52 protein-coding genes (2 of these 52 cut by a window edge) are annotated in these 56400 nt (G+C 71.3%); 21 read left to right on the top strand and 31 right to left on the bottom strand.

The features are described from left to right. On the top strand, window position 1 holds a 1-nt sliver of the coding sequence (locus tag ACFYL4_RS19435) for a DegT/DnrJ/EryC1/StrS family aminotransferase (RefSeq protein WP_387519718.1). Its footprint begins 1139 nt before the window's first position; just 1 of its 1140 coding nucleotides falls inside the window; its start codon lies off the left edge, out of view; its stop codon straddles the left edge of the window (only 1 of its three bases is visible, at window position 1). Beyond that, on the top strand, window positions 1–1299 hold the 3' portion of the coding sequence (locus ACFYL4_RS19430) for an activator-dependent family glycosyltransferase (protein WP_387519716.1). Its footprint begins 3 nt before the window's first position; the window shows 1299 of its 1302 coding nt (coding positions 4–1302); the start codon falls outside the window, past its left edge; the stop codon is at window positions 1297–1299. Before ACFYL4_RS19435 ends, ACFYL4_RS19430 begins: the two co-directional genes overlap by 4 nt. 68 nt (window positions 1300–1367) lie before the next feature. Next, window positions 1368–2129 carry an ABC transporter ATP-binding protein gene (locus tag ACFYL4_RS19425; protein ID WP_357768204.1) on the top strand — a complete coding sequence of 254 codons (762 nt, stop codon included), beginning with the start codon at window positions 1368–1370 and terminating at the stop codon, window positions 2127–2129. Next, window positions 2129–4096 carry a hypothetical protein gene (locus ACFYL4_RS19420; protein ID WP_387519714.1) on the top strand — a complete coding sequence of 656 codons (1968 nt, stop codon included), beginning with the start codon at window positions 2129–2131 and terminating at the stop codon, window positions 4094–4096. The genes ACFYL4_RS19425 and ACFYL4_RS19420 overlap by 1 nt, the downstream gene beginning before the upstream one ends. Window positions 4097–4118: 22 nt before the next feature. On the opposite strand, the gene ACFYL4_RS19415 is transcribed toward ACFYL4_RS19420, so the two are convergent. Genes ACFYL4_RS19415 through ACFYL4_RS19395 form a run of 5 tightly spaced genes read right to left on the bottom strand, consistent with a single transcriptional unit; the run spans window position 4119 to window position 9020 of the window. Then, complete coding sequence (locus tag ACFYL4_RS19415) at window positions 4119–5096, bottom strand: NAD-dependent epimerase/dehydratase family protein (RefSeq protein WP_387519713.1); 978 nt, start codon at window positions 5094–5096, stop codon at window positions 4119–4121. Between the two features lie 2 nt (window positions 5097–5098). Then, window positions 5099–5707 (bottom strand): dTDP-4-dehydrorhamnose 3,5-epimerase family protein, encoded by a 609-nt coding sequence (locus tag ACFYL4_RS19410; RefSeq protein ID WP_387519711.1) that lies wholly within the window; start codon window positions 5705–5707, stop codon window positions 5099–5101. A gap of 25 nt (window positions 5708–5732) precedes the next feature. Further along, window positions 5733–7154: an NDP-hexose 2,3-dehydratase family protein gene (locus ACFYL4_RS19405; protein ID WP_387519709.1), complete on the bottom strand. Its 1422-nt coding sequence runs from the start codon at window positions 7152–7154 to the stop codon at window positions 5733–5735. Window positions 7155–7182: 28 nt separating this feature from the next. Beyond that, window positions 7183–8292, bottom strand: coding sequence for a DegT/DnrJ/EryC1/StrS family aminotransferase (locus ACFYL4_RS19400; RefSeq protein ID WP_357769242.1), 1110 nt, complete (start codon window positions 8290–8292; stop codon window positions 7183–7185). Between the two features lie 56 nt (window positions 8293–8348). After that, on the bottom strand, window positions 8349–9020 hold the full coding sequence (locus tag ACFYL4_RS19395; RefSeq protein ID WP_387519707.1) for an LmbU family transcriptional regulator: 672 nt from the start codon (window positions 9018–9020) through the stop codon (window positions 8349–8351). A gap of 365 nt (window positions 9021–9385) precedes the next feature. On the opposite strand from ACFYL4_RS19395, the gene ACFYL4_RS19390 reads away from it, so the two are divergent. From ACFYL4_RS19390 to ACFYL4_RS19380, 3 genes are all read left to right on the top strand, one after another. Next, entirely contained in the window at window positions 9386–10495 is a 1110-nt protein-coding gene (locus ACFYL4_RS19390) for a long-chain fatty acid--CoA ligase (RefSeq protein ID WP_357769238.1), read from the top strand. Continuing rightward, on the top strand, window positions 10492–12006 hold the full coding sequence (hutH, locus tag ACFYL4_RS19385) for a histidine ammonia-lyase (protein WP_387519705.1): 1515 nt from the start codon (window positions 10492–10494) through the stop codon (window positions 12004–12006). Before ACFYL4_RS19390 ends, hutH begins: the two co-directional genes overlap by 4 nt. Window positions 12007–12070: 64 nt before the next feature. Beyond that, entirely contained in the window at window positions 12071–13954 is a 1884-nt protein-coding gene (locus ACFYL4_RS19380; protein ID WP_387519703.1) for an ABC transporter ATP-binding protein, read from the top strand. A gap of 5 nt (window positions 13955–13959) precedes the next feature. On the opposite strand, the gene ACFYL4_RS19375 is transcribed toward ACFYL4_RS19380, so the two are convergent. The 4 genes from ACFYL4_RS19375 to ACFYL4_RS19360 form a co-directional block, all read right to left on the bottom strand. Beyond that, window positions 13960–14958, bottom strand: a complete 999-nt coding sequence (locus ACFYL4_RS19375; protein ID WP_387519701.1) for a Gfo/Idh/MocA family protein — start codon at window positions 14956–14958, stop codon at window positions 13960–13962. Between the two features lie 126 nt (window positions 14959–15084). Beyond that, on the bottom strand, window positions 15085–15954 hold the full coding sequence (locus ACFYL4_RS19370) for an ATP-binding cassette domain-containing protein (protein WP_387519699.1): 870 nt from the start codon (window positions 15952–15954) through the stop codon (window positions 15085–15087). Further along, complete coding sequence (locus ACFYL4_RS19365; RefSeq protein ID WP_387519697.1) at window positions 15954–17267, bottom strand: activator-dependent family glycosyltransferase; 1314 nt, start codon at window positions 17265–17267, stop codon at window positions 15954–15956. The genes ACFYL4_RS19370 and ACFYL4_RS19365 overlap by 1 nt, the downstream gene beginning before the upstream one ends. A gap of 331 nt (window positions 17268–17598) precedes the next feature. Continuing rightward, complete coding sequence (locus tag ACFYL4_RS19360; protein WP_357769228.1) at window positions 17599–18096, bottom strand: phosphoribosyltransferase; 498 nt, start codon at window positions 18094–18096, stop codon at window positions 17599–17601. Between the two features lie 339 nt (window positions 18097–18435). On the opposite strand from ACFYL4_RS19360, the gene pdhA reads away from it, so the two are divergent. Genes pdhA through ACFYL4_RS19345 form a run of 3 tightly spaced genes read left to right on the top strand, consistent with a single transcriptional unit; the run spans window position 18436 to window position 21925 of the window. Continuing rightward, the gene (pdhA, locus tag ACFYL4_RS19355; protein ID WP_387519695.1) at window positions 18436–19521 is read left to right on the top strand and encodes a pyruvate dehydrogenase (acetyl-transferring) E1 component subunit alpha; all 1086 of its coding nucleotides are present in this window, start codon (window positions 18436–18438) and stop codon (window positions 19519–19521) included. A 2-nt stretch (window positions 19522–19523) separates the two neighbouring features. Continuing rightward, on the top strand, window positions 19524–20510 hold the full coding sequence (locus ACFYL4_RS19350) for an alpha-ketoacid dehydrogenase subunit beta (protein ID WP_357769224.1): 987 nt from the start codon (window positions 19524–19526) through the stop codon (window positions 20508–20510). Continuing rightward, window positions 20507–21925 carry a dihydrolipoamide acetyltransferase family protein gene (locus ACFYL4_RS19345; protein WP_387519693.1) on the top strand — a complete coding sequence of 473 codons (1419 nt, stop codon included), beginning with the start codon at window positions 20507–20509 and terminating at the stop codon, window positions 21923–21925. Before ACFYL4_RS19350 ends, ACFYL4_RS19345 begins: the two co-directional genes overlap by 4 nt. A 97-nt stretch (window positions 21926–22022) precedes the next feature. Here ACFYL4_RS19345 and ACFYL4_RS19340 read toward each other — a convergent pair whose 3' ends face one another. The 3 genes from ACFYL4_RS19340 to paaZ all read right to left on the bottom strand — a co-directional run bounded on the left by ACFYL4_RS19340 (window position 22023) and on the right by paaZ (window position 25750). Further along, the gene (locus ACFYL4_RS19340) at window positions 22023–22499 is read right to left on the bottom strand and encodes an SRPBCC family protein (protein WP_387519691.1); all 477 of its coding nucleotides are present in this window, start codon (window positions 22497–22499) and stop codon (window positions 22023–22025) included. A 4-nt stretch (window positions 22500–22503) separates the two neighbouring features. Further along, the gene (locus ACFYL4_RS19335; RefSeq protein WP_357769248.1) at window positions 22504–23340 is read right to left on the bottom strand and encodes an alpha/beta hydrolase; all 837 of its coding nucleotides are present in this window, start codon (window positions 23338–23340) and stop codon (window positions 22504–22506) included. 364 nt (window positions 23341–23704) lie between these two features. Then, entirely contained in the window at window positions 23705–25750 is a 2046-nt protein-coding gene (gene paaZ, locus ACFYL4_RS19330; protein ID WP_387519689.1) for a phenylacetic acid degradation bifunctional protein PaaZ, read from the bottom strand. A gap of 157 nt (window positions 25751–25907) precedes the next feature. Between paaZ and ACFYL4_RS19325 the strand changes: the two genes are divergently transcribed. Next, the gene (locus ACFYL4_RS19325) at window positions 25908–26498 is read left to right on the top strand and encodes a class I SAM-dependent methyltransferase (protein ID WP_357769217.1); all 591 of its coding nucleotides are present in this window, start codon (window positions 25908–25910) and stop codon (window positions 26496–26498) included. Window positions 26499–26674: 176 nt separating this feature from the next. On the opposite strand, the gene ACFYL4_RS19320 is transcribed toward ACFYL4_RS19325, so the two are convergent. Continuing rightward, entirely contained in the window at window positions 26675–27874 is a 1200-nt protein-coding gene (locus ACFYL4_RS19320) for a multiprotein-bridging factor 1 family protein (RefSeq protein ID WP_387519687.1), read from the bottom strand. Between the two features lie 207 nt (window positions 27875–28081). Here ACFYL4_RS19320 and fxlM point away from each other — a divergent pair, with 207 nt between their 5' ends. The 4 genes from fxlM (at window position 28082) to ACFYL4_RS19300 (ending at window position 33844) form a co-directional block, all read left to right on the top strand. Continuing rightward, a complete protein-coding gene (fxlM, locus tag ACFYL4_RS19315; protein ID WP_387519686.1) occupies window positions 28082–29335 on the top strand; it encodes a methyltransferase, FxLD system in 1254 nt (417 codons plus the stop codon). Between the two features lie 17 nt (window positions 29336–29352). Next, entirely contained in the window at window positions 29353–29580 is a 228-nt protein-coding gene (locus ACFYL4_RS19310; RefSeq protein WP_387519684.1) for an FxLD family lantipeptide, read from the top strand. Window positions 29581–29666: 86 nt separating this feature from the next. Then, window positions 29667–32603 carry a lantibiotic dehydratase gene (locus ACFYL4_RS19305; RefSeq protein ID WP_387519682.1) on the top strand — a complete coding sequence of 979 codons (2937 nt, stop codon included), beginning with the start codon at window positions 29667–29669 and terminating at the stop codon, window positions 32601–32603. Continuing rightward, window positions 32600–33844, top strand: a complete 1245-nt coding sequence (locus ACFYL4_RS19300) for a lanthionine synthetase C family protein (protein WP_387519680.1) — start codon at window positions 32600–32602, stop codon at window positions 33842–33844. The genes ACFYL4_RS19305 and ACFYL4_RS19300 overlap by 4 nt, the downstream gene beginning before the upstream one ends. Window positions 33845–33902: 58 nt before the next feature. Here ACFYL4_RS19300 and ACFYL4_RS19295 read toward each other — a convergent pair whose 3' ends face one another. From ACFYL4_RS19295 to ACFYL4_RS19270, 6 genes are all read right to left on the bottom strand, one after another. Then, window positions 33903–34289, bottom strand: coding sequence for a VOC family protein (locus ACFYL4_RS19295; RefSeq protein ID WP_387519678.1), 387 nt, complete (start codon window positions 34287–34289; stop codon window positions 33903–33905). Between the two features lie 94 nt (window positions 34290–34383). Beyond that, window positions 34384–34602 carry a DUF397 domain-containing protein gene (locus ACFYL4_RS19290; RefSeq protein ID WP_357769212.1) on the bottom strand — a complete coding sequence of 73 codons (219 nt, stop codon included), beginning with the start codon at window positions 34600–34602 and terminating at the stop codon, window positions 34384–34386. 181 nt (window positions 34603–34783) lie between these two features. Continuing rightward, complete coding sequence (locus ACFYL4_RS19285; RefSeq protein WP_387519676.1) at window positions 34784–35017, bottom strand: DUF397 domain-containing protein; 234 nt, start codon at window positions 35015–35017, stop codon at window positions 34784–34786. Window positions 35018–35150: 133 nt separating this feature from the next. After that, the gene (locus ACFYL4_RS19280; RefSeq protein WP_387519674.1) at window positions 35151–35375 is read right to left on the bottom strand and encodes a DUF397 domain-containing protein; all 225 of its coding nucleotides are present in this window, start codon (window positions 35373–35375) and stop codon (window positions 35151–35153) included. 201 nt (window positions 35376–35576) lie between these two features. Next, the gene (locus ACFYL4_RS19275; RefSeq protein ID WP_387519673.1) at window positions 35577–35768 is read right to left on the bottom strand and encodes a DUF397 domain-containing protein; all 192 of its coding nucleotides are present in this window, start codon (window positions 35766–35768) and stop codon (window positions 35577–35579) included. Between the two features lie 10 nt (window positions 35769–35778). Further along, window positions 35779–36633: a helix-turn-helix domain-containing protein gene (locus tag ACFYL4_RS19270; protein ID WP_387519671.1), complete on the bottom strand. Its 855-nt coding sequence runs from the start codon at window positions 36631–36633 to the stop codon at window positions 35779–35781. Window positions 36634–37164: 531 nt separating this feature from the next. Between ACFYL4_RS19270 and ACFYL4_RS19265 the strand changes: the two genes are divergently transcribed. The 4 genes from ACFYL4_RS19265 to ACFYL4_RS19250 all read left to right on the top strand — a co-directional run bounded on the left by ACFYL4_RS19265 (window position 37165) and on the right by ACFYL4_RS19250 (window position 39424). Continuing rightward, window positions 37165–37743, top strand: a complete 579-nt coding sequence (locus ACFYL4_RS19265) for an ATP-binding protein (protein WP_387519669.1) — start codon at window positions 37165–37167, stop codon at window positions 37741–37743. Then, on the top strand, window positions 37743–38261 hold the full coding sequence (locus ACFYL4_RS19260) for a hypothetical protein (RefSeq protein WP_387519667.1): 519 nt from the start codon (window positions 37743–37745) through the stop codon (window positions 38259–38261). Before ACFYL4_RS19265 ends, ACFYL4_RS19260 begins: the two co-directional genes overlap by 1 nt. A 102-nt stretch (window positions 38262–38363) precedes the next feature. Continuing rightward, window positions 38364–38906, top strand: a complete 543-nt coding sequence (locus ACFYL4_RS19255) for an ATP-binding protein (RefSeq protein WP_387519665.1) — start codon at window positions 38364–38366, stop codon at window positions 38904–38906. Between the two features lie 164 nt (window positions 38907–39070). Beyond that, window positions 39071–39424, top strand: a complete 354-nt coding sequence (locus ACFYL4_RS19250; RefSeq protein ID WP_387519663.1) for a hypothetical protein — start codon at window positions 39071–39073, stop codon at window positions 39422–39424. Between the two features lie 292 nt (window positions 39425–39716). Here ACFYL4_RS19250 and ACFYL4_RS19245 read toward each other — a convergent pair whose 3' ends face one another. From ACFYL4_RS19245 to ACFYL4_RS19230, 4 genes are all read right to left on the bottom strand, one after another. Continuing rightward, entirely contained in the window at window positions 39717–40457 is a 741-nt protein-coding gene (locus ACFYL4_RS19245) for a hypothetical protein (RefSeq protein WP_387519661.1), read from the bottom strand. A 16-nt stretch (window positions 40458–40473) separates the two neighbouring features. Beyond that, on the bottom strand, window positions 40474–41400 hold the full coding sequence (locus tag ACFYL4_RS19240; protein WP_387519659.1) for a DNA-processing protein DprA: 927 nt from the start codon (window positions 41398–41400) through the stop codon (window positions 40474–40476). 488 nt (window positions 41401–41888) lie between these two features. After that, the gene (locus tag ACFYL4_RS19235) at window positions 41889–42410 is read right to left on the bottom strand and encodes a YbaK/EbsC family protein (RefSeq protein ID WP_357769587.1); all 522 of its coding nucleotides are present in this window, start codon (window positions 42408–42410) and stop codon (window positions 41889–41891) included. A gap of 163 nt (window positions 42411–42573) precedes the next feature. Further along, entirely contained in the window at window positions 42574–43587 is a 1014-nt protein-coding gene (locus ACFYL4_RS19230) for an ADP-ribosylglycohydrolase family protein (protein ID WP_387519657.1), read from the bottom strand. 185 nt (window positions 43588–43772) lie between these two features. Here ACFYL4_RS19230 and ACFYL4_RS19225 point away from each other — a divergent pair, with 185 nt between their 5' ends. Continuing rightward, on the top strand, window positions 43773–45521 hold the full coding sequence (locus tag ACFYL4_RS19225; RefSeq protein WP_387519655.1) for a PASTA domain-containing protein: 1749 nt from the start codon (window positions 43773–43775) through the stop codon (window positions 45519–45521). Window positions 45522–45969: 448 nt separating this feature from the next. Here the strand turns inward: ACFYL4_RS19225 and ACFYL4_RS19220 are convergent, their stop codons facing one another. Further along, a complete protein-coding gene (locus ACFYL4_RS19220) occupies window positions 45970–47973 on the bottom strand; it encodes a helix-turn-helix domain-containing protein (RefSeq protein ID WP_387519869.1) in 2004 nt (667 codons plus the stop codon). Next, entirely contained in the window at window positions 47958–48848 is an 891-nt protein-coding gene (locus tag ACFYL4_RS19215; RefSeq protein ID WP_387519653.1) for a 3-hydroxybutyrate dehydrogenase, read from the bottom strand. Before ACFYL4_RS19215 ends, ACFYL4_RS19220 begins: the two co-directional genes overlap by 16 nt. Window positions 48849–49084: 236 nt before the next feature. On the opposite strand from ACFYL4_RS19215, the gene ACFYL4_RS19210 reads away from it, so the two are divergent. Next, window positions 49085–50392 (top strand): alpha/beta hydrolase family esterase, encoded by a 1308-nt coding sequence (locus tag ACFYL4_RS19210; RefSeq protein WP_387519652.1) that lies wholly within the window; start codon window positions 49085–49087, stop codon window positions 50390–50392. 9 nt (window positions 50393–50401) lie between these two features. Here the strand turns inward: ACFYL4_RS19210 and ACFYL4_RS19205 are convergent, their stop codons facing one another. From ACFYL4_RS19205 to ACFYL4_RS19180, 6 genes are all read right to left on the bottom strand, one after another. Then, on the bottom strand, window positions 50402–50641 hold the full coding sequence (locus ACFYL4_RS19205) for a hypothetical protein (RefSeq protein WP_357769579.1): 240 nt from the start codon (window positions 50639–50641) through the stop codon (window positions 50402–50404). A gap of 182 nt (window positions 50642–50823) precedes the next feature. Further along, window positions 50824–51306 carry a MarR family transcriptional regulator gene (locus ACFYL4_RS19200; protein WP_357769577.1) on the bottom strand — a complete coding sequence of 161 codons (483 nt, stop codon included), beginning with the start codon at window positions 51304–51306 and terminating at the stop codon, window positions 50824–50826. A gap of 172 nt (window positions 51307–51478) precedes the next feature. Next, window positions 51479–53206, bottom strand: coding sequence for an AMP-binding protein (locus ACFYL4_RS19195; protein WP_387519649.1), 1728 nt, complete (start codon window positions 53204–53206; stop codon window positions 51479–51481). A 294-nt stretch (window positions 53207–53500) separates the two neighbouring features. Then, window positions 53501–54172 (bottom strand): hypothetical protein, encoded by a 672-nt coding sequence (locus tag ACFYL4_RS19190; protein WP_387519647.1) that lies wholly within the window; start codon window positions 54170–54172, stop codon window positions 53501–53503. A gap of 288 nt (window positions 54173–54460) precedes the next feature. Next, on the bottom strand, window positions 54461–54925 hold the full coding sequence (locus ACFYL4_RS19185) for a DUF6114 domain-containing protein (protein ID WP_387519645.1): 465 nt from the start codon (window positions 54923–54925) through the stop codon (window positions 54461–54463). Beyond that, window positions 54916–55557, bottom strand: coding sequence for a DUF6230 family protein (locus tag ACFYL4_RS19180; RefSeq protein WP_357769569.1), 642 nt, complete (start codon window positions 55555–55557; stop codon window positions 54916–54918). Before ACFYL4_RS19180 ends, ACFYL4_RS19185 begins: the two co-directional genes overlap by 10 nt. Between the last annotated feature and the right edge of the window lie 843 nt (window positions 55558–56400).

The following is a 56400-nucleotide window of genomic DNA, read 5'->3' as shown; positions in this document are numbered from 1 at the left end:
AGAGTCCTGTTCACGGTGCTCGCCGAGCGGAGCATGTTCGAGTCGATGGTGCCGCTGGCCTGGGCGCTGCGCACGGCCGGGCACGACGTCCGTGTGGCGGCGCACCCGGAGCTGTCCGACCACGTGACCGCCGCCGGGCTCACCTCGGTGCCGGTCGGGCGGGACCACTTCCTGTGGAAGCTGGTCCGTCGCAGCAAACGGCTCCGGGACGACATCCGCGAGGACCAGTTCCCGCCCTTCGACCAGGGCGACACGCCCGTGGCCGAGCTGGACCCGGACCGGCTCCAGGCCGGGTTCGACAACATCGTCCCCTGGATGTTCCGTCCGGTGAACGAGGCCCTGGTGGACGACCTGGTGGGGTTCTGCCGCGACTGGCGGCCGGACCTGGTGCTGTGGGAGCCCCGCACGTTCGCGGGCGCGATCGCGGGGGAGGCCGTCGGCGCGCTCCAGGGTCGGATGCTGTGGGGGGTGGACTACTTCGCCCGGCTGCGTCAGCACTATCTCCGGGCGCGGGCGGAACGGGGCGGTGCGGCGGGGCCGGACGCGCTCGCCGACTGGCTGACCGGTCTGGGCGCCCGTTACGGTGTCGGGTTCTCCGAGGACCTCACCCGGGGGCGGTTCACGGTGGACCAGTTCCCGCCCTCCATGGCGACCGACACCGACGTCGACTACCTGCGGATGCGCTACGTGCCCTACAACGGGCGCTCGGTGGTGCCGCGGTGGTTGTGGGAGCGGCCGGAGCGCCGCCGGGTCTGCCTGACCCTCGGTCTCAGCGCGATGGGTCGGGATTACGGGTACTCGGTCTCCATCGGTGACCTGCTGCGATCCCTTTCCGGACTGGACGCCGAGATCGTCGCGACCGTGCCGGAATCCGAACAGTCCGGGCTCGGCGAACTGCCGTCGAATGTGCGGGTGGAATCCTTCGTTCCTTTGCACGCGTTGATTCCGACATGCTCCGCCGTCGTCCACCACGGGGGTTTCGGTTCGACTAATACTCCGCTGGCGGCGGGGGTTCCGCAGTTGGTGATAGCCCAGCAGTTCGATTCTCCGGCCAAGGCCAGGATGCTTTCCGAAGGCGGCTCCGGCCTGGGGATTCCCATCGCCGAGGCGACCCCGGAGACAGTTCGGGACGGGGTGCGGCGCCTGCTGGACGAGCCCGCCTTCGCGGAGAAGTCCGCGTTCCTGCGGGACGAGGTCCGGGCGCTGCCCGGGCCCAATGAAATCGTCAAGGAAATAGAGGCCCTGGTCGATCGTAACACAACGGAACGCGGTCGAACGGGATACGTCAATCACGTATGACATGATCGTGGTGGTTGTCGCGTAGATTCACGGAGAAAGCAGAGAGCACGATCAGTAGAGGGTGGGAAATGGCCAGCGAACAACCGGCCTTCGAGTTGTACGAACTCAATAAGAGGTTCGGAGATAAACAGGCGGTCGACAATGTGAGTCTCTCCGTGCCGAGCGGGTCCTTCTACGGACTCGTCGGCCCGAACGGCGCGGGCAAGACCACTTCGCTGACCATGGCCGTCGGGCTGCTGCGCCCCGACAGCGGCGGCGCCCGGGTCTTCGGGGCCGACGTGTGGTCGGACCCGATCCGGGCCAAGTCGATGATCGGCGTCCTGCCCGACGGCATGGCCATGCCCGAGCGCCTCACCGGCCGCGAGATGCTGAGCTACCTGGGCCGCCTGCGCGGGCTGTCCGAGCGCGAGGTCGGCGAACGGGTGGACGACCTGCTCAACGGCCTGGGCCTGGCCGAGGCCGAGAACACCCTCATCATCGAGTACTCCGCGGGGATGCGGAAGAAGATCGGCCTGGCGGGCGCCCTCGTGCACGCCCCGCGCCTGCTGGTGCTGGACGAGCCGTTCGAGGCCGTCGACCCGATCTCCGCGAGCGTCATCAAGGGCATCCTGCGCTCCTTCACGGACGGCGGCGGCTCGGTCATCGTCTCCAGCCACGTCATGGCCCTGGTCGAGCAGATCTGCGACCACGTCGGCGTCATCGCGCGCGGCCGGGTCCTGGCCGAGGGGCCGCTGGAGAAGGTGCGCGGAGACCACCCGGGGCTGGAGGAGGCCTTCGTCGAGCTGGTGGGCGCTCCCGACCCGGTCAGGGGGTTCGCGTGGTTGGCGTGATGATCCAGATGAAGCTGTCGATCCTGCGGCACGGGTCCGGTACCCGCCGCACGGTCGGCGGCGTCATCGGCCTGGTCATGGCGATCCTCACCGTGCTCGTCTCGGTCCTGGCGCCCCTGCCCGCGGTCACCGGCCTGCTCTCCGCCCTGATGGCGGTCTGGTTCGTCGGCTGGGTGATGGGGCCCGCCGGAGTGGGCGGCGGCGACCAGTCGCTGCGCCCGGAGTACTTCGCCCTGGAGCCGGTGCCGCTGCGCAAGGTCACCCTGGGCCTGCTGGCGTCGTCGTTCGTGGGCGTCACGGTTCCGGTCACGCTGGTGGCGTCCCTGTCGCTGTTCACCCTGGCCATCCGGTTCGGCGTGCTCGCCGCGCTGGTGGCCCTGGTCGCGATCCCGGTCCAGGTGGTGTTCTTCGTCCTGGCCTCCCGGGTGGTCACGGCACTGTCCGGGGCGGCGCTGCGCACCCGGATCGGGGTGGAGGTCACCGCGATCCAGAACGCCGCCGTGCTCGCGGCGGGCTTCTCGATCTACATGCTCTACCAGGCGGTGTCGCAGTACACCGACGTGTTCGACCTGCTCTGGAACCAGGGCGTGCCCGCCCCCTACGACACCGTGCTGCTCGCGGTGCCCTCGGGCTGGGGCGTGTTCGCGGTGTCGGCCGCGGGCCGGGGCGACGCGCTGTCGTCCCTGGGCGCGCTGGCGGCGCTGGTCGTCGTGTCCGCCGGTCTCCTGGCGGTCTGGACGGCGCTCATCCGCAAGCGGGTGACCAGCCCGACCACCACCCCCGCCCGCCACGGCCGCGGGCTGACCGGGCTGGTCCAGCGCTTCCTGCCCTCCGGCCCGGTCGCCGCGGTGGTCGGCCGGGAGCTGCGTACCTGGGGTCAGGACCCGAGGCGCGCCCTGGAACTGCGCACCGCCCTGTGGACGGGCGTGCTGATCTGCGCCCTCGGACTGCTGGTCGGGCTCACGTTCATGATCCCGCTGGCCGGGCTCATCACCATGGCCCTGGCCGCGCTGATGTCGCTCAACATGTACGCCCTGGACGGCACCGCGCTCTGGCAGACCATCCTCACGCCCAACGCCGAGCGGCACGACGTGCGCGGTCGGCAGATCGCGTGGTTGCTGGTGTTCGTGCCGATCGCCGCCCTGGTGTCGGTCGGCGGTGTCCTGTTCACCGGGCAGGACTGGGCGTGGCCGTGGGTGCTCGCGATCATGCCGGCCCTGATCGGCGGCGGTGCCGGGTTCAGCGTGCTGTTCGCGGTGGCCTGGCCGGCGCCCGGCCCCGAGCCGCACCGGCACGGGGGAAACCCGCTGGACTCGGGCGACGTGGTCGGCCAGTTCAACGTGATGTTCCCGGTGATGCTGCTGACGGCGGCGCCGCCCGCCGCCATCACCGCGGTCGGTTTCTTCCTGGAGCAGCCGGGCCTGATGTGGTCGGGTGTGGCCGTGGGCGTCCTGGAGGGCGTCCTGCTCGGCTGGGGTCTGGGCCGTGTCGCCTACCGGCGGCTGGAGGCCCGGGGTCCCGAGCTGCTCAACACCCTGCGCTGGGGCTGGGACGCCTCGGCGGGGACGGGCGCCGAGACCGGGGCCGACGACGCCCCGGGGGCCGAGGAGAAGGACGAGGAGTGGGCCCTGTTCGCCAGGGTCGGCCAGAACCTCGACACCATGTCCTCGGGGGCGGGCGCCCTGATGACGGTCCTGGGCCTCACCTTCTGGCTGCCCCTCTACCAGGGGGCGATGTCGCTGGTGGCGTTGGCGGTGGGGGTGACGGAGCGGTCGTGGCACCTCCCGTTGTACCTGCCCGACGCCTTGCGCCTGCCCGGCGCCCTGGGCATGCTCCTGCTGGGCGTGCTCATGGTGGGTGTGGTGGTCCGGCTGCTGTTCCGGGAGCCGAGGCCCCGGCGCGCGCGGGAGGACGGCGGCCCCGCCGAGCGCTCCGAGAGCGACGACGGGGCCGACACCCTGGTCTGACCCACGGCGGTCCCGCCGGGGGTCAGGCGGGGGCGGACTCCGGCCACAGTCCCAGGACGGTGTCCCGGAGCCCCTCCGTCAGCCCGATCCGGGGGGACCAGCCGCTGGCCCCGGCGAACGGGCCGGGGTCGGCCGGGGTGTGGGTCGCGTCGGCGGCGGAGGCGCCCTCCGGAGGCGGAACCCGGACCACGGGCACGGGTGGTCGCCCGGTGACCTCCGCGACCGTCCGGGAGACGCGGGAGAACAGCGCGTCCAGGCGTACCGGCCGCCCCGATCCGACCACCGGGCGAAGGCCGCGCAGGGCGGCGGGGCGCTCGCCCGCCGCCTCGAAGGCCCGGGCGGCGTCGGCGACGTGCAGGGGGTCGCGCGGTACCGATCCGTCTCCCCACACCGTCAGCGCCTCACCGGCCAGCGCCCGGCGGACCATGGCCGAGACCACCCCGTGGTCCCGCGTCGGAGGCGCCGCGGGCCCGTAGACGGTGGACAGCCGCAGGGTCACCGCCCGCAGCTCCCCCGCCGCCTCCGCCCGCGCGAGCAGCCCCTCGGCCCGGGACTTGTGCCGGTCGTAGGGGGTGGTCCCGGGGGCGCCGGGGTCCTCCGGCTGGGTCGAGGAGCCCGCGAGCACCACGGTCGGGAGGGGCCGGTCCGGGGTGCGGTCGGCCCGGCGCGCCAACGCCGCCGCCACGGAGCGCACCGTGCCCGTGTTGACCGCCTCGGCCACCGGGTCGTCCTCCCCCACCTGCCAGCTCCCGCCGGGCAGGCGGTGGCAGACCAGGTGGAACACCAGGTCGGCGCCGTCCACCGCGCGGGCCGCGAAGACCGGGTCGGTGAGGTCGCCGGTCAGCGCGCTCACCCGGGCGGCGCCGGACGGGGGTGTCGGCGGGACGCGGCGGGAGACCAGGCGCAGGTCGACCGCGTGCCGCGCGTACCGCGCGGCCACGGCCGACCCCACCAGGCCCGACGCGCCCAGGACGACCACGCGTCGGGTCGTGTCGCCCATGGTCAGCCCGCCCCGCGCAGCCGTGCCTCGACGTCGAGGCACTCCTCGAAGTCGGGCAGCAGCCCGTCCTCGCGGAGCCGCCGCAGGTCGGGAGCGGCGCGGTCCCGCTCGGAGAGCACCGGTTCCAGGCCCTCCGGAAGGGGCAGGTCCAGCTCGGGGTCGAGGACGTTCACCGCCTTCTCGTGGTCGGGCTCGTAGCCCCCGGAGAGCAGGTACGACATCACGGTGTCGTCGGTGAGGGACACGAACGCGTGCCCCATCCCGACGGGCAGGTACACCGCGCTCCGGTTGTGCTCGTCGAGCCGGACCGCCTCCCAGCGGCCGTAGGTGGGCGAACCCACCCGGACGTCCACCGCGATGTCCAACACCGCCCCTTGGGGGCAGTGCAGGTAGGTGGCCATCCCCGGGGGCGCCGTGGTGAAGTGCACGCCGCGCACCACCCCGGCCGAGGACCGGCTGTAGGCCAGCTGGGTGAGGGGCGGCAACGGCCGCCCGGTGGCCTCCTCGAAGTGTTCTCGCTGGTAGGGGGCGGTGAACAGCCCCCGGGAGTCGGGGAAGACCGTCGGTGTGAACAGGTGGGCGCCGTGTACGGACAGGGGCCTGCTTCTCATGGGGTTCCTCGGTTCCTCTCGGCCGTCACCAGAGGCCGTGCAGGGAGGCCAGCAGACTCCGGGCCTCCACGTTCAGGTAGTGGCCGTGGCGGACCAGTGCCATCAGCTGGTGGACGGTCAGCCAGCGCCACCCGGGGCCGGGGGTGTCGGTCAGGGCGTCGGAGGCCGCCACCACGCGGTAGCGGGTCTGGGCGTGGTGGAAGCGGCCGCCCTCTTCGGACAGCAGGGAGTCGAAGCGGACCCGGGAGGGGTCCTCGGTCAGGGCCTCGGCGAGGAGTCCCTCGGGTTCGGCCGGGACGGCGGCGTTCACGCCTCCGGGCCGCTGGACGGTGGGGGCCAGTTCCAGGCAGTCGCGCAGGCCGGGTTCGGGTCGCGCCTGCACCAGGACGTGCGCGACCCCGTCGAACGAGCGGACCAGGAAGACGGACAGTCCGTGCCCCCGGGGGGACAGCAGGGGCTGGGTCCAGCTGGTGACCTCGCGGTTGTGCGCCTCCACCCGCACCCCGATGATCCGGAAGTCGCGTTCGGCGTCGTCGTGCACGCGGTCGGGGGTGCGGCTCCACCCGGGTAGCGAGCGCAGCGGGACGTCGAGGGCGCGCCATCCGAGGCGGGTCCGCGCGTCGGCCAGCCAGCTGAGGGTTTCGGTCATGCCGTGCCGCGCGGTGCCGCCCTCGTCCGGGGCGGAGTAGGAGCGCAGCAGGGAGGCGGTGAAGCCGTCGGTGCCGTCCGTGACGGGGCCGGGCGCCAGGGTCACACTGCCCAGGACGGTTCGGGTGTCCATGTTCACCAGGTTGTCCCGGTGCAGCAGGGCGTACAGGTGGCGCAGCGTCACCCAGTGGAAGTCGGGGTGCTCGGGTACCGGGGCGTCGGTGACCACGACCATGTTCCGGTTGAACTTGCCGCGGAACCAGGCGCCCTGCTCGGACTGGAGGGAGTCGCTCAGCACCCGGGTCGGCCGGGTGCCGTCGAAGTACTCCAGGTACCGCACCCCGCCTCCCCGGTGCACCCGGGTGAAGTTGCTGCGAGTGGCCTGCACGGTGGGGGACAGCTGGAGGGTGTTGGCGTTGCCGGGTTCCATCTTGGCCTGCATGAGGCAGTGCGGGACCCCGTCGAACTCCTTGACCAGGATGCCCAGGACGCCGATCTCGGGCTGGTTGATGACCGGCTGGTGGTGGTCGTCGTGGGGGCCGCGCCGCACGCGCAGGCCCTGGACGGTGAAGAAGCCGCCGGAGGCGTGGCCCAGGTCTCCGGTCGCGGGGTCGAAGGACCAGTGATCGAGGTCGGCGAAGGGGACGGGGGTCACCCGGAACCCGCCTGCGGCCGAGCGCTCCTTCCACCACTGCTCGAAGGCGGCGTCGTGGGGGGAGCCGGTGCTCAGGGCGGAGCGGGTGAGCGGATCGGGGGATGCGGTGCGGGGTGTCGGCGGGACCGTGGGGGGATGGCTCATCGGTCGTTCCTTGCTTGGCTGGGGAGCGTCACAGGCGGGAGAGGACCTCGCGCAGGGCACCGATCACGTGGTCCTGGTCCCGGCGGGTGAGCGAGGGGTACATGGGAAGGGAGAAGATCTCCTTGGCCAGCGACTCCGTGACCGGGAGGCTGCCCTCGGGGACGCCCAGGTGGCGGAAGCCCGTCATGGTGTGCGCGGGCCAGGGGTAGCTCACGTTGAGCGCGACGCCGTGCTCGGCCATGGCCTTGATGACGCGGTCGCGCTCCGGGTGCCGGACCACGTACAGGTAGTAGACGTGGTCGTTGCCCGGGGCGGTGGCGGGCAGCACCAGGCCGGTGTCGGCCAGCCCCTCGGCGTACCGGTCGGCGACGGCCCGGCGGGCCGCCACGTACGCGTCCAACCGGGTCAGCTTCCGGTTGAGGATCGCGGCCTGCACCTCGTCCAGCCGGGTGTTGTAGCCCGGGGTGGACACGACGTGGTACTGCTCCTCCATTCCGTAGTAGCGCAGTCGGCGCAGCGCGTCGCGCACCTGCGCGGAGGGGGTCAGGGTGGCGCCGCCGTCGCCGTAGGCGCCGAGCACCTTGGTCGGGTAGAAGGAGAACGCGGCGGCGTCCCCCATGGAACCGGCGATGCGCCCGTGGTGGCGGGCGCCGTGCGCCTGGGCGCAGTCCTCCAGCACGGCGATCCCGTGCTCGCGGGCCAGGGCCAGCAGGGGCTCCATGTCCACGCACTGCCCGTACAGGTGAACGGGCAGCAGGCAGCGGGTCCGGGGGGTGATGGCGGCGGCCACCGCCGACACGTCCATCAGGTAGGTGTCGGGGTCGATGTCCACGAACACGGGGGTGGCGCCCACCGAGTCGACGGCCACGATGGTGGGCGCGGCCGTGTTGGAGACGGTGATCACCTCGTCACCGGGGCCGACCCCGAGGGCGCGCAGCCCCAGGACCAGCGCGTCGGTGCCGTTGCCGACCCCGGTGCAGTGGTCGATCCCGTGGTGGGCGGCGAAGGCCTCCTCGAATCCGGAGACCTGGTCGCCCAGGACGAGGCGGCCGGACCGGAAGACCGTGTCCACGGCCTCCAGGATCTCCTCGCGCTCGTTCTCGTACTCGTCGGTGTAGCCCCAGACGGCGATGGTCATGGTTGTTCTACCTCCAGGGGCGGTGCGGGACGGGGGCGGGGGGTCGGGGGGCGCGGTCACTCATCCTCGGCCTCTTCGGTGATGGCGCCGTCGGCGGCGTGGTCGAGGATGCCGACGATCCACTCGGCGAGGTCCTTGCTCTCGTTGCGCGCGGCCTGTTCCCAGCGGGCGCGCTGGGTGGTCTGGGCGTGCACCTGCACCTGGACCTGGACGCGCTGGTCACCCTTGGTCGCGCGTTCGATGCTCTGCGTGGCGCGGATGCGTCGGCGCAGCTCGTTGCGGGACCAGCGGAACTTGTCGGCGCGGTTGAGCCAGGTGTCCTGGTCCTCCTCGCCCATGCTGGCGACCTCGGCGTGGTGCTGGAAGCTCAGGGTGCTGCGCCGCCGGTTGACGGGGAACCGTCGGGCGACCCACGCGTAGTTGCGCAGGGTCTGGTAGCCCAGCGAGGTCTCGGCGACGGCGGTGCGGTAGCGGTCGGGGTACTGGCTCTGGCCGTAGACGAGCCAGTCGCCGAGCCACCAGCCGGAGGAGTCGGAGATGACGAAGATCTGCTGGCCGAGGTTGCGCCAGTCGTCCATCGGCATGCTCGGGGGCAGTGCCAGGGAGGTGCGCCGGGTCATGGCGCGGTTGTCCAGGGACATCTTCCCGGCTCCGTTCGCGGGCGGGCCCGTCTCGGAGGGGTGGCGGCGCAGTGCGGCCTCCGCCGTCTGCTGCTTGGTGGGTTCCACGGTGATCGTCTCTCCTCGTTCGCCGTCGACTCCGGGGTCCGTCCTCCAGCTCCCCGGTGTTCGTGGTTGGAACTTTAGGATCGGCCGTTATTCCGCTGCTTTCCCAGGGCTTTTCCGTGATGTTCGGGTGGGGTTCTGGTGTCACTTTTCTGATTCCCGGATCTCCTCTCCGTCCCGCTGGCGGGACGCTGCACACATGTCCTGAGCTGCTCTTTTGCTGGTGGGGGGCGAGTGGCATTCCCCTTTTCCGTTCGCTTTTCCCTGGGGCGTCGGTGGTCGGGTCTGGCTTTCCTGGTTTTGCTTGGTTATAAGTAGCGAATGACAGGAATCGAGGTGCTGCGGTGATCTGTGGTGAATGGGATTCGGTGGAATTGCTCCGAGCCGACCCGGGCTCGGAGGAGGTCTCCGACCGCCCGTGGCGGGCGGCCTGGTCGGCGGACGCCGAAGCCAACGCCGCACTGGTCGCGCGGCACCTGCCCGCGCACGTGGACCACCGGACCTCGGGCAGCGGCGGCGACCCCGTCACGTGGCGCCGCACCGCCGCGCAGCTGTGGGCGGAGGCCGGTCTGCTGGCCGACCTCCTGCGTCCCCACCGGCCCCAGGCGGTGCTGTCCTTCGCCCCTCCGCGCCACGTCTTCGGAACCCTGGCCACCCTGTTGGTCCCCGCCCGTCTCGGGGTGCCCGTCTGGTACCGGCCGCGCCTGACCGACGCCAACCCTCCCGGCGGTTCCCTGCGGTGGGCGGTGATGGCGATCCCCTGGACCTTCTCCCTGCTCAGGCCCCGGTCCGCTTGGCTGGGCGAGACCGCCGACCTCACCTTCCTGCACAGCACGGCCCGCCTGCCCGCGGCCGCCGCCGACCTGGTCGGCGCGCTCGGCCCGGACCGGGCGCGCGTCATCGAGGTGCTCGGGTCGACCGAGACCGGCGGAGTGGCCAGCCGCCGGTGGGAACCCGAACCGCCCCCCTGGCGCCTGCTCGACGACACGTCCTTCTCCTGGGAGGGGGACGACGGCCGCGAGCGGCGGCTGGAGGTCGCCAGCCCCCGGATGGCCGCGCGCCCGGGCCGGGACGCCCCCGACCGGTGGCGCATGGACGACCACGTCACCCGGACCGGCGAACGCGAGTTCGTCCTGACCGGGCGCCGGGAGCGCCTGGTCAAGGTCAACGGCAGGCGCGTCTGCCTCGACACGGTGGAGGAGCGCCTGCGCCCCGCCCTCGACTGCGCCGATCTGGGCGCCGTCCCCGTGACGCACGACACCATCGGCGAGCACTACGAGCTGTACGTGGTGCCCCGGCCCGGGCAGGACCTGACCCCGGCCGGGGTCGCCGCCGTCGCGGCGGAGCTGGGCCCCCGACCCCACCGGGTGCGTGTGGTGGAGCGCGTCGACCGCTCCCCCACCGGCAAGACCCTGCGCCGTCAGTCCGCCCCGCCCTCCAGCCCCTCCCATCCCCGACTCAGGAGCACACACCCGTGACCATCACCGTCGAACAGCCCCGGCTCGACACCCTCGACGCCATCATCAGCGGCACCGGCTGGGACTCCACCCTCCCCCGGTGCGGCCCCGAGGACCGTGAGCGCATGCTCCGCAGCGTGGAGGTCCTGCGCGGCGCGCTCGAATCCGACCAGGAGGTGTACGGCATCACGCGCGGCTTCGGTCCGCTGGTGCTCTACAGCGCGGACGACTCCCAGGAACTCCAGGGCAACGGGCTCATCTCCCACCTGGGCACCTCCCAGGGCGAACCGCTGTCCCCCGACGTCTGCCGCATGGTCGTGTGGCTGCGCCTCAACAGCATGAGGCAGGGCTACTCCGGTGTGTCCCCCGACTTCTGGGACCGCCTCGCCGACCTCTGGAACCGCGGCTTCACCCCCGCCATCCCGCAGGAGGGCACGGTCAGCGCCAGCGGCGACCTCCAGCCTTTGGCCTACGCCGCCCTGGCCCACACCGGGCGGGGCCAGGCGTGGCAGCGCGCCGAGGACGGCACGTTCACGCTGGTGCCCGCCGAGAAGGCCATCCGCGACCTGGGGGCCGAGCCCCTCGACTGGTCCGCTCGGGAGGCGCTGGCCTTCGTCAACGGCACCAGCGTGGGCCTGGCGGTGGCCGTCCACAACCACGCGGAGATCCGTCGGATCAACCGGTCCGTGGCCGGGCTGACCGCCCGTATCGCGGGGCTCTTCGGAGCCAACCCGCAGGCCTACCACTCCGGGTTCGGCGTGGTCCGCAACCAGGAGGGCCAGCTGCGGGTCGCCGAGTGGATTCGCCGGGCCCTGCCGGAGAACCACGAGTACGACCCGGAGCGCCCCCTCCAGGAGCCCTACAGCATCCGCTGCGTGCCCCAGATCCTGGGCGCGGTGGAGGACCAGCTGGACTTCATCGGCGAGATCCTGCGCCGGGAGGCCACCGGCTGCACCGACAACCCGATCTGCCACGAGGGGGAGGTGCTGCACGGCGGCAACTTCCACGCCATGCCGGTGGGGCTGGGCTCCGACCAGCTCGGCCTGTGCCTCCAGCAGGTCGCGTACCTGGCCGACCGCCAGCTCGCCCTGCTGTGCAACCCGTCCACCAACGGCGGGCTCAACCCGATGCTGACCCCGAGGCCGGGCAGCGGCAGCGGCCTGGCGGGGGTCCAGCTCAGCTCGACCTCCTTCGCCTCGAAGATCCGGCAGCTGGCCTACCCGTCCTCGCTGACCACACTGCCCACCAACGGCTGGAACCAGGACCACGTCCCCATGGCCCTCAACGGGGCCACCTCGGTGGCCGAGGCGGTCAAGCTCGCCTGGCTGATCGTGGGCTCCCTCGCGGTGGGCGTCGCCCAGTACGCCGCGCTCGGCGGCGGTGACACCGAGGGCGACCCGCTGTGGAAGGAACTGGAGCGGGTCTCCCCTCCGCTGGACCGGGACCGCCCGCTGGCCGAGGAGGTCCGGGCGGCCGCCGACGCGGTGCGCGGCGCGGCCGACAGCTGGCTGGTCGAGGACCAGTTCGCCTGATGCCCACATCGAGGGGGACCCGGCCGGTACCCGGCCGGGTCCCCCGCCTACGGAGGAGAGACCGGTGACACCGAACGACGAACAGACGAACGAGAGGGCGGCGATCCTCAGCACGTCCGCCTGGCGGGACATGCTCTCGTACCTGCGCCCCCAGCGGGGCCTGCTGCTGCTGGGCGGCCTCCTCGCCCTGCTGGGCAGCATGGCGGGCGTGGTCCAGCCCCTGGCCGCGCAGATGGTCGTGGACGGACTCGGCTCGGGGGAGACCGTGACCCGTGCGCTGGTCGTCCTGACCGGGATGGTGGTCCTCGCGGCGGTCCTCAACACCATCGGGTACTACATCCTGCAACGCATCGCGGAGTCGGTGGTGCTGGACTCCCGGCGCAGGCTGCTCGGCCGTCTGATGCGGCTCCGGCTCACCGAGACCGCCCGCTACCAGCCCGGCGACCTGATGTCGCGGGTCACCACCGACACGAGCCTGCTGCGCACCGTCGTCAGCCAGGCCCTCGTGGAGACGGTCACCGGCGCCGTGGTCGTCGTGGTCATCCTCGTGATGATGGCCTTCCTCGACCCGGTCATGCTCGGTGTCACCTTCGGGGTGCTCGTCGTGGCCGCCCTGTGCATCGGCCTCATCGTGCCGCACATCCAGACCGCCACGGACCGGGTCCAGCGCGAGGTGGGCGACCTGAACTCGTCCCTGGAGCGCGTGCTCGGCACCTTCCGGACCGTGAAGGCGGCCGGTGCGGAGCGGGAGGAACTGCGGGCCTCGGAGGGTTCCGCGGAGCGCGCCTGGCGTCACGGTGTGCGGGTCGGAGCCCTGGAGGCGGTCAACGGCACCACCGTGGGGGTCGCGATCCAGGCAGCCTTCCTCGTGGTGCTCGGGGTGGGCGGTGCCCGGGTGGCCACCGGGGAGATCGAGATCGGTGTGCTCATCGCGTTCCTGCTGTACCTGTTCTACCTGGTCTCCCCGATGGGGTCGCTGGTCAGCGCGGCCGCGAACTTCAACGTCGGCGCCGCGGCCCTCAAGCGCATCCGCGAGGTGCTCGCCCTGGAACCCGAGCGCTGCGAGGCCGAGCCCGGCTCGGCGCTGGCCACACCGGAGGGAGCCGACCCCGAGCCGCTCGGGGTGTCCTTCGACGGGGTGGTCTTCCGCTACGCGCCCGACGCGCCGACCGTGCACCACGGTGTCGGCTTCGAGGTTCCCGAAGGCGGTCTGACCGCGTTCGTGGGACCCTCCGGCGCGGGCAAGTCCACGGTCTTCTCCCTGTTGGAGCGGTTCTACGAGCCGGAGGAGGGCACCATCCGCGTGGGCGGGCGCGAGATCTCGGAGTGGCCCCTGGCGGACCTGCGGTCCGTCATCGGCTACGTGGAGCAGGACGCCCCGGTACTGGCCGGGACGCTGCGCGAGAACCTCACCCTGGGGGCCCGGGGCGCCAGCGAGGAGAGCGTCCGCGACATCGTCGCGCGCACCCGCCTGGACGCCCTGGTCGAACGGCTCCCCGACGGCCTCGACACCGTGGTGGGTCACCGGGGCAACACCCTGTCGGGGGGCGAGCGCCAGCGCGTGGCCATCGCCCGTGCCCTGCTGCGGCGCCCCCGCATCCTGCTGCTGGACGAGGCGACCTCCCAGCTGGACGCCGCCAACGAGCTGGCCGTCCGGGAGATCGTCGAGGAGCTGCGCCGGGAGATCACGGTGCTGGTGGTCGCCCACCGGCTGTCCACGGTCACCATGGCCGACCGCATCGTGGTCATGGAGGCGGGGCGGGTCCGCGCCACGGGTTCGCACCAGGAGCTGGTGGCCGGGGACTCCCTCTACCGCGACCTGGCCGCGACCCAGTTCCTGGTGTCCGACCGGGACGTCGAGGGCGGGGACGTCGAGGGCGGCGGCACGGGGACGCATCCGCTGGTCGCCGTCGGCGCCGCGGCCGACGGCGACCGCCCGGCCCCGTGACCCGTTCAGTGTGCGCTCACGCGGACCGCTCCGTCCCGTACCTGGTCGAGCAGGTCGACCAGCGCGAGTGAGGCGGAGGTCGCGGACGCGGGGGCGGCGCCGTCCGCCACCGCGTCCGCGAACGCGGTCAGGAGGGCGTCGAACTGGTCCTGCGGGGCCATCTCGACGCTCTCCTCCGTGTTTCCCGCCTGGGCGCGGAGCACACAGGCGTGGTCCGGCGGCGGGGTGAAGGGCCGTTCCAGGCTCAGGGAACCCAGGCTGCCGCTCAGCCGGTACTCGGCCCGGTAGGCGTTCTCCATTCCGAAGGTCAGGTGGGCGGGCACCCCGTCGGCCGTCACCAGCAGGACACCGCCGGACACCACCACCCTGAGGTCGGGGTCCTCGCGCAGGACCGCGCCGACCACCCTCAGGTCCTCGCCCAGGAAGTGGATCGCCGCCCGCAGCGGGTACACGCCGTTGTCCAGCAGGGAACCCCCGGCCAGGTCGTGCCGGTACCGGATGTCGTCGGGGCGCCGGGGCGGGATGGTGAAGGCCGCCTCGAAGCTCCGCAGCCGGCCGATCTCCCCGGAGCGCACCCGCTCCCTGATCCGCGCGTGCTGGCCGTGCAGCGTGAACGCGTAGTTCTCCATCAGCACGAGGCCCAGATCGTCGGCCAGTGCCATGAGGGCGTGCCCCGTGGCACCGTCCACCGCGAACGGCTTCTCCACGAGCACGTGCTTGCCCGCGCGCAGCGCCGCCTCGACCCACGTGGCGTGCAGCCCGGGGGGCAGGGAGACGTAGACGGCGTCCACGTCCTCGCGTTCGAGGACCGCCGTGTAGTCGGCGACGGCGTCGCAGCCGAACCGGTCGGCGTAGGCCTCGGCGCGCCGCACGTCGCGCGCGGCTACGCAGGCCAGGCGGGCCAGGGGGGAGGCGGTGACGGTCGGCAGGGTCTTGCGCCAGGCGATGTCACTGCATCCGATCGCCCCGAGGACGAGGGGCCGGGGGTCCGGTGACTGGTGCATGTTCGGTCAGTCCTTCGTTGAGAGAGACGGCGTGGGCCGTGCGAGGGAGGGGCGGGGGACACCGGTGGCCTGGTCGCGCGGGGGGCGCGGCCAGGCCACCGGTGACTCGCTCGGTCGGGGGACCGCTCACTCCCTCGGCCGCCCGGTGAGCTGGGACATGAGGTCGCGCAGGCCGATGGGTGCCAGGTCCAGGCGGTGTTCGAACGCCCTGGCCCGCTGGCTCTCGGTGAGCCTGCCGGGCACGGCCGCGGCCTTGACCGGGCCCAGCTCGCGCTCGTCGGTGACGGTCAGCCCCGACACGAAGGAGTCGACGGACCGGCTCGGCCCGATCACGGAGGTGCCGTGTTCGCCGAGGGCGTCCATGGACTCCGCGAACACCACGGCGCCGCCGTCGAGCATGACCACGTCGTCGAAGAGCTGGCCCAGCTCCTCGACGAGGTGGGTGGCGACGACGAGGGTGCGCGGCCGCAGCATCAGGTCGGACAGCACCTCGTCGAGGAACACGTCGCGCATGTGCGCGTCCATGCCCGTGCAGCACTCGTCGAGGAGGGTGACGGGGGTGCGGGCGGCCAGCCCCAGGGTGGCGCTCACGGCGGAGCGCTCCCCGTGGGAGAGCCGCGACAGCGGCCGGTCCAGCGGGATGCCGAACCGGCGCATGAGCCGCACGGCGAACTCCTGGCACCAGTCGGGGCGCAGGCTCGCCGCGAAGGTGAGGGTGTCGCGGACGCTGACCGGGTCGTCCGGGTACATGCCGCGGACGAGCCCGACGCGTTCGCCGACCAGGCTCTCCGGGGTGACGGGTCGGCCCCCGACCAGCACCGTCCCCCGGGTCGGGGGCACGAACCCGGCGATCATGGACAGCAGGGTCGACTTTCCGGACCCGCTCGGTCCGATCAGGCCGTGCACGCGGCCGCCCTCCAGGTGGAGCGACACCCCGTCCAGGAGCCGGGCGCCGTACTGCTCCAGGGTGACGTCGTCGAGGAGGACGTCGTGCATCAGGGCCTCCCCGACAGGTCGGCCGTCCGTCGGCCGGGGCTGGTCCGGTACCGCCGGACCAACTCCTCCACCCCCTCGGCGAACTCGTTGGGGGAGGGCTGGGCCAGGATCTCGTCGCGCAGGAGCCGGGAGTTGCGGGCGTAGGAGGGGTCGGCCAGGACGCGTTCCACGCTGGCGCGCACGCGCTCCCCCGTGGCCTCGCGTTTGTCGAGGTGGATGCTGGCGCCCCGCGCGGCGATCCGCCGTGCGGTGAAGGGTGTGTCCAGCTGTTGGGGGATGCTGACCTGCGGGACCCCGGAGACGAGCGTGGTGAAGGTCGTGCCGAAGCCGCCGTGGTGGATGACCGCGTCGCAGGTGGGCAGGAGCGCCTGGAGCGGGACGAACCGCTCCACGCGCACGTTGTCGGGGAGCGGGCCCAGCCGCCGCTGCTCCTTCTCCGCGACGGTCGCGATGATCTCGGCGTCCATCCCGGACAGGGAGTCGAGGATCTCGGGCACGCTGACGGAGTACCCGGACAGCCGCTCGGTGGCGGTCACCCCCAGGGTCAGGCACACGCGGGGCCGGTCGCCGGCGGGGGCGCGGAGCCACTCCGGGATCACCGACCGCCCGTTGTAGGCGGTGTAGCGGACGGGATAGCGGTCCACACCCGTGTCCATGTGCATGGAGGGCGGCAACTGGTCGATGGTGAACTGGCCGCGCGTCATCTCCTCGTCGAAGCGCACCCCGTAGCGGCGGGCCGAGTGGTCCATCCAGCGGGCGAGCGAGTCGGGCGGGCCGTCGGGGCCCTGCTCCACCCGGCGCCGCCGCACGTACATCTCGCGCATGCGGCCGTAGAAGTCCACGCACCACATGAGCCGGGCGTGCGCGGCGCCGCAGGCCTTCGCGGCGATCGGCGCGGCGAAGGTCCCGGGCTCCCAGATCACCAGGTCGGGTCGCCAGGATCGGCAGAACGAGACCAGGTCGTCGAGCATGGGGTTGTTCATGAGCCGGAACCAGCTCAGGACCACGCTGTCGTAGTTGTCGCGCACGTACTCCCAGGAGAGGTCCTCCTCGGGCTCGTCCGCGCGGATGAAGGGGTCGAGCTGGCCGTCGGCCACCCGCTCCTGGAGGCGGGGGAAGGCCTCGAGGATGCGGTTGACGCTGTGGTCCTGGCCCACCGACACGGCGGTGAGGCCTGTGGAGGTGATGGTGTCGACGATCTCGGGCTGGCTCGCCACCCGTACCTCGTGGCCGGCCGTGCGAAGCGCCCACGCCAGGGGGACCATGCTGAAGAAGTGGGTCTTCTCGGAGTAGGTTGCGAAGAGGATGCGCATGGGATCTTCCATCGGTCGCCGGTCATTGTTCGATGGGACCCTCAAGGCTCGTCGTCCGGAGTGCGGAGTTTCTGGGACTGAGGTTCCCCCGATTGTGTAGCAGGCCTTTCCGAAGCGAAAGCCGGTTGCTTTACGGATTATCCATGGCCACGATTCGCGGTCAATGCGAAAGAGTTCCCGGCGATATTCACTTGACCTTTTGCGCGCCTCTGACCTGCGATGATGCAGGGGTGTGCGGCTTTTTTCGGCTGTCCTGCCGGCGGGACGGCCGGAGATTCGGGCACAAAAAAACCGACCCCCGTAGGGGTCGGATTCCGGAGGGCGGGTGCGCTCAGGCGTCGCGCACCTGGTTCTCGCGCCGCACCACGGGCGGCTCCACCGACCACGGGAAGTTGATCCACTGGTCGGTGTGCTTCCACACGTACTCGCACTTGACCAGCGACTGCGGCTTCTCGTAGATGACCGCGCTGCGCACCTCCGCCGTGTGCTCGGCGCAGAAGTCGTGCACCAGTTTGAGGGTCTTGCCGGTGTCGGCGACGTCGTCGGCGACCAGGACCTTCTTCTTGCTGAGGTCGACCACGTTGGGGACCGGCGGCAGCATGACGGGCATGTCCAGGGTGGTGCCGACGCCCGTGTAGAACTCGACGTTCATGACGTGCAAATTCTTGACGTCGAGGGCATAGCCGAGCCCTCCGGCGACGAACAGGCCGCCGCGCGCGATCGACAGGATGATGTCCGGCTCGTACCCGTCGTCGGCGATCGCCCGGGCCATGTCGCGCATCGCGGTGCCGAACAGCTCGTAGCTCAGGTTCTCGCGCTCGTCGCTCACGGTCTGGTTCCCCCTGGATGTTCCCGCTGGTGTGGTGTGCGCTCGGCGCGTCGCAGGTCAGGGCGATCGCGGCACCGCTACATGCTAACGACGCCCGGGAGTCCCGGCGATGGTGCGGGGCGTGCGCGCGGTGAGGGTCACCGGGGTGTGAGTCGTGGGCCACATGTCCACGCGGTGCGGTGTCCTGGGTCACATTCTTGGACGGAGTGACGCGAAGTTTGGGAACTTTCGCGACATTTTCTCGATTCCTCCCGGTTTGTAGCGAACAGATGGTCGCGAACAGCACCATGTCCCTGTACAGATCTTCCGCGTATCTTCCGCGAACCAGGAGGTTGCAGCATGGCTGGACACCAGGGCCTACTCCCCTCCGAGCAGCCGCTCCGACTGCTCGACGAGTCCGGGGCCCCGGTCGACGGCTCCGGACTGCGGATGCCCGACACCCAGCGCCTCCTGGAGGCCTACACCTCCCTGGTGATCGGCCGACGGGTCAACGACCAGGCCAGCGCCCTCGTCCGCCAGGGCCGCCTCGCCGTCTACCCCTCCTCCCACGGTCAGGAGGCCTGCCAGACCGGAGCGGCGCTCGCGCTGTCGGACGGCGACTGGCTGTTCCCGACCTACCGCGACACCGCCGCCGTCATCGCGCGCGGCGTCGACCCCGTCGAGGTGCTCACCCTCCTCAAGGGCGACTGGCACGCGGGCTACGACCCCTACGCCCACAACGTCGCCCCCCAGGCCACCCCGCTCGCCACCCAGCTCCTGCACGCGGTGGGCGTGGCCCACGCGGCCCGCCTGCGCGGCGAGGAGACCGTGGTCATGGCGTTGTGCGGCGACGGCGCCACCAGTGAGGGCGACTTCCACGAGGCCCTGAACTTCGCCGCCGTGTTCCGGGCGCCGGTCGTGTTCTTCGTGCAGAACAACGAGTACGCCATCTCCGTGCCCCTGGCCCGGCAGACCGCCGCACCCTCCCTCGCCCACAAGGGCGTGGGCTACGGGGTGAACGGTGAGCGCGTGGACGGCAACGACGCCGCCGCCGTCCTCGCCGTGCTGGAGCGCGCCGTCGCGGCCGCCCGCTCCGGCGAGGGCCCGCAGCTGGTCGAGGCGCACACCTACCGGATGCAGGCGCACACCAACGCCGACGACGCCACCCGGTACCGCAGCGAGGACGAGGTGGACCCCTGGGTGGCCCGCGACCCGTTGTCCCGCATGGAGGCCTTCCTCAAGAGGCGGAGGGTGCTCACCAAGGCGCGCCGGGCGGAGATCGCCGAGGAGGCCGAGCGGGTCGCCGCGTACATGCGCGAGGGAGTCAACCAGGACGTCGAGCCCGTCGCCGCCGACCTGTTCGCGCACGTGTTCGCCGCCCCCACCCCGCAGCTGACCGAGCAGGCCGCGTTCCTGGCCGACGAACTGAGCAGAGAGGGCCACTGAACATGGCGACGGAGAAGCTCTCCATGGCGCAGGCGCTCAACCGGGCGCTGCGCGACTCCCTCGCGGACGACCCCTCCGTGTACGTCTTCGGTGAGGACGTCGGCCCGCTCGGCGGGGTCTTCCGCATCACTGACGGCCTGACCGCCGAGTTCGGTGAGGACCGCTGCTTCGACACCCCCCTGGCGGAGTCCGGGATCGTCGGCATGGCGGTCGGTATGGCGATGAACGGCATGCGCCCGGTGGTCGAGATGCAGTTCGACGCCTTCGCCTACCCGGCCTTCGAGCAGATCGCCAGCCACGTCGCCAAGACCCGCAACCGCACCCGTGGCCGGGTCGGGCTGCCGATGGTCATCCGTGTCCCCTACGCGGGCGGGATCGGCGGGGTGGAGCACCACTGCGACTCCTCCGAGGCCTACTACGCGCACACCCCGGGTCTGAAGGTGGTCACCCCGGCCACCCCCGAGGACGCCTACCACCTGCTGCGCGAGGCCGTGGCGTCGCCGGACCCGGTGGTCTTCATGGAACCCAAGAAGCTCTACTGGGCCAAGGACGAGGTCGACACCGGCCGCTCCGTTCCGGGGATCGGCCGGGCCGTCGTCCGTCGCGAGGGCACCGACGCCACCCTGATCGCGTACGGGCCGTCGGTGTCCACCGCGCTGGAGGCGGCCGAGGCCGCCGCCCAGGAGGGGCGCAGCCTCCAGGTCGTCGACGTGCGCTCGGTGGTCCCCTTCGACGACGAGACCGTCTGCGCGGCGGTGCGCTCCACCGGTCGCGCCGTGGTGGTGGCCGAGGCCAGCGGGTTCGCCAGCGTCGCCTCGGAGATCGTCGCCCGGGTCACGGAGCGCTGCTTCCACTCGCTGGCCGCCCCGGTCCGCCGGGTGACCGGTTTCGACATCCCCTTCCCCCCGCCCAAGCTGGAGCACTTCCAGCTGCCCGGCGTGGACCGGATTCTGGACGCCGTCGACGACCTTCAGTGGGAGGACCAGTGACGACCCGTACCTTCGACCTCCCCGATCTCGGGGAGGGGCTCACCGAGGCCGAGGTGGTGAGGTGGCTGGTGGCCGTGGGCGACACCGTGGCGCTGGACCAGCCCGTCGCCGAGGTGGAGACCGCCAAGTCCCTCGTCGAGGTGCCCTCGCCCTTCGCCGGGACGGTGACCGCCCTGCACGGTGAGGAGGGCGAGGTGATGGCGGTGGGCAGGCCGCTGATCAGCGTGGGCACGGTGGAGGAGGGCGCCGGGGCTCCCGCGACCGCCGCGTCCGCCGCGACCGCCGCGTCCGCCGCGACCGCCGACGCCGCGGGTGAGCGATACCGGGAGGAGGAACGCGCCGGGTCGGGCAACGTCCTGATCGGCTACGGCACCCCGGAGTCCGGCCGTACCGGGCGCCGACGCCGCCCCCGGCCGGGCGTCGTCGCCCCGCCCGTGTCCGCGACCGCCTCCGAGCCCGCGGCGCCGATCGCGCCCCCGCCAGTGCGGCGGGTTCCGCTCGTCACCTCGCCCCTGGTCCGCCAGCTGGCCCGCGAGGCCGGTCTGCGCGTGGCCGACATCCGTGGAAGCGGCCCGGGTGGCCTGGTCACCCGCCGCGACGTACGCTCCGCGATCGAGGCGGCCGGTGCCCCCACCGCTCCGGCCCCGTCCGCCCCGATCGCGGTCCCCCCGCAGGCCGCCCCCGCCGCCGTCGACCCGGTCGCGCCGGGGGCCGTCGACACCCGCACCGGGCTCGCCGAGTCGCGGCGGGTGCCCATGGGCGCCTTCCGCACGGCGGTGGCGACCTCGCTGTCCAGGAGCCGCTCGGAGATCCCCGAGGCCACTGTGTGGGTCGACGTGGACGCCACCGAGCTGGTGCGCCTGCGCGCGTCCGACCCGCAGGGGCCGGGGCTGCTCGCCTACGTGGCCCGGTTCGTGCTGGCGGGCCTGCGCGCGTACCCGGAGCTCAACGGGCTGGTGGACACCGAGCGCGGCGAGCTCGTCCAGTACGACGGGGTCAACCTGGGCCTGGCCGTGCAGACCGACCGGGGCCTGGTCGCCCCGGCGGTCATGGGCGCCCACCGGCTCACCACCGCCGAGCTGGACACCGAGATCAAGGGGCTCACCAGCCGGGCCCGGGAGGGCAAGGCGACCCCGGCCCAGCTCACCGGCGGCACGTTCACGCTGAACAACTACGGGGCGCTGCGCGTGGACGGCAGCGCGGCGATCATCAACCACCCGCAGGTGGCCATCCTCGGGCTCGGCCGGATCATCGACCGCCCGTGGGTCGTGGAGGGTGAGCTGACGGTCCGCAAGGTCACGCAGCTGTCGTTCGCCTTCGACCACCGCGTGTGCGACGGCGGTGTCGCCGCCGGGTTCATGCGGGTGGTCGCCGACGCCATGGAGAACCCGGCCCGGGCGATCGCCCGCCTGTAGGGCCGTGGGACCAGCGCCCCGGAGGAGTCGGCACCTCCGGGGCGCTCCCCCCTGCCCGCTGTGGTCCCGTCCCCGAGCCCCTCCCGGGCCCCGGCTCTCAGCCGCCGGGCGCCTCCAGCGCGGCGCGCATACGGGCGAGCCTCGGGCCGAAGGCGCCGCGGATGCCGATCGCCACGGCCAGGTCGCCCGCCGGGCCCAACCCGGTGCCGAACTCCACCAGGTCCGTGTGCCGGGCGCCCGCCCCGCACGGCTCAACCGTGTGGGTGTGCCGCCAGTAGCGGAACGGGCCCCGCACCTGGAGGTCGCTGAAGGAGCGGCCCTCCTCGTAGGCGTCGATGACCGCCACCCACCGCACCGGGTACACCCCGGCCACGCCCCAGCGCAGGTCGAGGGTCTCCCCCTCACCGAACCTCTCGGGCCAGTGCAGGACCTCCACACCGGGCGGCATGGCGTCCACGAACCCGGCCTCGCTGAGGGTCAGGGCGAACACCCGTTCCGGCGGCGCGTCGAAGTCCTCGGTCACCCGCAGCTTCGTGGTGCGGCGCGGCGGGGCGCTCCGGTCGCGTCCGCGCACGGGTTCACCGGGCCAGGAATCGCAGCAGCACCTCGTTGAGCTCCTCGGCATGGGTCCACAGTAGGCCGTGCGGTGCTCCCTCGAACTCCACGTACTCGGCGGAGGGCAGCAGGTCGGCGAACCGGCGCCCGGTGGCCTCCACCGGGAGGATGCGGTCGCCGGTACCGTGCACGATCAGCGCGGGCACGTCGATCCTCGCAACGTCCTCGCGGAAGTCGGTGATCCAGGTGAGCGGGCAGGCGGCGGAGGCCACCGGCCCGGAGTTCGCGGCGCTGTTCCAGCTGTTGCGCACGGCCTCCTCGCTGATGCGGTCGCCCAGGGTCTCGTCGAGGTTGAAGAAGTTCTCCAGGAAACCGGTGAAGTAGGCGTAGCGGTCGGCCCTGACCTGGGTGACGATCTCCTCGAAGAACTCGCGCGGGGCCGCGCCGTCGGGGTTGTCGTCCGTCTGGAGCAGGAAGGGTTCGAGCGAACCGAGGAAGGCGGCCTTGGAGATCCGGTCGGAGCCGTAGGAGCCCAGGTAGCGGGCGACCTCCCCGGTGCCCATCGAGAAGCCGACGAGGACCGCGTCCCGCAGGTCGAGGGATTCCAGGACGGTCCGCAGGTCGGCGGCGAAGGTGTCGTAGTCGTACCCGTCCGCGGGGTGCGACGACTGGCCGAAGCCCCGGCGGTCGTAGGCGATGACCCGGTATCCGGCGTCGAGGAGGACGGCGGTCTGCCGCTCCCAGGAGCGGCCGTCGAGCGGGTAGCCGTGGATGAGGACGACCGGTTGACCGGTCCCCTGGTCCTCGTAGTAGAGCTCGACCGGGTCGCTGTTCTCGGCGTCGACGGTGATGCGTCCCATGGTGCCCCTCATCGTGTTGGGAACCTCGCTGGCCGTGCCCCACCCACCGTAGGAGCGCAGGGCGTCGCGGAACACCAATGCCGGTTATGCCTTGGGTGCGGACTCGGTCCCAGGGCCCTCGGGCTCCTCACGGTTCCCGGGTGCCTCGGGCCTCGGTGCCCTTGACTCCCCCGGGCCCCCGGGTCCCCCGTGCCACCCCCCGATTCCGGGACGCCCCGGCTCCTGCCCCCGGAGGCTCCCGTCCCCCACGGGTCCCCGTGGCCCGGGGCCTCACACCGAGGCGCCACGTCGCCCTGTCGTCATGTCGACAAGGAGACGTGGCGCCTCACGGACATTCCGGTGCGGCCGCCGCCCCCGGGCCGCCCTACCCCTCGGTCGCGCCCTCGCCCTTGTCCACCAGGGTGAGCACGTCGTAGGTGGCGACGGGTTCGCCGTCCTGGTCGGTGACGAGCGCGTCCCAGCGCACCTCGCCGTAGTCGGCGTTGGTGCGGGGGGTGATCTGCTTGGCGGTCAGCGTCACGCTGATCACAGCGTCCTCCTTCACCGGGGTGAGGAAGCGCAGGTTGTCCACGCCGAAGTTGGCGAGCACCGGGCCCGGGGCCGGGTCCACGAACAGTCCGGCGGCGAGCGACACCACCAGGTAGCCGTGGGCCACGATCCCCCCGAACAGCGGGTTGGCGGCGGCGGCCTCCTCGTCGGTGTGGGCGTAGAAGGTGTCGCCGGTGAACTCGGCGAAGTGGTCGATGTCGGCGCGGGTCACCCGGCGTTCGGCGGAGGCGATGGTGTCGCCGATCCGCAGTTCGGTGAGGTCCTTGCGGAAGGGGTGCACGTCGCCGACCTCGCGGCGCGAGCCGGTGGTCCAGCGGCCGGTGATCGCGGTGATCATGTCCGGCGACCCCTGGATCGCGGTGCGCTGCATGTGGTGCTTGACGCCGCGCACGCCGCCCAGCTCCTCGCCGCCGCCGGCGCGTCCGGGGCCGCCGTGCACCAGGACGGGCAGCGGGGAGCCGTGGCCGGTGGACTCCTTGGCGTCGTCGCGGTCGAGCACCAGGATGCGCCCGTGCCAGGGGGCGGCGCCCAGGACGACCTCGCGGGCCACGTCCTCGTCGTGGGTGACCAGCGAGCCCACCAGGCTGCCCTGGCCCCGGGCGGCGAGCTCCACGGCCTCGGCCACGGAGTCGTAGGTGATGATCGTGCTGACCGGGCCGAACGCCTCGATCTCGTGCGGTTCCTTGGCACCGGGGGCGGCCCGGAGCAGGATCGGCGACATGAACGCGCCGGTGTCGTCGGCGGCGCCGGTCACCTCGACCCGCTCGGGGTCGCCGAACACCAGTTCGCTGGAGGCCCGGAGGGCGCGGACGGCCTTGCGGACCTCCTCGCGCTGGTCGAGCGAGACCAGGGCGCCCATGCGGGTGTCGGGGTGGTCGGCGGCGCCGACCACCACCTTGGCGAGTCGGGCGGTGAGCGCCTCGGTGACGGCGTCGGCCATGGCCGTGGGCACGATGACGCGGCGGATGGCGGTGCACTTCTGGCCCGCCTTGACGGTCATCTCCGTGACGACCTGCTTGACGTACAGGTCGAACTCGGGGTCGTCGACGGTCACGTCGGGGCCGAGGATCGAGCAGTTCAGCGAGTCGGCCTCGACGTTGAGCTGGACGCCGCCGCGGATGACGTTGGGGTGTTCGCGCAGCAGGGCGCCGGTGGCGGCGGAGCCGGTGAAGCCCACGATGTCCTGCGGGCCGAGGTTGTCGAGCAGGCCCCGGTGGCTGCCGACCAGCAGCTGGAGGGCGCCTTCGGGGAGCAGCCCGGACTCGATCACGCGCCGTACGACGGCGACGGTCAGGTAGGCGGTCTGCCCGGCGGGCTTGACGATGCTGGGCAGGCCCGCGAGGAAGGCGGGCGCGAGCTTCTCCAGCATGCCCCAGACGGGGAAGTTGAAGGCGTTGATCTGCACGGCGACGCCGGGCCGGGAGGTGTAGACATGCTGGCCGACGAAGGTGCCGCCCTTGCCGAGGGGCTCCGGGGGGCCGTCGGGGATGACGGTGGAGTTGGGGAGTTCGCGGCGGCCCTTGCTGGAGAAGCTGAAGAGGGTGCCGAACCCGCCGTCGACGTCCACCATGGTGTCGCGCCTGGTGGCGCCGGTGCGGTGGGAGAGGGCGTAGAACTCGTCCTTGTACTCCATCAGGTGCTTGGCGATCTCCTTGAGGAGGTTCGCCCGCTGGTGAAAGGTGAGTGCGCGCAGCGCGGGGCCGCCGACCTCACGTGCGTACTCGATCATCGCGGCGACGTCGGGGCCCTGGGACGAGATCCGGGCGACGGTCTCGCCGGTGTTCGCGTCGGCCAGGGGGGCGCCCTCGTCCGCGGGGGTGAACCACGACCCCTGTGCGTAGCTCTCCAGTACTTCGGACACGTGACGGTCCTCTCCTCGGTGCGGGTCTGAGCGAACTGTATTACAGACCGATCGGTCAGTAAATAGCCGCCGACCTGGTGGACCGGCCCTCATCAGCGTTTTCCACAACCACCCCGACCCCCTGGCCACCCTCCCCCTCCCCACCTACCGTTGAACCATGACCAACTACGCACGGATGTACCGCCTCGGAGTCACTCCCTGGGAGCGCTACGGTCCCGTGGCCATGGTGCGGTTCCGCTCGTTCCTCGACCGTGTCGCGCGGGAGCGGGGCGGGCCCGGGAGGGCTCTGGACATCGGCTGTGGCCGGGGTCGGTTCACGCCCGAGCTGGCCGCCCAGGGGTGGGACGTCACCGGGGTCGACCTGGTCCCGGCCGCGGTGGAGGCGGCCCGGCGGCAGGGGCCCAGCGGGGTGGACTACCTGGTGGGGGACGCCACGGACCTCTCCCCCGACCTGGGGTTGTTCGATCTCTTCGTCGACATCGGCTGTTTCCAGGGTTTCGACGCCGACCAGCGGGCGGCCCAGGGGCGGGGGGTGACGGCGCTGGCGGCGCCGGGGGCGTCGCTGCTGATGCTGGAGTTCGGGCCGTCCGTCTTCCGGCGGATGGTGGGCGGGGTGTCCAGAGCCGAGGTGGAGGCGGCGTTTCCCGGGTGGGAGCTCGTCGACGTGGAGGACGCCCCGGTGCGGGGGCTGGGCTTCCCGATGAACCGCACCGCGCCCCAGTGGTACCGGCTGCGGTACCCGGCCTAGGCACGGTGGGGCGGCCCGGCTGCGTGCGGGCGGCCAGTGGCGGCGCGGAGCCGGTGGTGGAGACTCCGGGGACGGCGCCGCCTGTTCTCATCGTTGGTTCGGGAAGCCGAGCCGGTCAGCTGAACCTGGTGAAAGGCTCGCCGTTAACAATGGCTCCGGATTGGACGACTGGCAGGTCAGGTGCGCATTCCCAGCCAGTGCGCGAAGTGCGCCGCGCTCGCCGAAGACCGCCGCTGCTCGGAGACGATGACGTGCATGGTCTCGTGAACCTGGGGGTGGTAGCGCGTCTGCTGCGGTGCGATCTGGCGCGCCCGGTTCAGCGCTTTCAGCGCTGCCGCGTGGTCTCCGTCCATCGTCCAAGCGCGTGCCACGTCCTGCCAGTGACGTCCGACCCGGGTGGCCCTCATATCGCGGGGAAGCCGAATCCGGGACCCAGTGCGCGCGGCCTGCCCCGGGTCGCCGCACTCCAGCTCGACAGATACGCGGTGGATCATCACGTTGCCCGGCCCGAAGTTGGTGTCGAACTGCTCGGATTCGCGTCCGATCACCGCGGCCAGCCGTTCGGCCTCGGCCAGGTGCTCCCTGGCCCGATCGGCGTCACGGTCACGCGCGGCCAGGACTGCACCGCGCAGGTGCGCCGACCCGGCCAGAGCGATGCTCCCCTCCTCCGTTGAAGAGCCGATGAGATCCAGGGAGCGCTGGACGCACCGGTGTCCGGTGTCGTAGGCGGCGTGGGACATCAACAACAGGGCCCGATGCTGGAGCGCGTGAGCGGCCAGAAGGGGCTCTCCTGCCTGGTCGGCTGCCTGTTCCATGCGGTCGAGCAATGCGATGGCCATGGTCAGGCCGCCTAGCCGGTAGGTGAGCTGGGAGGCGTTGCCGCAGGTGCGCGCCAGCAAGCTGAACAGGTGCTCACGTTCGGTCTGCGAGGTCGTGGTGTCGAGGGCTCCATAGAGCTGCCGGAGGAGAACGGGAACCTTGTTGAGAGCCCGGTGGGAGTGGTCGTTGTGGCGGTCCGCTCGGATGGAGTCCAGGGTGCGGATGAGCTGGTCGACGGGAGCCGGTTGCGTCCCCCGCGCGTAGGTGCCTTCAGCGAGGAGCGCCTGGAGCGCGGCGATACCCGGAGACACTCCGCCGTCCTGGGTCAGCAGATCGTGGAAGGGTTGGCCGTACACATCCTGAGGTTGGATACCCAGGGCTTCAGCGGTGGCGGCGACGAAGTGCGCGGAGGCGGGTTCGCGGCCCTGTTCGACGGCGCGGACCATGCTCAGGCTGTAGTTCGCGCGCTGCGCCAGAGCCTGTTGGCTCAGTCCGGCGAGCTTGCGGGCGATGGCGATGCGTTCACCGATCGATGCGCCACGGTCGGTGTCGGTCATCAGCAGCTTCCCTTCGGCACACGGCACTCCTGCCGTCAGCGTACGCAACCACGATGGTGCGTGGCATAGCGGACTGGCACTTCACTGTCACTTCGCGCTGCCTGCGTCCGGTTACCGTCGGTAGGGATCTGGTGGTGTCCATCACACACACTGGTGGCGCCGCCTCCTCTATTCCGGACCGGCCTCTCGACTCACGAAAAGGGTGCCATGACGAGCACATCCACCCCTTCAGCGAACTCCCTGCGCGAGGCGATGGTCCGTGAGGTGGTCGCCAACCGCGCCCACGTCGGCGTGCCGCTGTCCCCGGCTGTGGAGAAAGCCTTGGCGCAGGTACCCCGTGAGGCGTTCCTACCTGGACTGGACCTGAAGGAGGTCTACACAGACCAGGCAGTGGTCACCAAACGCGACAACAAGCGTGGCGTCGCCCTCAGCTCGGTGTCGGCCCCCACAGTCATCGCGCTCATGCTCGACCGCGCCGACATCCGCCCCGGACACCGGGTTCTGGAAGTCGGCTCCGGCGGGTACAACGCCGCCCTGATCAGAGAACTGGTCGGCGCCGACGGGCAGGTGACCTCGATCGACATCGACGCCGAGGTCATTGACCGCGCGCACCGCTGCCTGGTCGGCGCCGGATACACCGACGTGCACCTGGGCGTGGCTGATGGCGAGTACGGCTTCGCTGACCGGGCACCGTTCGATCGGATCATCATCACCGCCGGTGCCTGGGACGTCCCTGCGGCTTGGGCGGAGCAGCTCGTTCCCGGGGGGCGCCTGGTCGTACCCGAGCGCATCCGCGGCCTCACCCGCTGCCTAACCCTGGAACACCACGGCCAGGGCCTTTGGAGTGCTATGGCCCAGGACATGTGCGGGTTCGTGCGTATCACCGGGGCAGGTGAGCATTGGGAACAGATGCCCTACCTCAACGACACCGACGGCCAGCGCGTCGGTCTGCGCCTGGAAGACGGCCCCGACGTTGATGTGCGGCCGCTACGTGAGGCGCTCATCCAGGAGCCCACCACCGTCTGGGCCGAGGTCCTCATCGCCTACGACGAAGCCACTGACGCCCAGGACCTGTGGCTGGCCACGGTGATCGACGACTGGGCGTTGCTCACCGCCGACCCCGGCGCGGTCAAGGCCAGAATCGTCAAACCCACGTGGAACCACGGCACCCCCGCCATCATCGCCGCTGATGGGGCGAGCTTCGCCTACCGCACCCTGCGCCGACACCCCGACCTCGAGAACCGGTGGCAATTTGGTGCCATCGGCCACGGACCCTCCGGGCCGGATGCGGCCCAGCAGCTGTGCGCGCTGATGGAGGAATGGGACCGGCACCACCGTGGTGGCCCGGGCCCGGACATCACCCTGGTGCCCGCCCACACCCCCGATGACCAACTCCCGAGCGGACGTGTCGTGAACAAGCGGCACACCCGCATGGTCCTGCACTGGGCCACCACCCCCTAAGGAAGAGGAGAAGGCACATGCCCACACGAGAAGCCCTCGACGTCCTGGAAACCCCCAGCGGCGAGTTCACCCTCCTGCCCCAGCCGGGCCAGGAGGACCCCTTCGATCTGGGCCTGCACACCCGCGCCCTGGTCGCGACCGGCTTCACCTGGTCGATGACCAACGACGGCTGCAACCCCACCTGTCAGAGCGCCTGCTCGCCCAGCTGCACCGATGAGGGCAACAGCGAGGAAAGCGACAGCTGACGTTCTCACCGTGGGTCGCCCCTGGCCACCGGCCGGGGGCGGCCGCGCGTCCCACACCCCCCACAGCACCTTCGGGAGATCGCTTCGTGTACCGCCTCCTGCATGCCGCTGCCCTCACCCTCCGCGCCACCACCCGACTCCCCATCGACGACCCCGCTCCCTGGCCGGACCCCGACCGCGCGGACCCCGAGCAGCTCCGCACCTGGACTGTGGACACCTGGCAGACCAGCCCCGGACTCGCTGATGCCCTTGACGTGGCCAGCCCTTCACTGACCCGTCGACTTCGCACCCTGGCCGGCCCCGAACCCGTGCCCGCACGCAAGGTGCGCCGCACCGCCGTGTCCCTCATGCGTTACCTGCTGCGTGCACGGACCCGACCCACTCCGCACGGGCTGCTGGCCGGTGTCGCCCCCTTCACCACAGGTGAGCGCACGCACGTCCGCTGGGGTAGCGACCACCGGCCTGTCGCACGCCCTGACGCGGCATGGATCAGTGCCTTCTCCCGCGCCCACGCCGACCGCCACGACCACGACCCCCTCGTGGTCGCCTCCCGCGTCGCGCACCGACAAGGGGATCGTTGGGTGCTGCCCTGGGCCGCTGGCATCAGCAACCCCCAGACCGCGGTATCGGAATCGGTACGCCACACCCCGGTGGTAGCCCACCTCATGACATCCGCCCAACACCCCACCCGAGTCGGCGTTCTCATCGACGGGCTCGCCCATGCCTATCCCGACACCGACCGGGAGGTGATCACCGACGCCGTAGACCTGCTGCTGCAACGCCGCTTCCTCATCAGCGCCGCCCGCCCCCCGTCCTGGGCCACCGAACCTCTGCGCCATCTGGCCCAGCACCAGCCACTCCACTCGGCGCTCCAGGACGCCTGTGCTGCCCTGGAGGACCACAACCACCCCGCCACCCCATCCGAGCAGCGGAGGGCCCTACGCCCGACCGTGATCGAACACCTGGCCCGAGCCCACCCCGATGACGCCGCGCTGGCGGTGGACACCCGCCTTGACGTCGACCTCACCCTGCCCGCTGCCGCCCTTTCTCCGGCCTTGGAGGCGACCCGCCACCTGGCCCGGCTGGCCCCCGACCAGGAAGGTGACCCTGTGTGGGTCGACTACCACACACGGTGCCTGGAGGCGTACGGCCCCGGTGCCCAGGTACCGCTCCTGGACCTCATCAGCACTCCAGGGATCGGCCTCCCGGCCACCTACCGCGGCTCCCACCTTTCCCCACCCAGGGCCAGCGGACACAACAGGCAACGGAACCGGGCCCTGCTTGCCGCCGCCCACACCGCGGCCCTGCACGGCCTCACCGAGATCGTCGTGGAGGACACGCCCGCCCTGGATGCCTTGAACCCACCAGCCCGACCCGCCCCACACCTCGAGCTGCGTCTGCAAGTGCACGCCGCCACCCCCGGCGTCATCGACGCGGGTGAACACACTCTGTGGATCACCGGTGTCTCCCGGAGCGTGGGCACCCTCACCGGACGCTTCTCCCACCTGCCCGGCATGGCTGACCACAACGCCTTCACCACCCTGCCCACCCTCACCCGTGGCGCACTACCGGTGCAGATCCTCGCCCCGCCCATGGCCGATACCGCCACCCACATCAGCCGCGCCCTTCCCCTGGCGCCGTACGTGCTGCCCATCGACGAACACCCACCTCCCGGAAAGGAAGCGATCGCCCTGCCCCACCTCATGGTGCGCATCGACACCGACCGGCTACGGCTGGTCGACACCGATCGGGACCGAGTCATCGAACCCTTCCTGGCCTCGGCGCTGGAACCGCACCACTACACCCACCCGCTCGCCCGCTTGTGCTACGAGCTGCCCCGCGCTCGCACCACACCGCACCTGATGTTCACCTGGCCCGCGACCACCAGCACCTACACCCACCTGCCCCGCATGCGCACCGGCCCCGTCATCGTGGCCCCGGCCCAGTGGCGTGTGAACGCCACCGACGACCTCCACCGCATCCGCCCGGCCCTGCCTTCACGGGTGCTGCTCATCGACGGCGAACGCCACCTCGCCCTGGACCTGGATCAACCCGCCCACCGTCACCTGTTGCGCGCCCACCTGGACCGCCATCACACTGCCACCCTCACCGAAGCACCCGCTCTTGACGCCTCCGGCTGGTGCCAGGGCCGTGCCCACGAGATCGTCCTCCCCCTGGTCTGCACCGCACCCCCCACACCTGTTCCGACCCGCCTGCAACTCCCCGTGCCCGCCAAGCAGACCACCCCCGCAAGGCCGGACAGGCAATGGATGAGCGTGCACCTGTACACCGACCCGCACCTGTTCACCCCCCTGCTCACCGACCACATGACCCACGTGTGGTCCCTGCTCGGCCACACCCCCCAGTGGTGGTTCGTGCGCTACAACGACTCCGTCGGCCCACACCTCAGACTCCGCCTGCACACCCCACCAGGCCACCCCGACCCGACCCACACCCTGGGCGCCTGGGCTGAGAACCTGCGTACGGCGGGCATGCTGCGCTCCTGGTCCCTGCACCCCTACCTGCCCGAAACCGGCCGCTACGGCGAAGGCGCCGCCCTGGCGTCCGCACACACCCTCTTCGAGGCCGATGCGGCCGCGGCTCTGACCCAGCTCCGAGCCGCAGACCACGATCCGTCCCGCACCCACGCCCTCACCGCGGTCTCCCTGCTCCACCTGATCACCACCGCCCAGAACACCAACTGGGCTGTGAACCATCTGCCCCGCTCCCGCACCCCCTTGGACCGGCCCACCCTGGCCCTCGCCGAACAGCTGTGGGAACAACTCCTTACCCGAACACTCCCCGAGCCCCTGTTCCAGGCCTGGCGCGAACGCACCACCGCACTCACCACCTACCTGCACCACCTCGGCTCCGCCTCAGCCACCACGGTGCTGCCCTCCCTGCTCCACATGCACCACAACCGTGTCCACGGCCCCGACCGCGACGACGAACACCGCACCCACGCCTTGGCCCGCACCATCGCCCTGGCCCACCAGCACCGGCACGAGACAGCCCCCCGGTGACCGCCCGCCTGACTGCGCTCCTGGAATCCCTGGCCAACCCTGACACCGCATCCGCCGCCCCTGCGTTGTGCCTGGCCACGGGCCCCCTGGGCCCAGCGCTGCTGCACCTGATGCACGACCCCGACCGGGCCCACCCCTGGATCGAGGCCGCCACCTCAGGCGGCCTGACCACCGACCGCGCCACCCTGTTCTATGGACTTCCGGCCCTTGCCTTCGTTCTGTCCTACGCCCCCGAGGACCGCTACACGCGCGACCGGGCACTACTCACCCGGCACCTGACCGATCTTGCCCACCACCGCACCCGGACCGCACACCAGCGCATCGACCAACACCGCACACCCACCTACAGCGAATACGACCTGGTCAGCGGACTAACTGGCATCGGAGTCGCGCTGATGCGCACCGCCCCCCACAGCACAGCTCTGGAGCAGGTCCTGACCTACCTCGTCCGTCTGACCGAACCCCTGCCCACCGACCAAGGGCACAAGCCCGGCTGGTGGGTCCACCACGATCCCCGCATGATCGACGACGACGCCTTCCCCCACGGCCACATGAACCTAGGAATGGCTCACGGCATCAGCGGAGTGCTGGCCTTCCTCGCCCTCGACCACCGCGCAGGCCGCCACGTCCCCGGACAGCAGGGCGCCATCCGACGCCTGTGTGAGACCCTTGACCTGTGGCAACGTAGAGACGCCCACGGCTCATGGTGGCCCGGTTGGGTCACCACACCCAACCCCGAGCAGCAGCCACAGCCGTTGAACCGCCCAGGTCCGCCCTCCTGGTGCTACGGCGCCCCGGGAATCGCCCGGGCACGCCAACTCGCCGGCCGCGCGCTCCAGGACTACACGCTGCAACACACCGCTGAACACGCACTCCTGGCGTGCCTCCAACGCGCCAAACATCAAAACTCCAGCAGCGATGATGGCTTGTGCCACGGTAGTTCCGGTCTCCTCCAAGCACTGCTCCGCGCCACCCACGACCACGCAACAACAACGAAGGCCAGCGAGTTAGCGCAAGCCACCGATGAAATTCAGGCCGCTCTCATGGAGAGCCCTCGCTCAGGAGAGGCAACGGACATCGGACTGCTCGAAGGTCGCACCGGAACAGCTCTAGTCCTGTCCACCCGCACAGGCTCACCTACACCCGCTTGGGACGCCCTTCTCCTGCTTGCTAATGAACCCCACCACGCACACGAACCAGCCCCATCCGTGCGAGGACGAGCAGGGCCTGATCAGCGATGACGTATCCGAGGTTCGCGCCGCCGCTCCCTACGCGTCCCGGTGATTTCCGGTGCTCTGTTCAGGGGGCGGTGACCGAGGACGGGGCTTCGGCCAGGGAGAGTGTGTTGCCGTCCGGGTCGTGGACGTCGACGTGGCGGACGCCGTTGCCGTAGGTCTCCACCGGGTCGTGCCCGAAGCCCTGGGAGGTCAGGCGGGCGAGGATCTCGTCCAGTCCCTCGACCCCCACGGTGAGGAGGGAGTTTCCGGCGCGCTCGGGATGGGCGGCGATGACGACCCAGGCGGTGTCGGAGATCTGCCAGAGGGTCTCCTCGCCGATGATCTCGTCCGCTGGGCGCCCGAAGAAGGCGGTGTACCAGGGGAGGGAGGCGGCGGGGTCGGTGACCGGGAGCACCGAGTAGAGGTGCGTCATCCGTGCCGTCCGGGTCGGGTGATTCTGCTGAGCCATGAGTGTGCTGCCCCTTCGCCTGGTGTCATCCGAAGTTCCCGGGCAGCACACCCTCCACACCCGTGACGGCGGGGTCCTGCTCTTCTCGAGAGGTTCAGGGGCGGGTGGTGGTGCGGAGGAGCGCGGACCATTCCGTTGGGGGGAAGGTCAGCGTGGACAGATGGCGGTGCCGGGTGTCGCGGACGGCGGCCCCGGTGGGGAGGTCGGCGACCTCGACACAGTCGTTCCCGGTCCCGCTGTAGCTGCTCTTGCGGAAGGTGAGTCCGGTGGTGTGGGGGTGTATGGGTGGGGCCTGCGCTGGGGGTGGGGGCATGGGCTGACCATACTCAGTCCTGCCCACTTCTACGCCCCACGCTCAGGGGAGAACGTCCTGAGTCTCTGTCCAGCACCGGACACTCACGCTTGCTTCCCCATCGTAGGGCGGAGGGGCACTGTGTCTGCGGGAATAGGAGAAGGGCGTCGGACGAGCTCCGGTGCCCTTCCTATGTGCCTGCCTACTGGGCCGATCGCACGCCAGCGAGCAGCGCGGTCCACTCAGGCGCGCTGACCTCCAGGTGCCCCGCGGTGGGGTTCTGGGAGTCACGCATGGCGGACCCGGTGGGGAGGTCGGCGACCTCGACGCAGTTGTTGCCGGTGCCGCTGTAGTTGCTCTTGCGGAAGGTGAGTTCGTGGGTGTGGGGGTGCATCCGGGAAACCTCTCCGTCGGAGTGGGGTGCTGTCTGGCTCATGCTCAGTTCTGCCCCTCGCTACACCCCGCGCAGAGAGGAAAACGTCCCCTGAGTAACAGCGTCAGCCGAGCCCGCCAACTCAACAGAACAGGCCCCGACCGACTCAGTCAGGGCCTGCTGGAATGCCAGGGGTCTACACCTGGTCGGTACGGATGGCGCCGAGGGCGGCGGACCACTCGGGCCCGGCGAACCCCAGCGTGCCGAGGGCTCGGTTCTGGGTGTCACGGACCAGGTGCTCACCGGGGAGGTCGGCGACCTCCACGCAGTCCTGGGACGCACTGCTGTAGCTGGACTTGCGGAAGGTGAGTTCGGTGGTGGGGGGTGCATGGGTGGGGCCTCCGCTGGGGGATGGGGACACGGGCTGACTCCTACACAGTCTTGCCCGCATCTACACCCGGTGTGCACATGAGAACGCCCTGAGTCTCTGTCCGGCTGCGGTCAGCAGAGCCTGCTTCCCCTGTACAGGTCGGGGGAGTACAGTGCGCGCGGTGTGCTTTCAGGTAGAGCAGGGCGAAGGCCCCCAGCACGTGCGTGAGCTGAGGGCCTTCGCGGCGTTCGGCTACTTGGCGGAGGCGTGTAGAAGCGCCGTCCACTCTGCGGTCGGGAACTCAAGGTGCCCGGCATCGCGGTTCTGGGTGTCACGCACAGCCGAGGCGCCGGGGAGGTCGGCGACCTCGACACAGTCCTGCGTCTGCCCGCCGCTGTAGCTGCTCTTGCGGAAGTTCAGGGTGGTGTGGGATGTCTCTGGCATGGCTGCTCTCTCAGAGGGCTGAATGTCGGGTGCGGATCAGCTCGCGAGACTCGTCCACGGACAGGGCCGAGGCCTGCACGAAGTCGAATCGGCGCGTGTACTCGCGAACCTGCTCTTCGGACTCCAGATAAAGCTCCTCGGACACGGCCTCTAAGTACACGACCGGTGGGTCCGGCATCGGGAACTCCATGATTACGAAGTGGCCCGTCATGGCAGCGTGTGGGCCATGCGCAGCAGGGAGCACTTGGATGCCGATATTCGGCCGGTGGCTGACCTCAACAAGGTACTCCAGCTGGTCACTCAGCTCCGGCGTGACGTGCAGAAGCGCAGCTTCGTCGATGACCGCCCAGAAGGCAGGTGGGTTCGCCCGGCTGAACACGGCCTTCCTCAGCATGCGGGCCTCGACCCGACGGTCGACGTCGTCGGATTCCCCCATGGAGCTGGCCACAGCCATGGCGCGGGCGTAGGACTCGGTTTGGAGCAGGCCGGGGATCGTCATGGACTGGTATGAGCGGATGGAAGACGCCTCTGCTTCCAGTCCGATCAGCTGGCCGGTCCCGAGGACGTTTTCGTAAGTCGCCCACCACCCCTTCTGGGTGGATTCTCGCACCAGGGCAAAATATCCCGCGCGCTCGGCAGGGTCCGTCACTTCATAGATGTCGAGGAGCATCCCGACATCGTCGACTGAGAGTCGCTTCCAGTCGCCCGTCTCTAGACGGGTGACCTTCGACTCCGACCAGCCGCGAATCTTGCCGCTCCGCTCCTTGGCCTCGGCTGCCACTTGCTTCGCGGTGAACCCATGCTTCTCTCGCTGTTGGAGGAGGAGACGGCTTAGCCGACGCCTGCGCAGGGTCGGGCTGACCATGTCGCGATCCTTCCTCACGGCTCCCATCTGGCGTCTCGATCCTATGGCGGTAGACCCGGACTCCGACATTTCACGCACCTCGCATCACGGGACGGCGGCTGTCAGAAAATTACCATCTCCTCTTAAAACTTGGGGCTTGCAAATTTCTGAGCGGGCGGCGACTATGGTGTCTCACCGGAAGCTCAGCCGGTTTCCCGCCCGGCACTGTCCGTACCGGAGGTGTGCGCTGATGGCGCCCCGTTACCTGAAACTCTGCGAGCTGGCGTGTACGCGCTACCTCGCGTCTGAGGCGATGCGTCGCCGTCGCCCTAGGCAGGCGGCTCGTGTGCGGGCTTTTGCCGCGAACCCTCGCCGCCGCCACCCGTCCGGCTCCTGGAGTCCTGTGGTCCCTTCACCTCGGCGGCCGATCGACGCGGTTCCGTTGGAGGTCCTGCGGGCCGTGCTCGCCGGGTTGCGGCGTTTGGTGGTGGTCCCGTGAGGCCCGCTCCGCCGTTCTCGCCCGAACTTGCTCGCCGTGAGGTGGTGGCTCCGGTGGCGAGTTTCATCAAGCCGTTCCACTCCCACTACTTCTCCCGCACCGTCGGACCCCCGTACCGCAAGCGCCAGTACTCCTTCGCCGGACTCCCCGGCCTGATGCCCCTGGTCCGCGCGTTCCTGGACACCAGCGCCGCCGAGCGGTGTGAGGAGTACCAGTTCCTGTTCACCCTCCTGGGTTGCGAGTTGGCGAACAACGCCATCGCCCACTCACGGTCGAGCGAGCGGGGCAGTACGTACACGTTGACGGTGGATCGGGGTGCGAAGGGGATGACGTTGATCTGCCGTGACCAGGGCAGCCGTCTGCCGCAGGAGAAGGGCAACTTCACCGCCGCCACGTTCGAGGAGATCGAGGCGGGCACTGCGACGGGTCGGGGGTTGGCGCTGATCGACGCTCTTGCGGACCGGTGGGGCGACAACGGGGACCCGAAGTTCCGGCAGGTGTGGTTCTTCCTGGCCTACGACCTGACCGACAACCCGTGGAGCCACATCGACACCGACGACCTCAAGGCCCCCGAGGGCCCCGGGAACGCCGGGAACACCGAGAACTTCCTCAAGAACGAGGTGGAGTGCTGATGTTGGACATCGACACCAGGGACCTGCTCGCGTGCGCCGGAGACGCCCTCACCGCACCGGGGCACCTGACTCCCGCCCAGGTGGACGTGTGGCACAACCACACCCTGCGCAACCGCATGCCTCTGGTGCTGGAGGCGCTGCGGATCGCCGGAGACGAAGGCGACGCCGAACGGGCCATGGCGCTCATCGACCAGGCCGTACACGACTACCCCGCCCCCACCCGGGTCCCTGGGAACAGGCCGGTCCCGGGATCGGTGCCGAGGCAGACCACCCCCGCCCAGACGTTCCCGGTCCTCGAACGCGAGTTGTCCGAACTGCTGCACACCCACTGGGTCATGACCATCGAGGGAACTCCCCCGAACGAGGTGTTCGTAGGCCGACGCCCCCTCGGCTGGGCGGGCCAGGGTGACCCCTTCGAGAGGATCACCGCCCCCACCCGCACCGAACTCTTCCGGCTGTTGGCCCAGCGCCACCGCGCCGACCACCAGCACGACCCAGAACCCCCAACCGCAGCCTGAAGTCTGACCAAGGCGTTCACGAAAAAGGCTCTGGCGGGTGCGCAAACACCCCCAGAGCAGGCCGACAACACCAACCCCGTTGAAGAGAAAGCGATTGCCGACATGGCTATTGTGCCGCACGCGCATGCCCTGAACCACACGAACAACCCTCCCCCGGTGGAGTTCCGGTGGGAGTGCCGGGTCTACCCCGGACACCTCTCCCACACCAGCCAGGTCCGCTCCGATCTGGACACCGACCTCAACCGCCTGCTCACCCTCCCGGGCGAGGTGCGGGAGGAGATGGTGTTGTGCGTCAGCGAGATGTTCGCCAACGCCTGCGAGCACTCCCGCTCCGGACAGGACCCCGAAGGCCGGGTGGTCCGCACCCTGGAGACACCGGTCCCGGGCCTGGTGAGGGTGTCGATCATCGACGACGGCACCCGCACCGACACCACCACCGACTCCCTCCCGAGGGTCCCGCGCAGGCGCACCCGCAAGGACTGGGAGCAGGACGAACGCGGACGTGGCCTGCTCATGGTCGGTGAGCTGGCGTCGAAGTGGGGGTTCCGGCCGGTGCTGGACTTCCCCTTCTGTGAAGGACTGGGCACGGTCATCTGGGCCGAGTTCACCCTCCCGGCCTCGGCCACCGCTGGGGGCACCCGATGACGGCGCACATCAGCGCTCAGGTTCGTGCCGAGGTGCGGTCGGTTCTGACCGCCCCGCGAGGCCACCGCTTCACCCGACCGGCCGGGCGTCCGCTGAGGGCCCTCCCGGTTCCGACGAAGGAACCCCAGACGGAGGCACCCCAAGCGGAGGCAGCCCACTCGGAGATGCCCTGGGAGGAGACCCACCAGGCCCGCCAGGAACGCCTGCTGCGCCAGATGCACGGCAACCCCCGGGTGGCGTACATGCTCCAACACGGACCGGTCCCGCACTGGGTCAAGGTCGCCCGCCAACACCGCGAACAGAAGGCCCGCGAAGCCCGACAGGCCGCCACCGACGCCCGAACCGAGCTGACCGAGACGGAACCGCAGCCCGCCGCCCGCCCCCGGGGTCGTCACCGGGCGCCCCGCCGCTGGTGGGGCTGGCCCGCCACCGCCCTCGGAACCGTCCTCCTCCTGGGCCAGACCGCCATGGAAACCCTGGGAGCGAGCCTGGCCCCCGACATCGGCATCCCGATCTAACCCGACAGCGAGAACAGGCCCGGTACACATCGCACGACCAACCGGGCCGAACAGGAAGTCAGAGGGCGGACGGCGGCTCCGGAATCACCTTCTGGAGCCGCCCTCCCGCTCCCACCCATGTACCAGCGCCTTCACGGGACCGGAGCGGCTCGGCCCGGTGCGGGTGGAAACCGTCCGAGTACTCCGCCCGGACCCGGTCGGCGACCTCGGGCACAGCGAGGGAGTACGTGAACACTGTGCGGGCGGCCGAGACCCGGACTGGCTCCGGGACCTGGCCCGTTCACCACACGCGTTAGTGCCAGACGCATGAGTCGGGGTCGTAGGAGGCCCCTTTGAGCTCGGCGAGTAGCGGTTTGGCCGGTTCGTAGTCGGGATTGACCTGGCGAGCGAGTACGAGGGTGGCGACTCGTTCGGCCCCGGCGTTCTTCAGACAGTGCGCCGCTGACTGCGCCCTGGCTCCGCTCACCCATGTGTCATCGATCAGCAACACGGCGGTAGGTCGTTCATCCACCGGAGTGACAGGCTTGGCGGTGAACCACTCGGTATGCACGGATCGCCGGTTGGGATCGATACCCGCATTGAGGACGAGCTCGGCTCGCGGTAGGGGAATCATCGGCGAGAGCATGCTCTGCAAAGGGTGAACTGATCCGGGTCTCCTGGTGCTGGGAACAAAGGCCACGTGAGTGAAACCGGAGATCCCCAGGCGCTTCTTCACACAGGTGAGATGACGGCCGCAGAAATACCAGAACAGGCAGGTCAGGCGCAGCTGGGCTTCGCTGCTCGGGCGAGGGGACTTGTAGGCGCGTAGATCGTGGGCCGCCTGGTTGTCGGACGTGTATCCGAGACGGTAGGTCAGTGGGGTGACCACGTCGGCCACCTGGCCCTTGCCCTTCGTTCTGTTCAGAGCGTCAACGCAGTTGCCGCACTGCTCCGAACTCGCGGGCATGGCGCCGAAGCACACGGGGCAGACCCCAGCGGAGCCGACCAGAACCGGTGTCAGGTAGTTGCTCTGCTCAGTGACAGAGCGCAGCACGATCTCTCGTGCGGGTCTACCAGGCAAACGCCTCTTCCTTGGTGAAGTCGGTCTGCTGCGTGATGTCAGCCGCGGTGGTCGCCGCGTCGCGCAGCCGAGACTCCACCGTGGCGATCGTCTGCACCATGTTATCGACGACGTGCACCCCCGGTCGAGTGGCGAATTCCCGTGCCCACTGATTGACCAGGAGTTCCCTCGGAAAAATAAGAGGACGGCCGTGTTGGAGGGCATATCTGGCCTGGATACGCGCTCCACTGTGTTCCCCGGCCTCGACCACGATGGTCGCCGCCGCATAACCGCTCATGACCGCGTTGCGCATGGGGAAGGAAGCCTTGGTCGGAGGTGACCCTGGAAGGAACTGGGACAACAGCATGCCGCGTGTGGCGATCTCATCCTGGAGATCCCTGTTCTTCGCTGGGTAGTACCGGTCGATTCCGGTGCCCATGACCGCGACGGTACGACCGCCCCGGTCCAGCGCGGCTCTGTGGGCCGCCGTGTCCACACCCTCGGCAAGACCGCTCACGACCGTGACGTTCATGTCGGCCAGGCGTGAGGCGATGTTGTAGGCCATGCGCAGCCCGTGTTCCGATGCCTTGCGGGACCCGACAACCGCGATGGCGCGAGGGTCGGCGTGGAGCGTCCCCCGAGTGAACACCACGGGAGGCATCTCGTGGATGTCCCGTAGCTGGTCGGGGTAGGCACTGTCAGTGAAGGAAAGAACCCGAACGCCCTGGTTCCCGCAGGATTCGATCAGCGAACGCGCCTCGACCACTTCGGGTGCCTGCTCGATCAGCTGGGGGAAGAGCGAGTCCTGAAGCAGGGTCCGTTCCAGCACGGAGGAGGCGCTACCGGCCTCCATCACCTCATCAGTGACCGCTGCCCGACGCGCGCCCCTGCGCAGCAGCAGAGCGAGCATCGCTGTTCGCTCATCGATGGGGTGCATGCCACCGATAGTAGAAGCTGACCTGCTGGTTCCCAACCCTGGCATGGCTCTCGACTTCCTCGGTTCGTGCTGGTGCTCCGCTTCGCCTGGTGCGTACGGGTGTTCGCTTTCAATGGTATGTACTGCTCTGACATTTGGAAACGACTGCCTGCTACCGGCTTCGTGTGGCGGTCCGCACGAGCCGACTCCCGTGGGCTGCTCGGTCACTGGAGCGACGAACGCGCCTTCCTTCGGCGAGGCCGTCGCGGTCGGTCGCGGCGTGCCGGAGTGCGACCCGAACACTGACACCGGCCGGGCCCCTTCGCCCCCGCCCACGCCCCAGCCCCCGCGCGCCCCACTTCCGGTCAGGGCTGCCGCGCGGCCCGATATGTCCCAAGACCGGGCACTTAGGGCGCGCACTGTTGACCTGCCGAAACCCGCCTTAACCACTCGTGGATTTGTCGACAAATCGACTCAGGGGCATCCCCTTGGAAGCGAAACCCCGCCGCCTACCGGGTCAGCGACAACACCTCGGCGCCCGGAAGCTCCGCCAGCAGCGGCCCCGGCACCCGCAGCTTGGAACTGCGCAACCCGCTGCCCACCACGACCCACGGGGTGTCGTACACCCGCTTGTCCACCAGCACCGGCCACCCGGCGGGCAGCCCGAACGGCGTGATCCCGCCGTACTCCATGCCCGTCAGCCCGGTGGCCTCGTCCATCGGCGCGAACGACGCCTTCCGGGCCCCCAGGTGTCTGCGCAGCACCCCGTTGACGTCCGCCCGGTCCGTGGCCAGCACCACGCACGCCGCGTACGTCACCTCACCGCCGCGCTTGGCCGACAGCACCACGCAGTTCGCGCTGGTGTCCAGGGTCAGCCCGTACGCCGCGCAGAACTCGGCGGTGTCCGCCAGCTCCGGGTCGATCGCCGCCGCCCGCACCGAACCGTCGAACGGCGCGATGGCGGCGCGCACGGGGTCAGCCGTCAGCTCCGGGTGATCGTGCGCAGGCACCCACTCGATCCGCTCCGTCATGGCCGCTCCCCGTTCCCGTACCGATCCGCGTTCCCGCCTTCGTGCGCCACCATGATGCCGCACGCCCGGCCCCCGCCCGCATACGGACGCACGACGTCGTCGGAACAGCGCGCCCCCGGGCAGCACGCTGCGCGCGGCCCCGGAAACCCTCCGTGCCGGAGGCTCAGCCCCCGTGCCTGCGCACGATCAGCCCGGCCAGCTCCGCCAACCCCCGCGCCCGGTACCCCGGCCACCCGTGCACCGCCGCCAGGTACTCCTCCGGGATGGCCGAACTCCCCCACCGCGCCCCGACCAGCGCACCGGCGATCGCCGCGACGGTGTCCGTGTCGTCCCCCGCCCGCACGGCCGCCCGCACCGGGGCCGCGAACCGCTCCGGGTCCCCCGCCTCCACCGGGGTCCGCGCCACCGCCGACCACGCCGCCTGGAGCGCCCGCACCACGAACCCGTTGGGGGCGAACGCGTGGGGCGGGGCGCCCTCGGCCTCGGCCAGGTACCCGGCCCACGCGTCCCGGTCGCCGGGGCCCAGCAGGTCGAGTCCGGCGCGGGGCCCTTCGTCCGACCCCTCCGCGGCCGCCACCCGGACCGCCTCGCACCACAGCACGCACGCCTGAGCGGCCAGCGGATCGCCGTGGGTGAGCAGGCTGTACACGCTCGCGGTCTCGGCCAGCTCGTGGCGGTCGCCGAGATGGGCCAGGGCCAGCGGCGCGGTCCGCATCAGCGACCCGTTGCCCGCGCACCGCTCCCCCGCGCCGAACATCCGCGCGGACATCCGGGTCATCGACTCCGCCGCGCGGGTCGCCCCCGTGGAGTCGGCGGCCAGCGCCCGCTCGGTGTCCTCCAGCACGAACCCGGTCTGCGTCCCGATGTCGGTCGCGCCGTCGCGCCGCCACCCCAGGAACGCCCGGGCGGTCTGCTCCAGGGCCGGGCCCGAACGCGGTGCGTCGTGGTCCCGCAGCGCCTCGGCGACGCACACCGCCATCTGGGTGTCGTCGGAGTACTCGCCCGGGGCGTAGGGGCCCAGGCCGCCGCCGACCATCTCCGGAACCTCGGCCTCGGAGAGCCGCCGCGCGAACTCGTAGGGGACCCCGAGCGCGTCGCCGCACGCGGCCCCCAGCAGGACCCCGGCGGCCCGGTCGTCCCGGTCGTCCCGGTCGTTGCCGCTACCGACGGTGATCATGGCACCTCACAGGAGGAAGGAGGGAACTCTGGCCGACTGCTCCCCGCAAGAATCGCACGGGCCCCCGACACCACGCGGCGGGGATTCGGACAGGAGGCACCGTCTGACCGCTTTCGCCATTCGGTGTCCGTATCGGGCCTGTTGGAGGGGGAACGGCCTGGTTTCGGCGCCGTACAATCCGACCCATGGAGTCCCCCACCCCCTCCCCCCTCACCGGCGTCACGCTGCACGGACGCGTCCTTCTGGGCAGGTGCTCCGGCGGCGACGGCACGGTGTCCGTGTACGACGGGCTTGACACGGTGGCGGACCGGCTGGTCACCGTCACGCTGCTCGACCCGGCCCGCGCCGCCGACCCCGCCGACGCCCACGCGTTCCTGAGCCGGTCACAGACCCTGGCAGGGCTCGACTCGCCGCACCTCGTGCGGGTGCTCGGCGACGGCAGGGACGGCGACCGCGTGTACCTGGTCACCGAGCCCGCTCCGGGGGAGACGCTGCGCGCGGTGCTCGGGGGCGGAGACCGGGGGCTCGGCTACGCTCCGCACACAGCGCTGAGCATCACGGCCGACGTCCTGGAAGGGCTCCGGGCCGCCCACGACGAGGGCCTGGTGCACGGCGGCCCCACCGCGGACGACGTGGTGCTGGACGACGACGGCCGGGTCACGCTCGGCGGCTTCCGGCTACCAGGTGCCGAGGAGCTGACGCCGCGTACCGACGTGCACGCCGTGGGCAGGCTGCTGCACGCCCTGCTCACCGGCGATCTCCAGGCGGAGGAGGGGGTGTCGCTGCGCCCGTCGGCCACCGTCCCCGGACTGCCGCCGGACCTCGACATGCTGGTCGCCAACGCCACCGAACCCAACCCGCGCTACCGCCCGCGCGACGCAGGTCAGTACCTCACCCTGGTCGAACAGGTACTGAGGTCGCTGCCCCGGCCGCCGGACGAGGCGGGGACGGCGACCCAGCCGATCCCCGTGGTGGACGCCGACGCGTTCGCCGCCGACCCCTCCCCGAGCCGGGAGCGGGGCGCCCCGCCCCGGTGGCGGCGCCTGCCGGTGCTGGCCGCAGCCGGGGTGGGCCTGCTGGTGTTGGCCGCCGCCGGGTGGGCGCTGGTCCCGGGAGAGGACCCCGCGCTCCCCGACCTCGCCGGGTACTCCCCCGAGCGGGCGGAAGCCGCGCTGGCCGCCCTCGAACTCGACCTCACCTTCACCTACGAGGACGCCTACAGCGAGGACGTCGCCCCGGGAGAGGTGGCCTCCACCGACCCGGCGGCCGGGACGGAGCTGGAGGGCGGCGAGGCGGTGCTCATGTCGCTGTCGGTCGGCCCCCGGCACGCGGAGGTCCCGGACGTCGTGGGCGGTACGGAGAACGACGCCCGCAACCTGCTGCGCGGGGCCGGGTTCACCGAGGTCGAGGTGGTGCAGGAGCACTCCGCCGAGGAGACCCCGGGCACCGTGCTCTCGTCGGACCCCGAGGTCGGCCAGGACGGCGACCGCGAGGAGGCGGTCACCCTGTACGTCAGCGAGGGCGTCGTGGTCCCCGCGATGGCGGGCACGGGTCGGGCCGAGGCCGTGGACCTGCTGTCCGGGATCGGGCTGACGGTGTCGGTGGTGGAGGCGCCGAGCGACACGGTCGCGGCTGGGCTGGTCAGCGGCCAGAACCCGGAACCCGGCACGATCCTGCCCGAGGACGGCGCCGTCACCCTCACCGTCTCCACCGGGCCGGAGGAGGTCGCCGACGACGACGGCGCCGAGGAGGGAGGGCAGGCCGCCCCCGACGCCTCGTGCGCGGTCGCCGCCTGGGACGCGTCCACCGTCTACGACCGGGGAGACCGGGTCCTCTACGAGGGACGTGTGTACGAGGCCCGCTGGTGGATTCAGGCCTTCCCGCCGGACGTGGCCGGGGAGTGGGGCGCCTGGGCCGACCAGGGCCCCTGCTGACCGGCCCTCCGGCCGGGGAGGCACCCGGGTGGGAGCCCGTCCCGCGCGTGTTCACCTCCTCTCCGGGTTCCCCGGCCCTCCGGTCGGCACCCTCGGGCCTCAGCCTGACGGGGTGAAGTCCGCGACGTGGTCCCGGGCCCACTGCCGAAAGTCCGGGCGGGGCGTCCCAACACCCGTGTGACGTCACCGGACACCACCTCCGGAACCCCGAAGTCTGCGCAACCCCGCCTGTGGTGCGCCAGGACACCGGTTCGAGGTCGAATATATGTACGGGCTACATGCGAAACCGGTCACTCCAGCCCTACCTTCGGGTTGGCACCCCCATCCCCCCATCACGGGCGGTCGCGCGGCAGCGGAGGCGGGTGCCGACTGGAGGAAGAAAAGCGCAAGTCCCCCCTGGCGGCCGGAACCCTCGCGGCCGTCCTCGCCCAGCAGAACGCTGTTCTCGTCAACCGCCGCCCTGCTCGCCGAGCAGGTCCACGCCCTTGTCGAGCAGACCGTGCAGGTGGAGGGCGAGCTGTAGCTCCAGCGCGCGGTCGGGGAGCTGCCAGTCCTCCCCGATCAGCTGACCGATCCGCTCCAGGCGCTGGGCCACGGTGTTCACGTGGATGTGCAGGTCGTCCTTGGCGCGGGACAGGTTGCCCCCGGCCGCGAAGTAGGCGCGCAACGTCTCCACCAGCAGGGTCCCGCGCCGGGTGTCGTACTCCAGGAGCGGGCCCAGCGCGGCCGCCACGAAACCGGGCACGTCCCGGTCCTGGCTCAGCAGGAGTCCCGAGAACCCGAGGTCGTCGGCGGTGGCGGCGTGCCCCACCCGCCCCAGGGCCCGCAGGGTCTGGAGGCACCGCACCGCCTCGGCGAAGGCGCCCCTGAAGCTCTCCGGGCCCCGTGTGGGCCCGGCCAGTCCGGCCGTCACCGGGCCGTTGGCGGCGGCCGACAGCTCGGCCGCCACCCGGTCCCCCGCCTCGGAGGGGTTCGAGCCGGGCAACGCCAGCACCAGCCGCCCGCCCCGCGCCGCGGCCAGCCCCCCGACCGTCTCCGCGGCGAACGCGGCGGCGGAGCGCAGCCGCTGTGGGTCTCCCCCCGGCGCCTCCGCCACCACCAGCACGTGCGGGGCGTCCAGATCCGCGTGGAGCAGCGCCGCGCGCTGACGTAGCGACACCGGGTCGCGCGCGGGCACCTCCAGGAGCTCGTTGAGCAGGTCGCCGCGCACCCGGTGCTCGGTCTCGCTCACCGAACGGCGGATGAGCAGGAGCAGGGCGGTGACCATCGCGGCCCGCTCCAGGACCCTCTGGTCGGTGCTGTCCAGTTCCACCCCGCGCAGGACGAGCGTGCCCAGGGGTTCGGTCCCGGCCGTCGCCGCCGCCACCCAGGCGTCTGCGACGGCGACCGCCCGCCCGCTGGCCAGCGAGGAGCGGGCCGCCTCCGCGAGTCCGGCGTCCCCGTCGCCGATCGGATCGCCCCCGACCACGGCGTGATCGCAGGTCGTCCCGTCCGGAGACGCGGTCACCGACTCGTCGGAGGTCCGGTCGTGGATGAGCACCGTGCCGCCCAACACCTCGGCGACCGCCGCCGCGACCTCCCGGACCCCGCCGCCGTCGAGCACGAGGTCCGTGAACCGGTCGTGCGCGGCCGCCGACCGCTCCACCGACGCCGTGTGCCGTTGCAGGCGCTCGTTCACCGTGTGCAGTTCGTCCAGGGCCCGCCGCGTGTCGTCGATGAGGTTCGCGTTGTCGATCGCGATCGCCGCGTGCGTGGCCAGCGACGACAACAGCGCCACCTCCGTGTGCGCGAACGGCCGCTCCCGGCGGTTGGCCGCGAACAGCACCCCCACCCGGCGCCCGTTCATCCGCAGCGGCACCCCCAGGATCGCGACCAGCCCCTCCTCACGCACGCCGTTGTCGATGTTGTCGGCGTGCTCGAAACGGGGGTCCGCGAAGTAGTTGGCCGTCACGTACGGCAGCGACGTGCTCGCCACCAGGCCGCCCAACCCCTTGCCCGGCGCCAGCCGGAGCCGCTGGAAGGTCGCCGAGACCGACCCCGACGTCACCCGCATGTAGGTGTCGCCCGCCTCCGGGTCGCTCAGGGTCAGGTACGCGACGTCGGTCCCCAGCAGGTGCCGGGCCCGCTCCACGATCGCCCGCAGCACCTGGTCGAGGCTGCGCATCCCGGCGAGGTCGTTGGCGGTCTCGAACAGCGCGCTCAGCTCGGACTCGCGCCGCTGCCGGTCCCGCAGCACCGACCGCACCCGCAGCGCCGCCAGCTTCGCGTGCTCCAGGGCGGCGACGGTCTGAGCGTCCGAACCGTCCGAGCGCGCCAGAAGCACCGGCCGCTCGTACTCCACGGCCGGTGCGTCGCGCAGCAGCAGCTCCAGGAAGAGCGTCTGCCGGTCGGCCCCCGACCTCTCGGGGGAAGCGTCCTGAGGGTCAGGGGAGGTGTTCAGCTCGAACTCCAGGCTCCGTCGATGGGTAGGGAGGCCCCGTTGACGAACGACGCGTCGTCGGAGCACAGGTAGGCGACCATCTCGGCCACCTCGGTGGGTTCGATCAACCGCTTCAGGGGGGTGCGGGCCAGCAGTACGTCGGAGAGCACCTGTTCCTCGGGGAGGCCGTGCGCCCGCGCCTGCTCCGCGATCTGCCGCTCCACCAGCGGTGTCCGCACATATCCGGGGTTCACACAGTTGGAGGTCACCCCGTGTGGGGCCCCCTCCAGGGCGACCACCTTCGAGAACCCCTCCAACCCGTGCTTGGCCGCCACGTAGGCGGACTTGAAGGCGGAGGCGCGCAGCCCGTGCACCGAGGAGATGTTGACGATCCGGCCCCATCCGCTCTCGTACATGTGCGGCAGGGCCCCGCGCACCACGCGGAACGGTGACTCGACCATGAGTCGAAGGATGAGGGAGAAACGCTCCGGAGGGAAGTCCTGGACGGCGGCGACCGTCTGCACACCCGCGTTGTTCACCACGATGTCGGCGCCCCGGGCCGCCTCCTCGGCGGCGTCGAGGTCGGTCAGGTCGAGTTCGACCACCTGGCCCGCCCCCAGCGCGGAGAGTTCGGCAAGGGCGGCGCCGTCGACGTCGACCAGCCGGACCGAGGCGCCCGCGGCGGCCAGGCGCAGCGCGCACGCGCGCCCGATACCGCTGGCGGCACCGGTCACCAGCGCGGTCCGGCCCGTGAGGTCGACCCGGGTGGTGTGGGGGGACGGGGAGGCGGCGGGAGGCGCCGGGGCTCCGGGGGCGGGCGGCGCGCCGGGGGAGGAGCGGGGGGAGGGCTCGACCGGCGAGCCGGAGGCCTGCCGTGCGGCGTCCGACGGGAACTCGTGCGTCGTCATGCCAGCAAACTAGGCGCGGCCCGCACACCGGGGGATAGGGGAGGCGGACACACCCCGGCGCGCTCCCATGTGGGCCCGGGCCATGGGGGAGGGGAGGGTTGTGGGCTTCCCACCCGTCAGGGTCATGTGACCGGTCTCTCACCACTATGTCGCGCACGTCACGTCCTGCCTAGGATTCCGTGCACCGGTTCGGCCGAACCACCCCCGCTCGTCACCCAGCCCCCCGGAGCCGCGCCATGCACTCCCCCTCCGCCCACCCCTCAAGCATCTCCACTCCCTCAGGTGTCCCCGTGAGCGCGCGCCCGCCCGACTCGGTCGCGCCGCGCCTCGTGGCACCCGCCCTCGCCGTGATCGCGGTGCTCGTGGTGGCCGTGGCCGCGCTGGTGGTCGCCGCCCCGCGCGCCTCGGCCGCCACACTCGCTCCGGTGCCCTCGTTCGGCACCAACCCGGGCAACCTCGCCATGTACGAGTACGTCCCCGACGGACTCACGGAGGGCGCGCCGCTGGTGGTGCTCCTGCACGGCTGTACCCAGGACGCCGCCGCCTACCACCGTGGCTCCGGCTGGGCCGAGCAGGCCGACGCGTCCGGCTTCGCCCTGGTGTACGCCGAACAGAAGGCCGCCAACAACGCCAGCCGCTGCTTCAACTGGTTCGAGCCGGGCGACGTGGCGCGCGGCTCGGGAGAGGCCCGCTCGATCGCCTCGATGGTCGAGCACGCCGTCTCCCAGTACGGTCTGGACGCCGGACGCGTCCACGTCTCCGGGCTGTCCGCGGGCGGCGCCATGACGGCCGAGCTCCTGGCCGCCTACCCCGACCTCTTCGCCGGGGGCGGCGTCGTCGCCGGTGTCCCCGTGGGGTGCGCCAGCGGGATGCTCGACGCCTTCACCTGCATGAACCCCGGCAAGACCCAGACGCCGCAGCAGTGGGGCGACCGCGTCCGGGCCAAGCTCCCGGACGGAGCCGACCTCCCGCGCGTGGCGGTCTGGCACGGGACGTCGGACACCACGGTGACCCCCGCCAACGGTCGGGCCGCCGTCTCACAGTGGGTGAACGCGTGGGGGCTGCCCACCTCGCCCGACGCGACGGAGGGCCTGCCCGGCGCCACGACCGCCGAGTACTACGGCGGCGGGGCGGAGGACGCGTCGGTCGCGTCCTTCAAAGTGGCTGGGATGGGGCACGGAACCCCGGTCGACCCCTCGTCGGGCTGCGGCACGGCGGGCGCGTACTTCCTCGACACGGTCTGCTCCGCCGGGTACACGGCCCGGTTCTGGGGGATCGGCGGCGTCGGGGGCGGTGCGCCCACCGAGAGCCCGACCGAAGCGCCGACCGAGGCTCCGACCGAGGGCCCGACCGAGGCGCCGACGGGGGAGTGCGTGGCCGCGAGCAACTACGCCCACGTGAGCCAGGGAAGGGCCGAGCACCGCCTCGGCTACACCTACGCGCTCGGTTCCGGTGACCCGCTCGGGCTCTGGAACACGGCCGTGCGCACCTCGCTGACCGAGACCTCGCCCGGCCACTGGAAGCTCACCCCGGGGGCCTGCTGACGGGCCGGGTCACCACCCCGATCCGCCGGAGTCCCGGGCCAGGTCGCCGAAGTGCGCGGCCGCGGCCCCCAGGGCGAAGTGCGCCGCCTGGTGCTCCGTCATCGGGACGATCCCGGCAGGCACCTGGACCCTGAACGGGAACTCGTCCTCGGGGTGGATGCGGAAGTCGTCGATCACCCCCTGGGAGAGCAGGAGGGTCAGGGCCTCGCGGACGCGGCCGTTGCGGTTGTCTGACGCCCAGATCGACATGACTCCACGGTAACCCGAGAGAGTCCGGGGGGCCGTGCGGACGGACGCTTCGGTCCGTCCGCACGGTTTCCCCTCCTCGGGTTCGGAGAGCGGGCACGACCCCCGTGGTGCCCGGCTCCGACACTGTGTCCCCAAGGGACGCCTCGGTCCCCGAAGGGACGCCTCGGTCCCCCAAGGGACGGCTAGGGTTCCTCGACGCGGGCCTCACCCGCGAGAACGTGGGCGGTCAGTCTGCGCAGAGCGAGCCTGGTCGCCTCGAACTCCTCCGCGGGAAGGTCGATGACCCGCCCGATCGCCTCCGGGATGCCCCGGGCGCGGGCCCGCAGCGCGGAGCCCTCCTCGGTGGCCGCGACCAGAACCGAGCGTTCGTCGGCGGGGTCGCGCTCCCGGCGCAGGAGCCCGTTGGACTCCAGGCGCTTGAGCAGCGGGGTGAGAGTGCCGTAGTCGAGTTGTAGTACCGCGCCGATCTCCTTGACCGCGCACTCTCCGCGTTCCCACAGGAGCATCATGACGAGGTACTGGGGGTAGGTCAGGCCGAGAGGGTCCAGCAGCGGGCGGTAGAGGTTCGTGACCGCACGCGAGGCGGCGTACAGCGCGAAGCACATCTGCTCGTCGACTGCCGGGAGTTCGAAGTCGCCCCTTGGGGCGGGGGATCGGTCGGGCATCGTTCCACATCGTAGTAACCACGCACCCGATGTCAAAGCCCACAATTGCCTTGCGCGCAAGCAAAAAGGGGACAAAGGGCAACAAGGTGCGCACGGGCGTCAGGAGTGCGCCGGGCGGGGGAGGGCCGGAGCCCGCCACCGTGACCAGTGTCCCCCACCCGGGCCCGCACCGCTATCCTTCGGAGACGGTACTGCTCGGCAGCCGCCGCTTCACCACCTTCCCGGTCGCGTTGCGCGGCAGCTCCGCCAGGAGCACCACGTCCCGCGGCACCGAGAACCGGCCGAGCGCCTCGCGCACGTGCATGCGAAGCTCGTTCGGGTCCACCGTCCGGCCCTCGTGCGCCACCACGTAGGCGGCGAAACGTTGGCCGAACTCCTCGTCCGGCACCCCCGTCACCACCACCTCGCGCACCGAGGACATCGTCACGATCGCCTCCTCCACCGGACGCGGAAAGACGTTCTCCCCGCCCGAGACGATCATGTCGTCGTCGCGCCCGGCCACGTGGAGCAGACCGTGCTCGTCCACGTAGCCGCGGTCACCGGTCTCCATCAGTCCGGCGGACATACGTTTGGTTTTTCCGTTGGTGTATCCGTCAAAGAGCATTTCGTTGGCGACGTGGATCGCGCCCCTGCTCCCCCGGGGGACCTCCCGGCCCCGCTCGTCGAGCACCGCGATCCGCGTGCCGAGCGGCGGGCGCCCGGCGGTGGTGGGCGACAGCCTGAGGTCCTCGGGGGTGGCGATCGTGGCCCACGAGACCTCGGTCGACCCGTACAGGTTGTAGACGACGTCCCCGAACGCGTCCATGAAGTCGCCGATCAGCTGCGGGCTCATCGCCGAACCGCTGCACGCCACCACCCGCAGCGACGAGGTGTCGTACCGCTCGCGGGTGGACCTGGGCAGGTCCATGATCCTGCGCAGCATCACCGGCACCGCGAACAACACCGTGCACCGCTGCTCCTGGATCGTGCGCAGTACGTCCTCCGGCTCGAACAACCGGCGCATGACCAGCGTCGCCCGCATCGACATGCCCAGCTGCACCCCGGCCAGCCCCCAGGTGTGGAAGACCGGCGCCGACACCAGGATGCGGTCACCGGAGCCCAGCGGTATGCGCGACAGGACCGAGGCGGCGTCCTGCGGCCCCTTCGGCGTGGGACGGCGGGCCCCCTTCGGAGTACCGGTCGTCCCCGAGGTCAGCACGATCAGACGGCCGGGGCTCTCGGGCGGCGGCGGGTCCTGCGCCGTGTCCCGCGACACCGAGGCGACGTCCTCAAGGGAGGGGACCCGGCGGCCCCGCGCACCCGGGTCGCCCCAGGCCGTCAACCGTGGGACCTCCGGCCCGAGGCCCCGGTACAACTCCTCGAACTCGGCGTCCGCCACCAGCACCTCGACGTCGTTGCGCCGCATCACGTCGAGCAGGGGAGCCGCCGCCAGACCGGTGTTGAGCAGGACGGCGTCCGCGCCCAGACGTCCGCAGGCGATAGCGGCCCGCACGAGCCCGCCGTGGTTGCGGCACAGCACGCCCACCCGGGTCCCCTGGCCCACTCCCAGGCCGTGGAGGTCCCGGGCGAGGGCGCGTCCGAGCAGGTTCATCTCCCCGAAGGTCGCGCTGCCGGAGTCGTCGATCACCGCCACCTGGTCGGGTACCCGCTCCCCGGCGGCCGCGTAGCCGCCCGCGATGGTGGCGCCCCAGGTGCGCAACGCCCGGAGCTGGCGCACGATCCGGTCCGGGCGGCCGGGTGCCAGGACCCCGGCCCGCACCAGCACCCGGGCCACCCGGAGGGTGTGGCGCAGCCGCGACACGGCGGAGGCGGCGGGGACGGCTGACACGGCGGGGTCGGTCGGCGCCGGGGGCCGCGAGGTCTCGGATGGGACGGACGGGCTGCCGGATGAGGACGCCATGAGGTCTCCGAGGGGTCCGGGGACGGGCGAAGCGGTCCGCGCCCTCCGAGGAGCCTTCGCCTCGTGACTCCACGGAGTACTGCGACGGTAGGCGAGGAGGTCGCGGTCTTTCTCCGTCGCTGAGTGAGTGACTGCCGGGACGCGGTTGTCACCGGGGGAGTGGCGGAGCGGGGCCACGGGAGTGGAGACACCCGGTCGAGAGGCCGAGAAGTCGAGAAGTCGACACGGGAGGCCGGTGCGCGGGCCGGAGCGCGGGCCGGACCGCGGAGGACGCCGCGGCCCGACCCGGCCGGATCAGCCGGTCACCGTGATGGGGCTCGCGGGATCGTCCGCGTTGGTGACGGAGTAGGTCGCCGAGAACCCGGCCGTGTCGACGTTGGGGCAGCCGAAGCCACCCTCCACGACGACGGCGGTCGAGGTGTCGAAGGCCAGCGTGGACGCCGGGTCACCGTTGCTCCACACCCCCTCGATCGGGGCCTCCGCGTCGGGGCTGACCGTGGCGGTGCAGGTCGCCAGACCGGTCGTGTTCACCACGATCCCCGCCGCCGGAACGACCATGGTCGCGACCGACGGCGACCCGTTCTGCATCGTCATCTGCCAGACCGGGTCGTTCACGGTGACGGTCGCGTTCACCAGCACCACGTCGGTCGTGCAGTCCGTGAAGGTGGGGGCGTTGATGGGGCCGCCCACCGCTCCGTCCGGGTTGTGGTTGTCGGGGGCCTCGGGAACGAGGTTGTTGCCGTCGCCCGGGTCGGTCACCGACACACCGCAGGTGATGGTGACGTCCCCGGCGGTGAAGACGGCCGAACCGACCAGTTCGGCGCTGAAGGCGGCGCCCGCGGGCTCGACGGTGGTCGGGCCCTGCTGGGAGGCGAGCGCGGTGCCTCCCCAGCTGAGGACGAGTCCGCCGATCGCGGCGGCGGCCAGGCAGGAGCGGGTGCGGGATCTCGGTCGCGGAACCGACATGGGAACTCCTTGTGTGAGGTGGCCGGGCGGCACGAGCGGCCGGAGCCCGGCACGACGGGAGGGGTACGCGCCGACGTAGGTCGAGGTCACTTGCCGAACGGGAGAACCGGGACGCGCGAGCGTGGGGTGGGTCGGGGTGCGGTGCCCGCACGCCCCGGTGGTCAGGGGGCCGTCACCGGTGTGGAGCCGGTGCGGGAACGGTCGAGAGCGGGGACCGGGCTCCCGGCCACGGGGCGGGCCGGTTCCGGACCGGGGCCGCGCTCCGGGAACTGGGCTCTGAACCGGGGATCACGGCGACGGGCGTTCCGCCGAAGCGACCTCCTCCGGGCCGGAGCCGGAACGCTCGCGGAACCGCCTCCCCCGGCGGCCGCGACGGCGCCGGGCAGGACGCGCGACGGGACGCCACGAGAACGCCAGCCCGCCGCCGACCAGGGCCAGGAGGGTGCCGACGACCAGCCCGCCGAGGTTGGACAGGATCAGCGCCCCCAGGGCGATGAACCCGGCCAGGCTGCCGGTGATCACGTGTTGGTTCGGAGTGAACCAGGTGACCAGGCCGAGCACGACCAGCATCCCGCTGAACACCAGCGTGGATACGGCGCCCACCCCGAGGTAGAGCATCAGCTCCACGGGGATACGCGTGACCAGCAGCATCTCCACCCCGGCCAGGATCATCAGCAGACCCGCCAGGAACGGACGGCGCCGGCGCCACCGGGTCCAGGCGGTCCACGGCTTCCGGGCTCCCCTCAGAAGCACTCGTCGACCCCGCGGGAGATGCCGAGACTGAGGTTGTGCAGTTTGAAGGTGCCGGCCGAGGCGGCCCGAGCGGTCTGCTCCAGGTCCTCGACCACGATGGTCTCCGACTGCATACCGAACAGGTCGGTGTGCCCGCGCCCCCGGCCGAGGCCGTCCGGCCCCTGGTCCAGGGTGGAGGCGTCCCGGCCGATCTCCATGTCCGTGAACTCGGCGTTGCCGTCCATCTGCTCCATGTCGATGACCAGGTCGGTCGCCTGCACCGGGGTCCCGGCGTCACCGGCGGTCAGCCTCAGGGAGATCGCACCGACGAGCGGGAACTCGGTGGTGAGAACGGACTGGCACAGCCCGTGGATCTCGGCGGAGCTGATCCCGGCCGTCGCCGTGGGAACCGCCTGGTCGCGGACGGTCGCGTTGACCCAGCCGAACTGGGTGAAGCCCTCGCCGCGCATCTCGTCGGCGGAGATCTTGAACTGCTGGCCGGAGATGCTGAACGAGGCGGCCAGGGCCCCGCTCGCCATCGCCACCAGAATGCCGCCGACGGCGGCGACAGCGGGGACGCAGAAGAGAGCGAAGCGCTTCCCACTGGTGTGACTGGCGGGGATCTCGGCGCTGTCGGGGGATGTGGGGTCCATGCGGTTCCTTCCAGGGGTGCATGGCCGCGCTGCGCCCGCCGTCCCCCCGAACATCCGGCACGCGGCCTGGCCGTGGCCCCACCCGTGTTGGGCAGGGCGCCGGGCCAGAGAAAGTGTTCCAGTTCGCCACATCATGTATCGGCTCCGCCCGGATTTCAAGGGAGGGACAACAACTTTTCGGGTCCTTTCACGAGCGGGCGAAGAATGATCTTGAAGACGCACGATTCCGGCTCTGACGTGCGACGAAGCCGAATCACGGCGTTGTCGGCGATCGCGTGACAAAGCAGCCGCGAGTTCCGGAGAGAGGCCGTCCGAAGCACGGCGCCCTTTTGTCACCCGGTTGAGCGGAAGGGCCCCGCCCACCACTCATTTCGGTGAGTACCGGGTGCCTGGGGGACGCGTGGGAACGCCGGTGCGGGGTCGGGGAGCGGCGCGGCATCCGAAGGTGACGGGAAGACGAACGCGCGCGCCCGCGCGCGCGAGGGTGACGGAAAAGGGTGAGGGTGAGGGTGACAGTAGGGGAGGGGTGGGCCGAGCAGGGCGGGGCCGACGGGTCTGGCCGCACGACGGAAAGCGGTTGACAGCGCAGGAGTGGTGACCGGTGACACAGGGGCTCCGGTTTGCCTGGGGTCGGGGCTGGGGGTAGTGTTCACCAGGTCGCCGCGAGACGGTGAGCGGCCCGCGAGGGTCGACTCGAAACCGGGTCGCGATCTCAGACATCCTCTCCGAAGAACTCCGGTCCGAGCAGTGCTCGGGCCATGTAAACTCGGAGAGTCGCTTCAAAGGAAACAGGCACAAGCCGCAAGGCGCCCGAATCCACACGAAGCACAACGGGCTTTACCC

This window comes from Nocardiopsis sp. NPDC006938 (assembly GCF_042869555.1).
In the GTDB taxonomy this organism is placed as follows: domain Bacteria; phylum Actinomycetota; class Actinomycetes; order Streptosporangiales; family Streptosporangiaceae; genus Nocardiopsis.
The sequence above is the reverse complement of the archived record's forward strand: the minus strand, read 5'-3'. Positions and strand labels throughout refer to the sequence as shown.

Bases quoted from the DNA above. Each gene is read 5' to 3' on its own strand.
- ACFYL4_RS19255 (WP_387519665.1), top strand. From the start codon at position 38,364: ATGGCTATTGTGCCGCACGCGCATGCCCTGAACCACACGAACAACCCT.
- ACFYL4_RS19290 (WP_357769212.1), bottom strand. From the start codon at position 34,602: ATGCCCCCACCCCCAGCGCAGGCCCCACCCATACACCCCCACACCACC.
- ACFYL4_RS19365 (WP_387519697.1), bottom strand. From the start codon at position 17,267: ATGCGCATCCTCTTCGCAACCTACTCCGAGAAGACCCACTTCTTCAGC.
- ACFYL4_RS19420 (WP_387519714.1), top strand. From the start codon at position 2,129: ATGATCCAGATGAAGCTGTCGATCCTGCGGCACGGGTCCGGTACCCGC.
- ACFYL4_RS19285 (WP_387519676.1), bottom strand. From the start codon at position 35,017: ATGAGCCAGACAGCACCCCACTCCGACGGAGAGGTTTCCCGGATGCAC.
- ACFYL4_RS19210 (WP_387519652.1), top strand. From the start codon at position 49,085: ATGCACTCCCCCTCCGCCCACCCCTCAAGCATCTCCACTCCCTCAGGT.
- ACFYL4_RS19415 (WP_387519713.1), bottom strand. From the start codon at position 5,096: ATGGGCGACACGACCCGACGCGTGGTCGTCCTGGGCGCGTCGGGCCTG.
- ACFYL4_RS19295 (WP_387519678.1), bottom strand. From the start codon at position 34,289: ATGGCTCAGCAGAATCACCCGACCCGGACGGCACGGATGACGCACCTC.
- ACFYL4_RS19335 (WP_357769248.1), bottom strand. From the start codon at position 23,340: ATGGGACGCATCACCGTCGACGCCGAGAACAGCGACCCGGTCGAGCTC.
- ACFYL4_RS19410 (WP_387519711.1), bottom strand. From the start codon at position 5,707: ATGAGAAGCAGGCCCCTGTCCGTACACGGCGCCCACCTGTTCACACCG.
- ACFYL4_RS19195 (WP_387519649.1), bottom strand. From the start codon at position 53,206: ATGGCGTCCTCATCCGGCAGCCCGTCCGTCCCATCCGAGACCTCGCGG.
- ACFYL4_RS19240 (WP_387519659.1), bottom strand. From the start codon at position 41,400: ATGCACCCCATCGATGAGCGAACAGCGATGCTCGCTCTGCTGCTGCGC.
- ACFYL4_RS19235 (WP_357769587.1), bottom strand. From the start codon at position 42,410: ATGACGGAGCGGATCGAGTGGGTGCCTGCGCACGATCACCCGGAGCTG.
- pdhA (WP_387519695.1), top strand. From the start codon at position 18,436: ATGGCTGGACACCAGGGCCTACTCCCCTCCGAGCAGCCGCTCCGACTG.
- ACFYL4_RS19425 (WP_357768204.1), top strand. From the start codon at position 1,368: ATGGCCAGCGAACAACCGGCCTTCGAGTTGTACGAACTCAATAAGAGG.
- ACFYL4_RS19215 (WP_387519653.1), bottom strand. From the start codon at position 48,848: ATGACGACGCACGAGTTCCCGTCGGACGCCGCACGGCAGGCCTCCGGC.
- ACFYL4_RS19250 (WP_387519663.1), top strand. From the start codon at position 39,071: ATGCCCTGGGAGGAGACCCACCAGGCCCGCCAGGAACGCCTGCTGCGC.
- ACFYL4_RS19400 (WP_357769242.1), bottom strand. From the start codon at position 8,292: ATGACCATCGCCGTCTGGGGCTACACCGACGAGTACGAGAACGAGCGC.
- ACFYL4_RS19270 (WP_387519671.1), bottom strand. From the start codon at position 36,633: ATGGTCAGCCCGACCCTGCGCAGGCGTCGGCTAAGCCGTCTCCTCCTC.
- ACFYL4_RS19405 (WP_387519709.1), bottom strand. From the start codon at position 7,154: ATGAGCCATCCCCCCACGGTCCCGCCGACACCCCGCACCGCATCCCCC.
- ACFYL4_RS19230 (WP_387519657.1), bottom strand. From the start codon at position 43,587: ATGATCACCGTCGGTAGCGGCAACGACCGGGACGACCGGGACGACCGG.
- fxlM (WP_387519686.1), top strand. From the start codon at position 28,082: ATGACGAGCACATCCACCCCTTCAGCGAACTCCCTGCGCGAGGCGATG.
- ACFYL4_RS19320 (WP_387519687.1), bottom strand. From the start codon at position 27,874: ATGACCGACACCGACCGTGGCGCATCGATCGGTGAACGCATCGCCATC.
- ACFYL4_RS19350 (WP_357769224.1), top strand. From the start codon at position 19,524: ATGGCGACGGAGAAGCTCTCCATGGCGCAGGCGCTCAACCGGGCGCTG.
- ACFYL4_RS19260 (WP_387519667.1), top strand. From the start codon at position 37,743: ATGTTGGACATCGACACCAGGGACCTGCTCGCGTGCGCCGGAGACGCC.
- ACFYL4_RS19375 (WP_387519701.1), bottom strand. From the start codon at position 14,958: ATGCACCAGTCACCGGACCCCCGGCCCCTCGTCCTCGGGGCGATCGGA.
- ACFYL4_RS19180 (WP_357769569.1), bottom strand. From the start codon at position 55,557: ATGGACCCCACATCCCCCGACAGCGCCGAGATCCCCGCCAGTCACACC.
- ACFYL4_RS19325 (WP_357769217.1), top strand. From the start codon at position 25,908: ATGACCAACTACGCACGGATGTACCGCCTCGGAGTCACTCCCTGGGAG.
- ACFYL4_RS19190 (WP_387519647.1), bottom strand. From the start codon at position 54,172: ATGTCGGTTCCGCGACCGAGATCCCGCACCCGCTCCTGCCTGGCCGCC.
- ACFYL4_RS19370 (WP_387519699.1), bottom strand. From the start codon at position 15,954: ATGCACGACGTCCTCCTCGACGACGTCACCCTGGAGCAGTACGGCGCC.
- ACFYL4_RS19205 (WP_357769579.1), bottom strand. From the start codon at position 50,641: ATGTCGATCTGGGCGTCAGACAACCGCAACGGCCGCGTCCGCGAGGCC.
- ACFYL4_RS19200 (WP_357769577.1), bottom strand. From the start codon at position 51,306: ATGCCCGACCGATCCCCCGCCCCAAGGGGCGACTTCGAACTCCCGGCA.
- ACFYL4_RS19310 (WP_387519684.1), top strand. From the start codon at position 29,353: ATGCCCACACGAGAAGCCCTCGACGTCCTGGAAACCCCCAGCGGCGAG.
- ACFYL4_RS19275 (WP_387519673.1), bottom strand. From the start codon at position 35,768: ATGCCAGAGACATCCCACACCACCCTGAACTTCCGCAAGAGCAGCTAC.
- ACFYL4_RS19225 (WP_387519655.1), top strand. From the start codon at position 43,773: ATGGAGTCCCCCACCCCCTCCCCCCTCACCGGCGTCACGCTGCACGGA.